The sequence below is a fragment of the Pseudorhizobium halotolerans genome (genome assembly GCF_902153235.2).
In the GTDB taxonomy this organism is placed as follows: Bacteria; Pseudomonadota; Alphaproteobacteria; order Rhizobiales; family Rhizobiaceae; genus Neorhizobium; species Neorhizobium flavum.
In genome coordinates this window covers 74,079-130,049 of sequence record NZ_CABFWE030000002.1, presented here as the reverse complement: position 1 = coordinate 130,049, position 55,971 = coordinate 74,079, and the positions used below count along the sequence as shown (strand labels likewise).

54 protein-coding genes and 10 pseudogenes (2 of these 64 running past the window's edge) are annotated in these 55,971 nt (G+C 58.7%); 29 read left to right on the top strand and 35 right to left on the bottom strand.

Going from position 1 to position 55,971, the window contains the following annotated elements:
- From FN060_RS03190 to tnpC, 3 genes are all read left to right on the top strand, one after another.
- On the top strand, positions 1-257 hold the 3' portion of the coding sequence (locus FN060_RS03190) for a transposase (RefSeq protein WP_244665682.1). The gene continues 91 nt to the left of window position 1, outside the view; 257 of the gene's 348 nt are visible here — the last part of the coding sequence; its start codon lies beyond the left edge, outside the window; its stop codon occupies positions 255-257.
- Positions 254-598, top strand: coding sequence for an IS66 family insertion sequence element accessory protein TnpB (tnpB, locus tag FN060_RS03185; protein WP_037437662.1), 345 nt, complete (start codon positions 254-256; stop codon positions 596-598). The genes FN060_RS03190 and tnpB overlap by 4 nt, the downstream gene beginning before the upstream one ends.
- Before the next feature lie 74 nt (positions 599-672).
- Positions 673-2,265, top strand: a complete 1,593-nt coding sequence (tnpC, locus tag FN060_RS03180) for an IS66 family transposase (RefSeq protein WP_142586844.1) — start codon at positions 673-675, stop codon at positions 2,263-2,265.
- A 4-nt stretch (positions 2,266-2,269) separates the two neighbouring features.
- Here tnpC and FN060_RS03175 read toward each other — a convergent pair.
- The 4 pseudogenes from FN060_RS03175 to FN060_RS23040 all read right to left on the bottom strand — a co-directional run.
- Positions 2,270-2,545, bottom strand: a pseudogene (locus tag FN060_RS03175) (IS3 family transposase); the annotation flags it as partial.
- Between the two features lie 32 nt (positions 2,546-2,577).
- Positions 2,578-2,754 (bottom strand): annotated as a pseudogene (locus tag FN060_RS23345) (IS256 family transposase); the annotation flags it as partial.
- 121 nt (positions 2,755-2,875) lie between these two features.
- Positions 2,876-3,177: pseudogene (locus tag FN060_RS23340) on the bottom strand (transposase); the annotation flags it as partial.
- A gap of 231 nt (positions 3,178-3,408) precedes the next feature.
- A pseudogene (locus FN060_RS23040) lies at positions 3,409-3,581 on the bottom strand (PHP domain-containing protein); the annotation flags it as partial.
- A gap of 31 nt (positions 3,582-3,612) precedes the next feature.
- Between FN060_RS23040 and FN060_RS23035 the strand changes: the two are divergent.
- Positions 3,613-3,705 (top strand): hypothetical protein, encoded by a 93-nt coding sequence (locus FN060_RS23035; RefSeq protein ID WP_235864271.1) that lies wholly within the window; start codon positions 3,613-3,615, stop codon positions 3,703-3,705.
- A gap of 265 nt (positions 3,706-3,970) precedes the next feature.
- Here FN060_RS23035 and FN060_RS23030 read toward each other — a convergent pair.
- Positions 3,971-4,301: pseudogene (locus tag FN060_RS23030) on the bottom strand (IS3 family transposase); the annotation flags it as partial.
- A 274-nt stretch (positions 4,302-4,575) separates the two neighbouring features.
- Here FN060_RS23030 and FN060_RS03160 point away from each other — a divergent pair.
- The 4 genes from FN060_RS03160 to FN060_RS03145 all read left to right on the top strand — a co-directional run bounded on the left by FN060_RS03160 (position 4,576) and on the right by FN060_RS03145 (position 10,271).
- Positions 4,576-6,228, top strand: coding sequence for an FAD-binding oxidoreductase (locus tag FN060_RS03160; RefSeq protein ID WP_036588668.1), 1,653 nt, complete (start codon positions 4,576-4,578; stop codon positions 6,226-6,228).
- Between the two features lie 14 nt (positions 6,229-6,242).
- A complete protein-coding gene (locus FN060_RS03155; RefSeq protein WP_036588669.1) occupies positions 6,243-6,932 on the top strand; it encodes a glutathione S-transferase N-terminal domain-containing protein in 690 nt (229 codons plus the stop codon).
- A gap of 213 nt (positions 6,933-7,145) precedes the next feature.
- Positions 7,146-8,771, top strand: a complete 1,626-nt coding sequence (locus tag FN060_RS03150) for a class I adenylate-forming enzyme family protein (protein ID WP_244487769.1) — start codon at positions 7,146-7,148, stop codon at positions 8,769-8,771.
- A gap of 63 nt (positions 8,772-8,834) precedes the next feature.
- Complete coding sequence (locus tag FN060_RS03145) at positions 8,835-10,271, top strand: aldehyde dehydrogenase family protein (RefSeq protein ID WP_077548355.1); 1,437 nt, start codon at positions 8,835-8,837, stop codon at positions 10,269-10,271.
- 212 nt (positions 10,272-10,483) lie between these two features.
- On the opposite strand, the pseudogene FN060_RS23500 reads toward FN060_RS03145, so the two are convergent.
- From FN060_RS23500 to FN060_RS03115, 6 genes and pseudogenes are all read right to left on the bottom strand, one after another.
- Positions 10,484-10,795: pseudogene (locus tag FN060_RS23500) on the bottom strand (ISL3 family transposase); the annotation flags it as partial.
- 226 nt (positions 10,796-11,021) lie between these two features.
- A pseudogene (locus tag FN060_RS03135) lies at positions 11,022-11,270 on the bottom strand (WGR domain-containing protein); the annotation flags it as partial.
- A gap of 382 nt (positions 11,271-11,652) precedes the next feature.
- A complete protein-coding gene (locus FN060_RS03130; protein ID WP_036588671.1) occupies positions 11,653-12,138 on the bottom strand; it encodes a helix-turn-helix transcriptional regulator in 486 nt (161 codons plus the stop codon).
- A 238-nt stretch (positions 12,139-12,376) separates the two neighbouring features.
- Positions 12,377-12,767, bottom strand: a pseudogene (locus tag FN060_RS23445) (hypothetical protein).
- A 3-nt stretch (positions 12,768-12,770) separates the two neighbouring features.
- Complete coding sequence (locus FN060_RS23495) at positions 12,771-13,208, bottom strand: hypothetical protein (protein WP_142586843.1); 438 nt, start codon at positions 13,206-13,208, stop codon at positions 12,771-12,773.
- Positions 13,201-13,914, bottom strand: coding sequence for a ParA family protein (locus tag FN060_RS03115; protein ID WP_142586855.1), 714 nt, complete (start codon positions 13,912-13,914; stop codon positions 13,201-13,203). The genes FN060_RS23495 and FN060_RS03115 overlap by 8 nt, the downstream gene beginning before the upstream one ends.
- A gap of 681 nt (positions 13,915-14,595) precedes the next feature.
- Between FN060_RS03115 and FN060_RS03110 the strand changes: the two genes are divergently transcribed.
- The 3 genes from FN060_RS03110 to FN060_RS03100 are packed head-to-tail and all read left to right on the top strand — an operon-like array spanning position 14,596 to position 18,132.
- On the top strand, positions 14,596-14,997 hold the full coding sequence (locus FN060_RS03110; RefSeq protein WP_077548358.1) for a DUF6290 family protein: 402 nt from the start codon (positions 14,596-14,598) through the stop codon (positions 14,995-14,997).
- 3 nt (positions 14,998-15,000) lie between these two features.
- Positions 15,001-17,916, top strand: a complete 2,916-nt coding sequence (locus tag FN060_RS03105) for a coiled-coil domain-containing protein (protein WP_077548359.1) — start codon at positions 15,001-15,003, stop codon at positions 17,914-17,916.
- Between the two features lie 6 nt (positions 17,917-17,922).
- Entirely contained in the window at positions 17,923-18,132 is a 210-nt protein-coding gene (locus FN060_RS03100; protein ID WP_142586842.1) for a hypothetical protein, read from the top strand.
- Between the two features lie 3 nt (positions 18,133-18,135).
- On the opposite strand, the gene FN060_RS03095 is transcribed toward FN060_RS03100, so the two are convergent.
- The 14 genes from FN060_RS03095 to FN060_RS03030 form a co-directional block, all read right to left on the bottom strand.
- Positions 18,136-18,336 carry a hypothetical protein gene (locus FN060_RS03095; protein WP_142586841.1) on the bottom strand — a complete coding sequence of 67 codons (201 nt, stop codon included), beginning with the start codon at positions 18,334-18,336 and terminating at the stop codon, positions 18,136-18,138.
- 284 nt (positions 18,337-18,620) lie between these two features.
- On the bottom strand, positions 18,621-20,699 hold the full coding sequence (locus FN060_RS03090; protein ID WP_142586840.1) for a type IV secretory system conjugative DNA transfer family protein: 2,079 nt from the start codon (positions 20,697-20,699) through the stop codon (positions 18,621-18,623).
- Positions 20,696-21,724 (bottom strand): P-type DNA transfer ATPase VirB11, encoded by a 1,029-nt coding sequence (virB11, locus tag FN060_RS03085; RefSeq protein ID WP_142586839.1) that lies wholly within the window; start codon positions 21,722-21,724, stop codon positions 20,696-20,698. Before virB11 ends, FN060_RS03090 begins: the two co-directional genes overlap by 4 nt.
- Positions 21,705-22,916 (bottom strand): type IV secretion system protein VirB10, encoded by a 1,212-nt coding sequence (gene virB10, locus FN060_RS03080; RefSeq protein WP_142586838.1) that lies wholly within the window; start codon positions 22,914-22,916, stop codon positions 21,705-21,707. Before virB10 ends, virB11 begins: the two co-directional genes overlap by 20 nt.
- Positions 22,916-23,725 carry a TrbG/VirB9 family P-type conjugative transfer protein gene (locus tag FN060_RS03075; protein ID WP_142586837.1) on the bottom strand — a complete coding sequence of 270 codons (810 nt, stop codon included), beginning with the start codon at positions 23,723-23,725 and terminating at the stop codon, positions 22,916-22,918. The genes virB10 and FN060_RS03075 overlap by 1 nt, the downstream gene beginning before the upstream one ends.
- Entirely contained in the window at positions 23,722-24,417 is a 696-nt protein-coding gene (locus FN060_RS03070) for a VirB8 family type IV secretion system protein (RefSeq protein WP_018210780.1), read from the bottom strand. Before FN060_RS03070 ends, FN060_RS03075 begins: the two co-directional genes overlap by 4 nt.
- Before the next feature lie 26 nt (positions 24,418-24,443).
- Entirely contained in the window at positions 24,444-25,472 is a 1,029-nt protein-coding gene (locus FN060_RS03065; protein ID WP_142586836.1) for a TrbL/VirB6 family protein, read from the bottom strand.
- 15 nt (positions 25,473-25,487) lie between these two features.
- Entirely contained in the window at positions 25,488-25,715 is a 228-nt protein-coding gene (locus tag FN060_RS03060) for a hypothetical protein (RefSeq protein ID WP_142586835.1), read from the bottom strand.
- Positions 25,705-26,406 (bottom strand): type IV secretion system protein, encoded by a 702-nt coding sequence (locus tag FN060_RS03055; RefSeq protein WP_127620009.1) that lies wholly within the window; start codon positions 26,404-26,406, stop codon positions 25,705-25,707. The genes FN060_RS03060 and FN060_RS03055 overlap by 11 nt, the downstream gene beginning before the upstream one ends.
- Positions 26,407-26,417: 11 nt before the next feature.
- Positions 26,418-27,506 (bottom strand): lytic transglycosylase domain-containing protein, encoded by a 1,089-nt coding sequence (locus tag FN060_RS03050; RefSeq protein ID WP_142586834.1) that lies wholly within the window; start codon positions 27,504-27,506, stop codon positions 26,418-26,420.
- A complete protein-coding gene (locus FN060_RS03045) occupies positions 27,503-29,962 on the bottom strand; it encodes a VirB4 family type IV secretion/conjugal transfer ATPase (protein WP_142586833.1) in 2,460 nt (819 codons plus the stop codon). The genes FN060_RS03050 and FN060_RS03045 overlap by 4 nt, the downstream gene beginning before the upstream one ends.
- A 2-nt stretch (positions 29,963-29,964) precedes the next feature.
- Complete coding sequence (locus tag FN060_RS03040; protein WP_142586832.1) at positions 29,965-30,264, bottom strand: VirB3 family type IV secretion system protein; 300 nt, start codon at positions 30,262-30,264, stop codon at positions 29,965-29,967.
- A gap of 3 nt (positions 30,265-30,267) precedes the next feature.
- A complete protein-coding gene (locus FN060_RS03035; RefSeq protein ID WP_142586831.1) occupies positions 30,268-30,606 on the bottom strand; it encodes a TrbC/VirB2 family type IV secretion system protein in 339 nt (112 codons plus the stop codon).
- Between the two features lie 11 nt (positions 30,607-30,617).
- Positions 30,618-31,526 (bottom strand): lytic transglycosylase domain-containing protein, encoded by a 909-nt coding sequence (locus FN060_RS03030; RefSeq protein ID WP_183950029.1) that lies wholly within the window; start codon positions 31,524-31,526, stop codon positions 30,618-30,620.
- Positions 31,527-31,748: 222 nt separating this feature from the next.
- Between FN060_RS03030 and FN060_RS03025 the strand changes: the two genes are divergently transcribed.
- The 6 genes from FN060_RS03025 (at position 31,749) to FN060_RS03000 (ending at position 34,991) form a co-directional block, all read left to right on the top strand.
- Positions 31,749-32,357, top strand: coding sequence for a hypothetical protein (locus FN060_RS03025; protein WP_142586830.1), 609 nt, complete (start codon positions 31,749-31,751; stop codon positions 32,355-32,357).
- Positions 32,354-32,890: a thermonuclease family protein gene (locus FN060_RS03020; protein WP_142586829.1), complete on the top strand. Its 537-nt coding sequence runs from the start codon at positions 32,354-32,356 to the stop codon at positions 32,888-32,890. Before FN060_RS03025 ends, FN060_RS03020 begins: the two co-directional genes overlap by 4 nt.
- Complete coding sequence (locus FN060_RS03015) at positions 32,887-33,588, top strand: thermonuclease family protein (protein WP_142586828.1); 702 nt, start codon at positions 32,887-32,889, stop codon at positions 33,586-33,588. Before FN060_RS03020 ends, FN060_RS03015 begins: the two co-directional genes overlap by 4 nt.
- A 112-nt stretch (positions 33,589-33,700) precedes the next feature.
- Positions 33,701-33,946, top strand: a complete 246-nt coding sequence (locus FN060_RS03010) for a hypothetical protein (RefSeq protein WP_244665680.1) — start codon at positions 33,701-33,703, stop codon at positions 33,944-33,946.
- Between the two features lie 12 nt (positions 33,947-33,958).
- The gene (locus FN060_RS03005; RefSeq protein WP_142586827.1) at positions 33,959-34,552 is read left to right on the top strand and encodes a hypothetical protein; all 594 of its coding nucleotides are present in this window, start codon (positions 33,959-33,961) and stop codon (positions 34,550-34,552) included.
- A 22-nt stretch (positions 34,553-34,574) separates the two neighbouring features.
- Positions 34,575-34,991, top strand: a complete 417-nt coding sequence (locus FN060_RS03000) for a hypothetical protein (RefSeq protein WP_142586826.1) — start codon at positions 34,575-34,577, stop codon at positions 34,989-34,991.
- Between the two features lie 81 nt (positions 34,992-35,072).
- Here FN060_RS03000 and FN060_RS02995 read toward each other — a convergent pair whose 3' ends face one another.
- A complete protein-coding gene (locus tag FN060_RS02995) occupies positions 35,073-35,408 on the bottom strand; it encodes a hypothetical protein (protein ID WP_183950024.1) in 336 nt (111 codons plus the stop codon).
- A 292-nt stretch (positions 35,409-35,700) separates the two neighbouring features.
- Here FN060_RS02995 and FN060_RS02990 point away from each other — a divergent pair.
- Positions 35,701-36,000: pseudogene (locus FN060_RS02990) on the top strand (transposase domain-containing protein); the annotation flags it as partial.
- 32 nt (positions 36,001-36,032) lie between these two features.
- Here the strand turns inward: FN060_RS02990 and FN060_RS02985 are convergent.
- Positions 36,033-36,839, bottom strand: coding sequence for a sulfite exporter TauE/SafE family protein (locus FN060_RS02985; protein ID WP_142586825.1), 807 nt, complete (start codon positions 36,837-36,839; stop codon positions 36,033-36,035).
- 30 nt (positions 36,840-36,869) lie between these two features.
- Here FN060_RS02985 and FN060_RS02980 point away from each other — a divergent pair, with 30 nt between their 5' ends.
- Positions 36,870-37,130, top strand: a complete 261-nt coding sequence (locus tag FN060_RS02980; protein WP_244665679.1) for a hypothetical protein — start codon at positions 36,870-36,872, stop codon at positions 37,128-37,130.
- Positions 37,131-37,154: 24 nt separating this feature from the next.
- On the opposite strand, the gene FN060_RS02975 is transcribed toward FN060_RS02980, so the two are convergent.
- Positions 37,155-38,204 carry an RcgR family putative quorum lactone hydrolase gene (locus FN060_RS02975; protein ID WP_142586824.1) on the bottom strand — a complete coding sequence of 350 codons (1,050 nt, stop codon included), beginning with the start codon at positions 38,202-38,204 and terminating at the stop codon, positions 37,155-37,157.
- Positions 38,194-39,807 carry an RcgA family putative transporter gene (locus FN060_RS02970; RefSeq protein ID WP_142586823.1) on the bottom strand — a complete coding sequence of 538 codons (1,614 nt, stop codon included), beginning with the start codon at positions 39,805-39,807 and terminating at the stop codon, positions 38,194-38,196. Before FN060_RS02970 ends, FN060_RS02975 begins: the two co-directional genes overlap by 11 nt.
- A gap of 262 nt (positions 39,808-40,069) precedes the next feature.
- Between FN060_RS02970 and FN060_RS02965 the strand changes: the two genes are divergently transcribed.
- The 4 genes from FN060_RS02965 (at position 40,070) to FN060_RS02950 (ending at position 44,037) form a co-directional block, all read left to right on the top strand.
- A complete protein-coding gene (locus FN060_RS02965; RefSeq protein WP_142586822.1) occupies positions 40,070-40,372 on the top strand; it encodes a hypothetical protein in 303 nt (100 codons plus the stop codon).
- Positions 40,373-40,934: 562 nt separating this feature from the next.
- Entirely contained in the window at positions 40,935-41,555 is a 621-nt protein-coding gene (locus tag FN060_RS02960) for a hypothetical protein (protein ID WP_142586821.1), read from the top strand.
- A 299-nt stretch (positions 41,556-41,854) separates the two neighbouring features.
- The gene (locus FN060_RS02955; protein ID WP_142586820.1) at positions 41,855-43,018 is read left to right on the top strand and encodes a hypothetical protein; all 1,164 of its coding nucleotides are present in this window, start codon (positions 41,855-41,857) and stop codon (positions 43,016-43,018) included.
- A gap of 14 nt (positions 43,019-43,032) precedes the next feature.
- The gene (locus tag FN060_RS02950; protein WP_142586819.1) at positions 43,033-44,037 is read left to right on the top strand and encodes a hypothetical protein; all 1,005 of its coding nucleotides are present in this window, start codon (positions 43,033-43,035) and stop codon (positions 44,035-44,037) included.
- A 113-nt stretch (positions 44,038-44,150) separates the two neighbouring features.
- Here FN060_RS02950 and FN060_RS02945 read toward each other — a convergent pair.
- The 4 genes and pseudogenes from FN060_RS02945 to FN060_RS02930 all read right to left on the bottom strand — a co-directional run.
- Positions 44,151-44,964, bottom strand: a pseudogene (locus FN060_RS02945) (IS30 family transposase); the annotation flags it as partial.
- Between the two features lie 381 nt (positions 44,965-45,345).
- Complete coding sequence (locus FN060_RS02940; RefSeq protein ID WP_142586818.1) at positions 45,346-48,606, bottom strand: error-prone DNA polymerase; 3,261 nt, start codon at positions 48,604-48,606, stop codon at positions 45,346-45,348.
- A complete protein-coding gene (locus FN060_RS02935) occupies positions 48,606-50,120 on the bottom strand; it encodes a Y-family DNA polymerase (protein ID WP_183950022.1) in 1,515 nt (504 codons plus the stop codon). Before FN060_RS02935 ends, FN060_RS02940 begins: the two co-directional genes overlap by 1 nt.
- Complete coding sequence (locus FN060_RS02930) at positions 50,041-50,802, bottom strand: ImuA family protein (protein ID WP_142586817.1); 762 nt, start codon at positions 50,800-50,802, stop codon at positions 50,041-50,043. The genes FN060_RS02935 and FN060_RS02930 overlap by 80 nt, the downstream gene beginning before the upstream one ends.
- Positions 50,803-50,976: 174 nt before the next feature.
- On the opposite strand from FN060_RS02930, the gene FN060_RS23020 reads away from it, so the two are divergent.
- Positions 50,977-51,243 (top strand): hypothetical protein, encoded by a 267-nt coding sequence (locus tag FN060_RS23020; RefSeq protein ID WP_142586851.1) that lies wholly within the window; start codon positions 50,977-50,979, stop codon positions 51,241-51,243.
- Positions 51,244-51,246: 3 nt separating this feature from the next.
- Positions 51,247-52,338: a DNA polymerase IV gene (gene dinB / locus FN060_RS02920; protein WP_142586816.1), complete on the top strand. Its 1,092-nt coding sequence runs from the start codon at positions 51,247-51,249 to the stop codon at positions 52,336-52,338.
- Here dinB and FN060_RS02915 read toward each other — a convergent pair.
- Positions 52,335-52,832, bottom strand: coding sequence for an SOS response-associated peptidase family protein (locus tag FN060_RS02915; RefSeq protein WP_142586815.1), 498 nt, complete (start codon positions 52,830-52,832; stop codon positions 52,335-52,337). The two genes, dinB and FN060_RS02915, sit on opposite strands and share 4 nt — an antisense overlap.
- A gap of 57 nt (positions 52,833-52,889) precedes the next feature.
- Between FN060_RS02915 and FN060_RS02910 the strand changes: the two genes are divergently transcribed.
- The gene (locus tag FN060_RS02910) at positions 52,890-53,480 is read left to right on the top strand and encodes an SOS response-associated peptidase (protein WP_142586814.1); all 591 of its coding nucleotides are present in this window, start codon (positions 52,890-52,892) and stop codon (positions 53,478-53,480) included.
- A 92-nt stretch (positions 53,481-53,572) separates the two neighbouring features.
- Here FN060_RS02910 and FN060_RS02905 read toward each other — a convergent pair whose 3' ends face one another.
- Complete coding sequence (locus FN060_RS02905) at positions 53,573-54,199, bottom strand: poly-gamma-glutamate hydrolase family protein (RefSeq protein WP_183950018.1); 627 nt, start codon at positions 54,197-54,199, stop codon at positions 53,573-53,575.
- Positions 54,200-54,467: 268 nt separating this feature from the next.
- Between FN060_RS02905 and FN060_RS23490 the strand changes: the two genes are divergently transcribed.
- The 3 genes in view from FN060_RS23490 to FN060_RS02890 are tightly spaced (each overlapping or abutting the next) and all read left to right on the top strand, a layout consistent with a single transcriptional unit that may run on beyond the window.
- A complete protein-coding gene (locus FN060_RS23490; RefSeq protein WP_142586812.1) occupies positions 54,468-54,776 on the top strand; it encodes an XRE family transcriptional regulator in 309 nt (102 codons plus the stop codon).
- Positions 54,769-55,962: a cysteine desulfurase family protein gene (locus tag FN060_RS02895; RefSeq protein WP_142586811.1), complete on the top strand. Its 1,194-nt coding sequence runs from the start codon at positions 54,769-54,771 to the stop codon at positions 55,960-55,962. The genes FN060_RS23490 and FN060_RS02895 overlap by 8 nt, the downstream gene beginning before the upstream one ends.
- Positions 55,922-55,971: the beginning of a DUF4007 family protein gene (locus tag FN060_RS02890; protein ID WP_210310806.1), read on the top strand. 934 nt of this gene lie beyond the right edge of the window; only the first 50 of its 984 coding nucleotides appear in the window; its start codon is at positions 55,922-55,924; its stop codon lies beyond the right edge, outside the window. Before FN060_RS02895 ends, FN060_RS02890 begins: the two co-directional genes overlap by 41 nt.

Sequence of the window (55,971 nt, the reverse complement as noted above, 5' to 3'; positions counted from 1 at the left end):
AGGCATTGGAGCCAGGCGCGAGCGTCTCGGCGATTGCGCATCGGCTCGGCATTCACCCGTCGCAGCTCTTTGGCTGGCGTCGTGCGGTCTTAGACGCACGGAAGGTTTCCACGGAACCGGCGCGTTGTGAGATAGCCGCGGCGTCTACTGGCGAAGCGGTGATCGAGGTTGTCATTGGCGACGTGATCGTGCGTGCTCGCGCTGACGTCAGTGAGGAGCACTTGCAGCGGGTGATCCGGGCGGCGCGCTCGGCATGATCCCCTCCGGCGTGAAGGTGTTCCTGGCCAGTCATCCGGTCGACTTCCGCAAGGGGCCGGACAGCTTGCTGTCGCTGGTACGTGACGCCGGCAGTGATCCGTTCAACGGTGCGCTATATGTCTTCCGGGCCAAACGAGCGGATAGAGTGAAGATCGTCTGGTGGGACGGCTCCGGCGTCTGCCTTTATGCCAAGCGGTTGGAAAAATCGCAGTTCTGCTGGCCCCGCATCGGTCATAACCGGGTTCAGCTCAACCATGCCCAGCTTCTGGCGCTCATCGATGGCATGGACTGGAAGCGGGTTCGATCTGTGCCGGTGAAGCCGCCGGAAATTGTTGGGTAAAAGCCCTGCGGCGAAGTGAATCAGCGGCCTGAAAGGGCAGGAAAACCGGAGCAACATGTGCTCTGGTCGAACCGATGACGCCGCCCGATCTCAACCTCCCGGATGACGTAGAAGCGCTGAAAGCCATGGTGCTTGCCATGGCCGAAAAGGCGGCGCGGACCGACGCCCTGGAGAGCGAGGTCGCTGATCTCAAGGCGCGAAACGCCGATGCCGATGAGCGCATCGAGCGGCTGACGCAGATCCTGAAAGCCTTCGATCGCGCCCGCTTCGGCCGGCGATCGGAAAAGCTCGGCTCCCCAAGCACCGACGACGAGCAGCAGGCCTTTGTCTTCGAGGAAATCGAGACCGGCATTGCCGCGATCAAGGCACGGGTCAGCAAGGGCCGCGAGCGCCCAGAAGGCAAACGTCCGCCGCGGCCACGCAAGGGCTTCGCACCGCATCTGGAGCGGGTCGAAGTCGTGATAGAGCCGGAGGAGCTGCCGGAGCATGCCGGCAAGCAAAAGGTGCTGATCGGCGAGGACGTCTCGGAGCGGCTGGATGTCATGCCGGCGAAGTTCCGCGTCATCGTCACCCGCCGGCCGAAGTATGCCTTCAAAAATGAGGACGGCGTCATCCAGGCGCCGGCGCCGGCACGCATCATCGAGAGCGGCATTCCGACGGAAGCGCTTCTGGCGCAGATTGCCGTCTCCAAGTATGCCGATGGCCTGCCGCTCTACCGACAGGAGGCGATCTACGCCCGCGATAAGGTCGAGCTCGATCGCAAGCTGATGGCCCAATGGATGGGCAAACTCGGGTTTGAGCTGGAGATCCTCGCCGACTACCTCTTCGATGAGATCAAGAAGGCCGAACGGATCTTCGCCGACGAAACCACCTTGCCGACGCTCGCTCCCGGCTCCGGATCGACGAAGACAGCCTATCTATGGGCCTATGCCAGAGATGACCGACCATTTGGTGGCAGCGGTCCGCCCATGGTCGTCTATCGCTTTGAGGACAGTCGGGCTGGCGAATGCGTTGCCCGCCATCTCAAGGGCTACCGCGGCATCCTGCAAGTCGACGGCTATGCCGCCTATAACAAGCTGGTCCGCTCCGATGGCGGCAATGACGGCGTCACGTTGGCTGGCTGCTGGTCACACAGTCGGCGCAAGTTCTATGAGCTGCATGTCGGTAAAAGCTCCGAGATCGCAACGACGACGGTCGAGCGGATGGCGAAGCTCTGGCGGATTGAGGAGACCATCCGCGGCAAAAGCCCTGACGCCCGTGTCGCGGCGCGTCAGGAGGCCTCCGCGGCGATCGTCGCGGACCTCTTCGCGCTTTGGCAGAAGACCCTGCAGCGGGTCTCCGACAAATCGAAACTGGCTGAGGCGCTCCGCTATGCCATCTCGCGTCGCGCCATCTTCGAGCGCTTCCTGACCGACGGCCGGATCGAGCTCGACTCCAACATCGTCGAGCGAGCAATCCGGCCCCAAGCGATTACCAGAAAGAACTCACTCTTTGCTGGCAGCGATGGCGGGGGACGGACCTGGGCAACCATCGCGACGCTGCTGCAGACGGCGAAGATGAACAATATCGATCCGCTTGCCTGGCTCACTCAGACCCTCGAGCGCATTGCCAACGGCTGGCCGAGCAGCGAAATCGACGCGCTCATGCCGTGGAACTACGCCGTCTGAACGGCCTCAGCTTGCCGCTTACGTTCTGCATCGGCTTGCCCGGAGCGATGTAGTGCCATTCGACGATTCGACGCGGTTCTGATCCGCCCAGGCGAGGATGGCGTTCAAGGTGAGCTCGCTGCCATAGCTGACGATCATCCTCGGCCGGCCGCGTTCGGCGACGAGCCTGTCCAACTCGCGGGCAACCCGCATGCCGGACAACCACGTATCGACCGGTAGCGCCAGGCATTCCCTCGTGCAGTCTGCAGTCGTCGACGACGGCGAGGATACGGAAGCGGCGGCGGTAGTGTCCAGAACCTTTCGCACTTTTTCTTAAGCGACGGCTCCGTGGGTTGAGGTCTGCTCCGCGTAGAGCGGATCCATGTTCATATATTTGCGCGTCGACCACTGACTGCCGGCAATATGCCTCAGCCGGGCGGCGGCCAGGTTCAGGCAGCTCTGCCCGTCCGGGAATGCCCCCACGACGCGGGTGCGCCGTCGGATTTCTTTCATGATCCGCTTCAGCGGATTGTTGGTCCTGATCTTGAGCCAATGGCTGTCGGGGAAGGTAGAAAGTCAGGGGCTCATCGATATGCGCCTCCATCAACTCGGCCGCTTTCCCGAGCTTTTGCCGGCGTAGGTCCTCGATGATCATGGCAGCCTTCTCCTGCGCTGCTTCTCGGCTTTCCTGGGCATGGATCGCCTTGAGCATATGGCTGATTTCACGCACCTTGGTCTTTGACACGTGGCTGAACACGTTCCGGTAAAATGCACCATGCAGCGCTGCCAGCGCGCCTCGGACAGATAGTCGGCGACGCTTTCCACTAGGCCGCGGCAAGCGTCCGAGATGATCAGTTGCACGCCGCTCAAGCCGCGGTCGGTGGCGCAAGACGCCGACCAGCCGGACTTGTCCTCCTTGGCGCCTTCGCAGATGCCGGTAACCCTCGGAATTGACGGCGCTGGCCACCGGCAGCGAGACGTTGCGCACCTCGCCCGCCCAGGTCCGCTTCATCACGATGCCGTCGAGATAGAGATAGGGGTGATCGCCCTCGATCGGCGCGGTTTCGCCATTCCTCGATCTTCTCGACCCGCGTGCCTCACAGCGCCTCGGTGATGTCCTCCACGCGCCGCACCGAGACACCGGCCAGATACATCTCGATCAGCTGCCTCTTCGAGATATTGATAGACGAGCTCTTCGAGCGAGTACCTGCAGTGCTCTACGATCTCGATCGTCCGCGCCAAAGCTTCCGTGTAAAGGGGGGAAAGAGCCGCGCCATTTCTTCCGGCGGCTTCAGATAACGGTCGGCGTGCCGCTCGCGCTCAAAGCCGACATCGCTGAATGCGCTGCTCGACGCGGAGGCGGACCGCTTGTGTGGCGCAGGGCGCTATGAACGCAATGAAGGCAGCCAGGACACGCGGGCCGGCAGCTACGAGCGGGCACTGCACAGGCTGGCGAGGTGACGCTGAAGGTGCCGAAGCTGCGCCGCCAGATTTTCGAGACGGCCATCATCGAGCCGCCTCTCGACCGAACTCTCACTCCGTCGATAGCGCCTCCTCGACCGTCCCGCGCACCATCGCGGCAAGGTGATCCTTGATTTGCGCTTCGTCGATCCGGATCACCTCACCCACGCCCGCATCCTTTTCGTAATCCATCCTTGCGCTCCTTCCGTCACTGTAGAAGAAGCCGTCAAATCTGAAAGTGCGAAAGATTCTTCACGTTATCGCATCGGCCGTCGGTAAGCTGGTCCGACACGAAGTCCAGCTCTCGTCGGGGCGCAGCGGCACCAGCATCGGCGCCCTGCTGCTGATCGCCCGCTTGCGGTCGCCACGCCTGCGCCACCGGTGAACTTCTCCTATCCGTAGAGCCGGAACAATTTCTTGCGGTTCACGACGAGCCCTTACCGCCTCAGCATCACGAGGAGTCGCTGTAACCGAACCCTCCTGCGCTATCGCCTTCATCCTCCCGCGAACGTCGCGGTCGTCGGGACGGCTGGTCTGTAGCGAACCGTCATGCGGCGGCAGCCGATGTCTTTACACGCCCGCCGTTCGCTCATCCCGAAGGCAAGTTCTGTTTGGAAGCCCGTCACTTTCAGCCCGTGGAGGGCTGTCCAATACCGGCCAAGGCGCGATCAACGTGTGCTACTGCCGAAAGGACCGTGCCGACCAGATACATCAAGGATAGCGATGGCGCAGTTCAGGGCGCGATCTACTCCAAAACCCATTGACTGCCAGAACTGGATATGCCAATTTGGTCGAACCAGATCGCGATGTTTCCCGAACGTATGCGCACCTGGATGGTTGGACGTTGAAAATCTCGAAGGAGGAAGCGCCGTGGCGAAGGAAAAGAGCGGCTACTATGGCACGCGTAGGAAATTCTGGACGTGGGGATATGAAGGGGAAGACAATTCCCAGGACGAAATCCGTATCATGCGAGAACGCGTGGAGCAGCGGCTCGGAATTAAGGATATCAAAGTTCTGTCAGACCCGACTCTCGATGAGATTGAACTTTACCCGTCGCGCATAAAGATCCCACGTACTCTGGAGGATTTCTGTACCTCTGAAAAATGGGACAGAATTGTTCATACGTACGGTAAGGGTTTCAAGGACATGACCCTTATCTACAGGCGCGATTTCAAAAAGGCCCCGGACGTCGTGGCCTATCCGCGCGACGAAGAAGACATCGCCGCCATCTTCGACTGGTGTGGGGAAAATGGCTATGCATGCATACCGTATGGCGGTGGTTCGAGCGTCACCGGCGGCTTCTGGGGCCCCGAGCGCGACGCCTTTCCCGGCGTCGTCGTCATCGACCTGGGCAACCTCAACCAGATTCTCGAAATCGACCCCGTGTCACGCTGCGCGCGGATACAGGCAGGCATTCTCGGGCCGGCTCTGGAAGAACAACTGAAGCCGCACGGTCTCACCCTGCGCCATATTCCCCAATCGTGGGAGTTCTCGTCGCTGGGCGGCTGGATCGCAACCCGCTCGTCCGGCCATTATGCGACCCATCTCACGCATATCGACGACATGGTGGAAAGCCTACGGGTGGTCACGCCAGCGGGAACGATCCAGAACCGCCGGCTGCCAGGCTCCGGTGCGGGACCCAATCCGGATCGCCTGTTCATCGGGTCGGAAGGCACGATGGGCATCATCACGGATGCGTGGATGCGTCTTCAGGGACGTGTGAAATTCCGTGCGAATGCCTCCATCTCCTTCAAGACGTTCTATGAGGGTGCCAAGGCCGTCCGTCAGATCACCCAAGCGGGACTGTTCCCGGCGAACTGCCGCTATCTGGACGAGCAGGACGCCAAATTCTACGGCGCCGGGGACGGCACCGATTCGGTCTTGCTGCTGGGCTTCGAATCCGCTGACCATCCGGTGGACGCATGGCTCGAGCGTGGTCTCGAAATCTGCAAGGACTTCGGTGGCGTCGTGAAGCAGCGCGCGGGAACTGCGGACAACGCGCTGGAGACCAGCCGCAGCGGGCCGCAAGGTAACTGGCGGCATCAGTTCAGATACTTGCCCCGGCTGATGCATACGCGCGCAGCGATGGGAATCGTCAGCTTCACGTTCGAAACCGCCTACACTTGGGATCGGTTCGAAGAAGTTGACACCGAGATCATGCGTCGCGTGAGGGCGGCCCAGAAGGAGCACCTTGGTGGCGGTATTGTCTGCCGCAGGTTTTCCTTCCTGTATCCGGACGGTCCCGCTCCGTACTATTCGATCATGGCTCCTTCGACACATGACAACAGCCTTGAAGCCTATTCGATGCTCCACGATGTGGCGTCGAATGCGCTAATTGAGCTCGGCGCAACCATCACGCACCATCATGCCGTAGGCAAGTCGTTCCGTCCTTGGTACGACAAGGAGGTCGATCCATTGTTCCGCCGTGTGCTGGCGGCTGCGAAAACCGAACTCGACCCAAATTGGATGTTGAACCCTGGCCTGCTTGTTGACAAGCCGGCAGGATTGAAGATCGTCGGATAGGGATTTCTTCAGCGATGATTGATCTATACTTCTGGCCAACCCCCAACGGGTATAAAGCCGCTATAATGCTTGCAGAGTTGGACTTGGAGTACCGTGTAATTCCGGTTGATATAACGGCAGGAGAGCAGTTTAATCCGGACTTCCTGAAGATCAATCCAAACAACAAGGTGCCGGCCATCGTGGATCACGATGGCCCGCACAACAAACCTTATGCGGTTTTTGAATCCGCGGTTGTACTGATCTATCTTGCGGAAAAATCAGGAAAATTCCTTTCTCAGGATCCTGAAAAACGCTATGAAACGCTAAAGTGGCTTGTCTTCCAGAATTCGACAATGGGTCCAATGCTGGGCCAAGCACACCACTTCATGGTGTATGCGGATGAGAAGATAGATTACGCCATTGAACGTTACGACCGGGAAGTTGGTCGAATATACAACATTCTCGAAAAACGCCTTGGCCAACATGAATATCTTGCCGGCGAGTATTCGATCGCTGATATCAGCACATTCCCTTGGGTTCGCACCCGAAAATTGCATCGACGCGACTTGTCGGAGTACCCGAACATTGATCGATGGTACCAAGCGATCAAAGACCGTCCGGGGGTTCGGGCGGGCATAGATACGTTGTCCGACAGCAAACGATGGGAAGCTAAGCCGGGCACCGAGGCTTGGAAGAACATGTTCGGAAAGAACGGAAGCTCGTAACAATCACACAAATCCTCCCAGGCGTCAGGCGCGGCGATCTGTTCGTCGCGCCTGCGCCGCGTAGCGGCACTTGAGGCAGCGGTTCTCCCTGCGGGGCTAGCTCAGGATCTTGAACAATTCTGAGCGACCGTAAAGCCGTTTGAAGTCACCTACTATATCGGGCCACGAATCCGGCTGATGGATTGATTATCTACTTGACAGCCGAGGAATTGGATGACCAAATTGGATATACCAATAGCCGCGCTGAAACTATCAGGATCTGGGGAAATTGAGATGGATTTTTCGGCCGAACTGCCTCGTCGCATTCATATGATCTTGGAGGAAGGCGCGACGTTCGGTGAGTCCCGCGTCGCCTTTACAGACGAAAACGGGATTGATTGGTCCTACCGCCGGCTGATTGACACTGTCGAAGCTGTCTCTAGTGAACTGCGGGAACTAGGGATTCGGCCGGGTGATCGGATGATGATCGTTTGCGAAAACTCGATCGGGGCTATCGTTCTAATGTACGCTGCTAGCCGGTTGGATGCATGGGCGGTGCTAGCAAACGCCCGGCTCAGCAAGCATGAACTTGCTCTTATAGAGGAGGATTGCCAGCCGCGGCGTATATTTCGCACCCATCCCAACGTGTCTGCAACAGATGCGGGTGACGATAATGCTGATGTGCGGCTCTTTACTGGCATTGGCGCCGTGACGATCGGTCCGTTAAATGAGAACAGCGCGCCGGAAGAAGTACACGAAGGATCCGCAGAGCAAGTCGCCGTTCTAGTCTACACTACTGGAACCACGGGGCGCCCCAAGGGGGTTATGCTGAGCCATCGCAATCTGACTTTCGTCTCAAGCAGGGGAAGACGAACACAAACTCTTTCTCGCGACGATGTCGCCTTGTGTGTCATGCCGATATCTCATTCGTACGGGCTCGTGTTGATGCAAGGCATGTTGTACGCCGGCGCGCGCATGAAAATTATGCCGCGATTTTCATTACAAGAAGCGCTGGATGCTGTTCGCAGCGGAGAGCTGACGATTTTCAACGCCGTTCCTGCCATGCTGACCCGGGTGGTGGCACATGTCGAACAGACTGGGGAAAAGCTCACGCCTAACAACCTCCGGTACGCCTACACGGGCACCGCGCCGCTCGATCTGTCTTTGCGTAAGAATGTCGAACGGCTGTTCGGCGTAGTTCTGCAAAACGGATACGGATTGACGGAAACATCGCCGACGATCAGCCGGTCGCGTTATTCGATGGGTAGCGACGAGGTCAACATTGGTCCACCGATACAAGGGGTTGAGATCAGGATCGTCGGACCTGACGGTCTGGATGTCCCAGAGGGCCAGCCGGGAGAATTGCTAGTTAGAGGTCCCAATGTGATGTTGGGATACTATCGCCAACCGAAAGCGACCGCCGAAGTTATTGACGAGGACGGCTATCTTCATACTGGCGATATCGTCAGCCGCAACGATCGGGGCGAATTAGTCATTCAAGGTCGATCGAAGGAATTGATCATTCGCTCTGGCTTCAATGTCTATCCTCCGGAAGTCGAAGCCGCCCTAAATGCGCATCCCAGCATTCTTAACTCCGCCGTGGTCGGTCGTCCTGTTGAGGGAAATGAGGAAATTATAGCCTTCGTGGAAATGTTGCCTGAAAGGCGTTGCGAGACGGATGACATTAAGTCCTTTCTGAAAAGCCGTCTTGCCCAGTACAAGTTGCCGCAGCAGATTATTGTTATGCAAAATTTGCCGATCGCTCCGAATGGAAAGATAAAGAAGAACGACTTGAAAAAATACTTGGATAATTTGAGCGATCCGATGGTCACGTGCTTCCGAGAACGCTCTGGGTCATGAGTCCGGAGCCTCCCCGACATGGTCCGCAATCCCGTAAAATCGATATGGAGAACCCGCCCCGCCATGACCACCTTGCATGCTAACCTGATTGATGGAGCTTGGGTCGAAGGCGAAGCCGCGCCCAACATTAACCCCTCCAACACCAACGACATCGTCGGCACCTATGCGCGCGCTACGCGAGCAGACGCCCAAGCTGCGATCGCCGCCGCCAAGCGTACATTCCCGAAATGGTCGCGCACGAGCCCCTTGGAGCGCCACGCCGTTTTGCGCAAGGCGGCCGACGAAATTCTGGCCCGCAAGGACGAACTCGGTCGACTTTTGTCGCGCGAGGAAGGCAAATCACTGGCCGAGGGGGTCGGCGAAACGATTCGTGCGGCCCAAGTCTTCGATTTCTTCGCGGGCGAAACGCTCCGGCTGGCCGGCGAAACGTTGCCCTCTGTGCGTCCGGGCGTCGGAGTGGACGTGACGCGTGAGCCGGTCGGCGTAATCGCCATCATCACGCCGTGGAACTTCCCAATCGCCATTCCGGCGTGGAAAATCGCGCCGGCGCTTTGCTACGGCAACACCGTAGTATTCAAGCCGGCTGATCTCACTCCCGGCTGCGCTTGGGAGATCGTTGATATTCTGCACCGCGCAGGCCTGCCAAAGGGTGTACTCAATCTCGTAATGGGCCGTGGTTCAGTCGTCGGCCAGACGATGCTCGATAGCCCCGACATAGATGCTATAAGCTTCACCGGCTCGCTGGAGATCGGTCGGCGCGTGGCGGCTTCCTGCGTCGAATATGGCAGGAAGTTCCAACTCGAGATGGGCGGCAAGAATCCGCTGGTCGTGCTCGATGATGCGGACCTCGATGTGGCGGTCGACTGCGCCGTCAACGGTGCATTCTTCTTGACTGGCCAGCGCTGCACGGCTTCCTCACGGCTGATCGTCACCGAAAACATTCACGATCGCTTCGTCTCGGCAGTCACCGAAAAGCTTAAGAGCCTCGTCATCGACGACGCGCTCAAGGCGGGGACGCAGATCGGTCCGGTAGTGGACGAGAATCAACTCAGCCAGGACGAGAAGTATATCGCCATTGGCCGTGAGGAGGGCGCTAAGCTGGTGTGTGGTGGCGAAAGGCTGAACCGTGAGACGCCCGGCTTCTACTTGCAGCCCGCCCTGTTCACTGAGGCGACCAACAATATGCGCATCAGCCGCGAAGAGATTTTCGGTCCCGTCGCGGCGGTAATTCGCGTCAAGGATTATGAAGAGGCGCTGGAGACCGCAAACGACACGCCATTCGGCCTATCCTCAGGGATCTGCACCGCCAGCCTGAAACACGCGACGCACTATAAGCGCAATGCCGAGGCCGGCATGATATTTGTCAATCTGCCCACTGGCGGCGTCGACTTTCATGTACCGTTCGGCGGTCGCAAGGGATCGAGCTTCGGGCCCCGCGAGCAGGGCCGTTACGCCGCGGAGTTCTACACGACAGTGAAAACGGCCTACACGCTGGCCTGAAACAGCCTGATGCCGGTCCGCCTACCAGCCCCGGGGGTCCCAATGGCGCGCCGGCTTCGTCCATGCCGGCGACCGCGGCAAGAACGATCCCTCCGGGGCTGTGAGCGTGTGAGCTCGCTCTATGTAGTGGCACCATGCCTCGTTCGACCCGTGCGAGTGACTAGTAATACGTGCTCACACTGGTGTCGCTTGGCAGTTAAAAGGGGTCTTCCTCACTTCGTGTGGTGGCGATTTTGGTCGAGTGGCAGCATGCGTGCCCTGAGCAGCTCCGGGCCAGCTCTGCCATACATCGCACGCTTGATTGTGTTCAGGCGGTTGATTTGGCCCCCCGCCTGGCCGTTGCTCCACGACAGTTCGATGGGGTTGTAGACAGCGTCAAGATCGCGCTGCAGGACGCGTGCGAACCGCTCAATAGCGACCAAACCCGAGTTAACGGCATCGCCAATTCAGCTGTCGCGCTTGCCCGGATCGCGGCTGCGAAAGATTCCGCGGAAGCGCAGAGCAAGGCTGCGCATGGAAGCGAACTTATTTTTTGACGCCGAATAGCGAGATCGCAACACTGGCGTCGGGGCAAAGAAACCCGCTGACGTTACCTGCAGTGTCGTCGTGGTGTTACACTACTGAGGGGTGCGGCTATCTTTGAGCCAATCGGACGCGTCTGGCGTCAGCCCACCGCTCCACCGAACATGGCGACCCGCCGCATAGAGTCCGAACGAACTCAATATCAGGCAGGCACGCCTTCAGAGGCCAGGAGAGCGGTTGGGGCATGTAGCCGCGGACTCGCTTTTTGGCGAGCCAAGAAAAGGAAGTGTTGATCGCTTGGAGGTCATCCGTAAACAAATCGATACGCTCCTGGCCGCGAGTACCGATGCGACCCCAGCGACGAACCAGCGCGGAGCCGCCGAACAGATCCGGTTCGATCGACATGGCGTAAAAACGTGCCATGTTTTTAGTGGTGTCGATTCGCTGAACATACAGGCGGAACCGGTGCTGGGTCATGCCCCCAAGATTCGTCGCGCGAGGTTCAGCTGTCCAACAACATGTACGAATCTTTGATCGCCAACCATGAATTTGATGCGACGCTCGAGGCCGGCTGCACTCCGCTGCACGAATCCCTTCTTGCGCAGCGCGTTGCGGCGTGCGTGATGCCGCTTCGTCGCGTTGGGCGAACTTATTGGGCCTGCAAAGACGACCCGAGTAGAAGAGTTCCGGCTCACTCCCGTTTTCCACTCCGCCCAAAGGGGCGGAGCGAAGCAGGCGGAGGCCTGAACGCGCCTTCACATTGCGCCGAAGAGAAGGTCGGAGCCTGTGGTAAACGGGAGTGGGGCGGCTGCCGCTTTCACCGCTACCCGCCCTGACTTGCAAAGGAGGACTGCGCCGCCTAGCGGCCTTCGCTCGTGCTGGTGGCGACAGCGTCGGCCGCTGGTTCGCCTGGGGTCATGCGTCTCAGAAGCCGGATCAGATCGCGCATGGTGTCTTGAGGCAATTGTTCGATGAGCTTCATCAATGTCAGGCGGTCTTCTGCTTCTTCTTCCGTCGTGCCCCACAAGTGCGGCGCTATGTCGAAAATCACATCGAGAGGCATAAAGCCCATGATCTCACAGAGATGTATCAGGCGCGGGATCGACAACCGAGCTTCTGAGCCTCGCTCGTACCTTCCGTAGACCGATACGGAGAGTCCTAGCAAATGCGCTAAATCGGCGCGGGAGATGCCCTTGGCTTCGCGCGTTTTCTTAAGCCAAGCCGAGATCTTTTCGTCCATCTCCTTTGCGGTAAGGGTGCCGTCGAAACCCGGCTGGCGGAAGACCGGTCTGTCAAATTCCGGATCGGTTATTTCGACCAAACCCCGTGCGCTCATCAAACTCATTGCATCAGTCAAAGACCTTACCCCGTTTTTGATTCCGCCCCTCAGCGATTACTATGCACCGAAATGAAGCACTTTGGAGCACGCCCCTCCGAAGATTCACAGCACATTCCATACTTTTTTAGGGGAAATTTCGCTCGCGGGATCCTTTTGAGGCGGTGAAACAAAATGCTTCAGGACGCGCCCCAGCATTCGGGAAACAAGTTCGGCTCTGAAGACGGCGAAACAGCCGAGAACAGCCTTAGCGATTCTTTGCCGCTATTATCTTCCAATCGCCGCCTTCCTCTTGAAAAAACGCTTCAATTTGCGTTTCGCCGTCGATCCACTTGAGCTGCGCGGAAAGCTCGCAAGCGATCTCCTGATCTGCAATTTGCATGCAACGCTTGACGCTGACGGTGGATCCGTTGCCATGCCTATTTAGGTCCCATTTGGACATTGCGAATAGGTGGGCCTTGGCTTGATCGTCTGTCGCCACGTACCCTTTCGGGTACGGCTGTCGCTTCATTCATTTGAGGCAAAATGCTCCCGGCAATGTTCCCCATCCCGACCGTCGGACGGCTGAGATAAGGAGCAACATACACGCCAAGGACGCAACCAACGTCCACGCCAAGAAAAAAGCCGCGACCTAACATCGATCAGTAGCCGTTATCTTTGAGGAACTGATCGATCGCGGCCTTCATGATGACTGTCATTTTGACGTCGTTCTCGAGGGCGGCCTTTTGCAGCCGCGTCTTCGTGTCGTAATCCAGCGGGCAGTTGACGTAGTGCTTGGACTCTCGATCGCGTGCCCTTTTCAGGTCGCGCAACCGAATTCTCGAATCTTCGCGCTGCAATGCTCTCGTGGTGGCGCGTTCGCGCCGCGCTACTTCTGTCGGGGCGATCAGACGGTTGACGGGTTTCTCAGCCTGAGGCCTGGGAGGTGCAGGCCCGTGAGGCTGATTTGCATTCCTCTGTCCCGTCGGCAGCTCAGCCGGTTTGGTCCCTGTGTCTGCCTGCGTCGCGGATTGCTCCACTGAACGGCTGCGACGGGGCGCGACTGCAAAGTCGGAAACTGTCGTTTGACCCTTAGCCATTCGCTGTCACCTCTTTCTTGCCTGCCAAAAGCGCATCGATCTCCCGAACCAGGCTCATCACTTCCGCCCTCGCTTTTTTCACCGGCTCTGTCAGATCGAGCATTTGCACGGTGCCATAGCCGTTTCGAATTTCGCGGTAGCAATTTCGCTCCATAAGCTCCGTTTGGAGCAGGTAGGAGTCGTAGCCCCCTTCCTGCAGGTTCTGAACGAACGGCCTGATCAGGCGATAAGCCTCCAGCAGTTTCGCCGGCATGGTGATCCTGGTGACGAGGTTGGCGTGAGGAATTTCCCGCCCTACCTTGTCGGAAATATCGGCCGTGTCGGCCGCCGCCTGTCCTGCCGCCTTGATCTCGTCCTGGTTCGGCTGAATCGGCGTCAGCACAATATCGGAACCGGCGATGATGGTGTCCCTTAGAACGGTATCCTGTCCGGGCGAGTCCATCAACACGACATCGAAGTTATTCGCCTCGCTCTCCAGCAGATGCTGAACGGCCGTCTGGCGGGCGGCGGTCATGAGCTCAATGTTGTCAGGCAGGTTGTCCTTTGCTTCACAGCGCTTCCACCATTCCTGCAGATTTTGGCGTCCGTCAGCGTCGATAAGAAGGACACGCTTTCCTTGAAGCGCGTATTCCCCGGCTATCAAGATTACTGCTGTTGTCTTCCCAGCTCCACCTTTGCCGGTCACGGCAGAAATAAACTGTGGCAAGCGTCGCATCTCCCTTTGCTGGCTCAAGTCATTCCGCAGTTCGCCGTGTACTTGCACGAACTCTCCACGTCGCGCTCGCACACGATACGAACGATTGCTCAAGGACGAGAAATCATCACACTACCAGACCGTGCGGTCAATCGAGCCAAACTAAACCAAGCCTATATGATGTGAACAATTTTTCCCACGAGGTGAAACCATTTCGCTACAAACACATGATGTGCAAAGTTCGTGCTTTTAACTCGTGTGAAATATCAACACGACGTTGGCATGTGACTGCCGGCTGCCTCATTCGGCGGCGTGCGGTGCAGCATCAACATCCACCGCCGCATTAGTGAACCCCGGAGCCGCGTAAGGCCGGTTTTGACGCTCGCACGGAAGCGTCAAGGGCGAAGAGCGGAGCGTCCCTTGCGGCTGAGTACGAGAGGCAGACAAAGGCCTTCAAAAAGCGGATCTCGGAGGTGAACCCTGGTGAGCGTTCCCTCGTTCTGTGACCGGGGTGAAGGCCCGGTCCGCAAAGCAGAGGCCGAGCGGAGCGAGGGGCAGCTCGAAGTTGTTTCGTTGAACCCCTCACTATTTGGAGGGGCAGGATACGGAAAAATGTGCTACGCCCTTTTCCTACAATCGAGGGACGAACCCTCGATCATCTGACGCAAGCGCCAGTAGGGGGCCAACGCCCATATGGATGACGTGAAATTCAATGCTCCTCTGGAGCTGGCGAAGAAGGATCGCACTGTTCATGTTCGCGTGTCGGGTGACGAACATGCGGCGATCGAGAAGGCCGCCGAGCATGCCGGCATGACGGTGTCCAGCTTTTTCCGGTCGCTGCTACTGGAGGGGGCGGGGGTTCGGCCGATGTTGACCGGCGAAGACCGCCTAATCATGGCGGCTCTGCTCGAAGACATGAGGATGATCGGGATCAATCTGAACCAGGTTGCGAGGGCGCTCAACAGCGGACGGGGTGTCCACCCAAGCGAGTTGGACATCAACCTTGAGAACGTGCAGCGGGTTCAAGCGGCCGTGATGAGCGAGTTACGTGCTCTGACGCGGCGAGCTGGTTATCAGCGTCGAGGGGAGAAGTAACCTTTGGAAATCTTCTTCGGCGCATTCACCAGCGAATGGGAGCAGCGGCGCGCAGCGCTGCTGCACGAAATGTCGTCTGGCGGGCGGGGCGCTTCGGCTGAAGAAGAGATGCGAAAGCGCCTGAAGCAGTTGGCTCAACTCGGCGCTGCAGGTGGCGGCGGAGGATCAAGCGGGGCTTCCGGTGCTCGTGGATCCGCATCGAAGGGCAGGGGGGCTCATCGAGCGCAGGTAACGTCGGCGACAACGGTTGCCCGACCCATGGAGGCGCGGCTAGCGGCCGTCGCAAAGGGAAGCCAGCCAGCAGTCGTCAAAATGGCGTCTTATGGCGGCGGTGCTCGGGTCGGGGCGATGCTGAATTATGTGTCGCGTGGCGGCGAGCTGAAGGTGGAGAATGAAAGCGGCAGGATTCTCGAGGGGCGAGAGGAATTGGCGCGCATCCGTGGCGATTGGGACCATCTTTTCCAGAACCGCGCGGAAAGCCGCGACATTGGGAGTTTTTCCGTCGAAATCGCGGCGTCCGGCTTTGCATCGGACGAGGCATTGCACGAGCAGGTAAGGAGCACCCTGACGAGCGGCTTTGGCGACCGGCGCTATGCCTATGCGATCGCGAAAAATGAGGGCGGCTCCGTGACCGTTCAGGGGCTTGTCGTATTGCGAAGCGGGCAGGGGGAGCGGCTGACGGGCGACGCGAAGGCGGCCGGCATCATCCAAGGCCGATATGATATCAGCTCTGCCGCGGGCGAGGCTGCGGCGAAGTTCTCCTTTCATGGCTACGGAAATGGCGTCGAGTTCGGCGCCAGCCGCTTGCGCGGCCTCGTCGATCGGCATGACGTCGTTCGCGACGATCGCGGCCGGCCGATAGGGAATGAGAAGGTCGCAGGCGAGCTGGTACAGAAGGAATGGCGCAGCGAGCTCCACAGTCGCAGGAGCCGTGACGTGATGCACGTCATTATGTCGGCTCGGGCCGGAACCGATGTTGCCGCATTCGAAGGCGCGGTGCGCGACTTCCTGGCGCATCAATTTGCCGGGCATCGATATGTCTTCGCAATGCACGATCCGGCGAGCGATCCGAAAGAGGCAGGGGAGGGAGGTAAGCGTCCGCATGTGCATGCTCATGCCATCGTGGCAATGAAATCGGATTCCGGTGATCGCATCGAGACGACGCCTGCCGTATTTCGGGAATGGCGATCCGTCATGGCAGAGAAGGCGCGGGATCACGGCATTGAGATGGAAATGACCGACCGGCGCGAGTTTGCCAGCCCGCCGGCATTCACGCGCACCCAGGTACGACCGGTGAGCCGCGAAGGCCGCACAGAGCATGTCGGGACCAGCGAGGCTGCGCAGGCGAGATATGACGCCAAGCGTAGCGGCCGACGCACGGTCGCGAAAAGCGACCGGAGTCGACAGTACATCATAAAGGCGCAGGAATCGTGGCTGAAAGTCGCCCTGGCGGGTGGTGATCGTCAGGTCGTGGCCTATGCCGCACAGCATCGAGAGTACTTGGGATCAGGGTTTTCGACACCACAAACGGAAACGAGCGGAACTGTCATTCCAGCGGATTTTGGACCGAACTTCCGCATCAATTTGGCTACATTGCAGGAGATGGTTTTGGAGGGTCAGGAATTGCGCGAAATGTCACGAGCACAGTTTGAGACTTACGAGAAGAAGGTCGAGACGGCCTTGTTCAAGTTGGAGCGATCGGTCTCGGCAGACGATCGGGCAGACTTTGACGAGATAGCCGGCTTGGCCCGAGATTTCGTCAATCAAAAGCGTGAGCTGGTGGACCTCTACGAACAGCGCAAAGAGGCGTTGGCGGAGCAGGGTGGCGAATCGCTTCGCAGCGAGCCGCGTGATCCGGCCAACGACGAGTGGGACGCTGCAGTCGCCAAGCACGGCGAGGCTGTTGTTGAGGCCGGCAACGAGGCCATGATCGAAATCGAGCACTACCGAGAGGGACTTTATCGGATCGAGGCCGGCGAGTTTTCGGCCGACCGCAAAGATGGGATGCAAGCCGGCCTTCAGCAGGCGTTGGAAAAGGCCGCACAGTTGGCTGTCGAAGGAAACAGCTACCTCAGAGACGTTGCCGAGCAGGACCAGGATTTGCGGCAGGCCATCGATCGCGCGGAAAAGCAAGCCGAGGGGCAGGACCGACAGGAAGATGGGCGCGCAGACGTCATTAAGGCAGTGCAGACGATCATAGCCGAGCGGATTGATCGCCTGAACGAGCGTTTGAGCGACATTGCAGAGGACAGCTATGCGACCCGAAACGACGTATCTGCCGAACGGCAATTCCTCGCGGATATGAACGGGCAACTCGACAAGCTTGGACCGGGGGATGTTCTCGATCTCTCGCGGACGGAAACCGACTACCGCTATGATGAAGAGGAAGCCGCATCCGCTCGGGAGAGTGGCGTCGATTACGTTCCATCGATCGAGAGGGATCGGCAAGAGCACGAAAGTCATATCGACAGTGTTGCTCCGCAGTTGGAGCAACTGAGAGCTCATGGCGTCACGATCGACACGGACTTTAAGATTGCAGCGCCGCCGTCTCAAAGGGATTTCAACGCCTATATGAACGAGCTGGCGCAAGAGTTTGCGGAAGCAGAGACCGACCTCGACGAAGTAAAGGGGAAGGCGCCGGCGAACGTCGATGCGGCTGCCGAGCAGGGACGCGAAGCTCGCGATGAGCCGGATCGGCGGTCGATCGACAACGACACGCGCGAAACTCACGAGTTGGCGTCCACCGTCGATGCTACAAATCGCCTACAAGATCGTCTAAATAGGGACAAGGAAGCCGCTCAGCGCAGTGGAGAAACGACACGGACAGACCCCGCCCAACAGCATATTCCTCGTCTCGAGGAGCTGGAGCGGGAACAGATGCAACAGAGGGAACGCGACCGCGACGACCGGGACCGTTAAGAGGCAATGCTCAACGATAACCGTCAACAATACGTCATCCAGACCGACTCCACCAAAGAGGATGGCCTGGGGAAGGTGATTGCCTTCATTTTCGTCGCCAGCATGTTTCTAGCCTTCGTCCAGGAAGTCTTTGAATCGGTCATGGCCTGGTATCGTGACACGATGGTCTGGCTAAATGAGACCGCGACCTATGTCGCTGGGTTCTGGCCCTTCTAAAGCTCACTTTTCGAGATCGGCAGAAAGCATGCCGGCCTCATACCAGCGGCCGGTGATCGAGACCGAGCGCTCCCAATACCCTGCCTTGCCAAGCTGAGTCGGTGCAGGAGATTCTGCAACGTAGAAAAGCATCGGCGACGGCCAGCTAGGCCTTGTCGGCCGTTGAGCAAGGGTAAAGCATCCCTGATCGGTCTGGCTGATCACGTCTGACCTCTCCGCAAATTCCACGTCACTCAGCGCTGCCAGAACCGTGCCGCCGCACTACGATCGAAAACCTATCGCCGGAGGATAGTGAATGTTCGCGGCTGACTTTGGTGCCGTGCGCGCAAGGGGTTGCGGCCGGTGAAAGGGTATAGAGATGCCGATCAGGCAGTTCGACGCGATAGAGCCTCGGAAAAAAGGTACCCATTGGGTCGCAGAACACTTCGCCGGCGGAGCGGTTCGCATTGGGGAAGGGGATAACGTCATTCAATTTGGGATCCTCATCGTCACTCGGCCGGCACACCAACTTCGACGGGATCAGGCACAGTCGCGCTGAAGATGTCCATGATGTTGCGGCGCTTGGTCGGGGACTTGGCGCCAAGCTTCTCAGCTTTCGTCTCGACCACTTCCTTGAGCTGCGCGGCCTTTGGTTTGAGGCCCTCCTCGATGGCCTTTATCCGGGCTTCCATTGCATCGAGGCTTGCAGATGCTTCCGCGCCACCAGTGTTTGCAGCCTTAGGCTTCGGGCCCAGCGCCTTTTTATTGACGGTGCGTTTGGCAGGTGCTGCAGCAGGATCTGCCTTGACCGGAGTCGCCCGCGCCGCGGCGGCCGTCAAAGGCTTGTCCTCTTTCGCTGGCGCCGGCGAGGGAATTTCGACGGAAGGATCTCCCCCCTTGGCATATTCTGGAGTTGTCGCCGGCACGGGCTTCGGTGCCAGATAATCGACTTCCGGCACTTGCGGAATGTTGGCCTGAGAAAATGCCTCGGCAGATTTGAAGGGCTGTGTTTGGAAGAAGCGAAGCTTTTCACCAAAGATCGGCCGTTGTCCTTCGATGAGCAGGATCATCTTGTTTTCAGGCATTTGCCGGACCTCCTGCGGCATCATCAGATCGCGTTCGCGAATCTGCTCTACCTTCGTGCGGCGAGGCAGGCCCATCAGTTCGATCGTGCGGGATTCCGACTGGTAGCGGATCGTGCGCTTTCCGAGCGCGCGGGATGCGTACTCGGCTGTGGCCTGATCGTTGGCGCCGAGGACGAGCTGATAGCCACAATTGCCGAGCAGGGAATGCCGGGACGTTTCGCCGTAGATCTCGTCGAGGTTCTTCAGATCCTGGATGATGAAGGCGAGCTTGATATTATAGCCAGCCACATAGGGCAGCTTGGTCATGATCTCGTCCATTCGCTTCAACTGCCGGAACTCGTCGAGCAGGAAGTAGACGGGGAGCGAATTGGGATCGTGCTCAAGCGTGAGAATATCCATCACCTGCTGCACGAAAAGCGTGAGGAGAGGGCGCAGCAGGGTGATGTCGGTGATGTTCGGCGCCAGGTAGATCGAGATCGGCCGGCGCTTCATTGCGCGAAGATCCATGTCCGTGACATTGGTCGCGGCAATAATCCTCTCGTTCTTGAAAGGCCGCATAGCCTTTTGAATGTCCAAGAGAGCAGACGCGGCGGCGCGTTCCGATAGAGCGATGTAGGAATTGAAGCTCTCGACGGTGAACTTCGCAAGGTAGGGCTCTTTTTCCTTGATGTATTTCATGAGCGCCTGGAGATCGACGCCGCTGTTAAAAAAGGAATTGACCTCGGCGAGGTTGCGCCGGTCTTTGTAGAAGGGGCTTTCCGTGATGTAGCTGATCGCGCCGGCAAGGACCTGTTGCGCGGTCGCTTGCCAGACGGAATTTTCTGATTCCGTGTTCTCGGGCACAAGAATGCTGGCGATGTTTTGAATGTCGGTCGTGCGATTGCCGCGCTCCGGCCGAATAAAGTCCAGCGGATTATAGCTGTTGGTCTTTTCGGAGCCGGGCGCGAATAGGAAGACTTGGCTGCCGTTCTGCCGGCGATAACCCGCCGTCGCCTTGAACACTTCGCCCTTGAGGTCGGTGACGATCATAGAGCCTTCGTGCATCAGCGCATTGGGGATCACATAGCCGGCGCCTTTACCGGAGCGTGTCGGGCCAATGATCAGATGATGCCGATCGTCCCTGGTGCGGAGTATATTCCGCCCGACCCGGCCGAAGATGTGTCCCTGTTTGCGGAACCACTTCCCTCGCCGTAGCGAGGCCATGTCCTGAAACGCGGCATCCCCCAATGGGCTGCTCGTCGGCTTCAGTCCGATGTAGGCGACAAGGCCCGCCGCCAGCAGCGCCGGTAGCATCGAACCGAGCGCGACCTTCTGCAGGGCAGGGCTCGTTCTGTAATGCCAGAACTGTTGAATCGGAGCGAAAGGATTGCTCGTGATCGTCGTTTCGAGGATCCGACCGTCCTTATAGAAGAGCTGAAGCCCCAGGCCGTATCCGAGCATCCAGACAACGAACGCTATCCCGACGCAAAAGAGCAGGTAGAACGCCTGGAGCTGCTTCGTCATGACTCATCCCGGGCGAAGAAGATCTCAGAGACGCCGCGCTTGCCGCCTTCACGGCGGAGCTGGATGACGATCGGGATGACCATCTGTATATAGGACATCAGATCCTGCTTCGAAAAACCTGCCGACATACCGGCTTGCTGCATCATCATGGCGAGCTGTTCATAAGCACCCATCGGCGTATCGGCGTGAACCGTCGACATGCTGCCGGGATGGCCGGTGTTGATTGCCCGGAGGAAGGAAAAAGCCTCTGCGCCTCGAATTTCACCGACGAACAGACGATCCGGCCGCATGCGTAGGGATGACTCGAGCAGGCTTTGAATGGTCACGTCCGCTGTACCCTGGTCGCCCTTCGACGCGATCAGATGAACGGCATTTGCTTGCGGTGGGAAGAGCTCTCGCGTGTCCTCGAGCGTGATGATCCGCTCATGCGGATCGACGCTCTTCAGGCAGGCATTGAGAAAGGTCGTTTTGCCGGAGGAAGTGCCGCCACTGATCAGGATAGAAACCCGCTTGGTGATGGCGGTATGGATGAAATCGTAGATCCGATTGGCGCGCAGATGCCCTATCAGCTCGCGCTCAATGTCGCTGAGGCCGCCGACGGCCACAGAGACCTTATCGAGCGAACCCGTGTCGCGATACTCCTCGAGCGTGAAGTTATTGACCACCTGCTTGCGGATCGAGATCGAGCCACCTTCGGGTGCCGCCGGCGGCAAGACGATCTGGATACGCTCGCCGGTCGGAAGTGCGGCGCTGAGGATCGGCCTCGAGCGGCTGATGAACTGGTTCGTGGCAGCCGCAACACGCTCGCCGATGTTCTGGATTTCATCACCCGTCAGGGCGTTGATTAGATGATGCTGCATGTAATCGGCGCCAATCCGCTCCACATAGACATGGCCCGGTTTGTTGACGGCGATCTCCACCACCCTCGGATCGTCAAGAAATTCCCTGATCGGTTCGAGAGCGCGGTTGAGGAAATAATGGCGATCGCGTTTGATCGTAGTGGCGTTACCTGCGGCGACGTTCACGTTGAATCTCCTTCATCGCTTCGGTGACCGGGTCGTCATACATGGCGCTGAAATCGAGGTCCTGGCGTACGTAGACAAAGATCCGCTCGCCCTGGCTGACGCTGATGGTGGGAGGAATGCGCAGGTTTTCGCTCAAGGCTTGGTTCGCCATATCCGAGAAGGTCTCGGCGATGGTTTCGCGGGCGAGCTCCTCGCCACGTTGTGCCTCGCTGTTGTTGTCGCCGAACGCCTCGTCGCTTCCGTAGCCGGTCAGGAAGCTGGCGCCGGCGCCGACGACGGAAAGCATGATTGCGGAGCCGAACCGCTCGCGCCATTTGTTGTCGACGTGGCCGGTCAAGCCCGAGCGCCCCAAGCTATCCGTGCCGATCGAGTTGAGGCGCACCGACACGCCGTCGTCGCGAATGAGCCGGGTCCAGATAACAAAAATCCGTTTTTGCCCGCGGGTGATCTCGGACTGGTATTCGCCAATGAGGCGCGTTCCGGTCGGAATGAGGACGCGCCGCCCGTCAAAGGAATAGACGTCCTGCGACGTGATCGCACGAATCTGGCCGGGGAGATCGCTGTTGATCGCGGTCTCGAGGATGCCGGGGATCAACGTTCCTTCCGGTATCATGGCATCGATGCGTTCGATTTGCCGAGCCTTTGCGCTCCGATCGGCGAGACTCGAGGCCGCAGCCAGGTACTTGCTGTTGCGGTCCTCGCCAGCGACACTCAGCCCGGAATCGTCCTCGCCTGGAAATCCGCCGTTGCCGCTGGCATTGCCTTTCTGATCAAGCGAGATCAGGCCTGACCTATAGCGTTCGGGAAACTCTTCGACAGGCGCCGCGTCGGGCGTGTATTCAACGACCTCCGGCGGGGGAGGAATCTTGAACTCGGTTGTATCAACGGGTGTTTCTTGAACCGGCTCAGGTGGCGGCGGCAGATTGATGACTGCAGGTTCTATCTCCGGCTTCGGCTCTTCTTGCTCACGCACGAATGACGGCGGCCGGAAGGTCGTCGTCTGGAACTCTTCGTCGCTATCGACGACATCACGCGGCTTTTCTCCTGCCGTGGCAAGCACGAAATAGGCGGCGATAGCGCCCCCCAGGAGCAGGGCGGCCATACCGATGGTTTGATTCCGTCCAGTGTTCCTGTTGCTGACGGCCGTCTCATCGGCCGCCGTCATGGCCTCAAGTTCAGGGCTGCGCTTCATTAGTTGCCGCTCCTCCTACGTTTCGTCGCCTTGGTGTCAGGAGCCGGACCGAGAATGGCAGGATTCGGAGCGCCGAAGTCGGGCTTGCGAAGGTTAAAGATGCAGGTCCACTGATTGCCCTCGCGCAGCGTGTATTGCGTCGCGACACCATCGACGACGATGTATTCGCCCTCCTTCCGGAAATTTCGCAGCGTCTCGGAAAAGTCGGCCTGAACGGCAAAAATTGCCGGCACTCGGCTGCCGAACTTGAAGAAGGTCTTTTTCCCGTCGTCGAAGATCACCAAAGGCTTCAACGCCGGATTACCGGAAAACGAATAGTCGATGTTGACGTTGGCCTTATCGACGTTCGACATGTTCGGGTAGGCCGCCCGGTACTCAGCCTCCTTGCGGAGCGCGGCATTCAGATCCTTCTCGGGATAGACGAAACGGATCCCGAACACCTGCTTGCCATCGGACGGAGCATGGTCGTTGAGCTCGAGGAAATAGATCCTCTTGCTGGTCACAACATTCATGTTGGTGGCGACGTTCTTTGCGATCGGCTTCACGAACAGAATGTTGCCCTTCTCGGAAGGGGCAACCTGCCAACTGTCGGTGTCGCCAAGCGAGATCGTTTCGAACTTTTCGTCCTCATCAAAGATGATCATGGTGGAGATGCCGTAGGTGGCAGAGACCTTCACCACGTTATTGGACTGATATACGACGCTGGTTACGCGCGAATCGAGGCTGCCCGGGCGAGGTGCCTGCGCAGCATGGGCGTGAGTCATCATCGCGGCCGCGCAGCCCGCGGAAAGCAGGAGGCGTTTGATCATTCCTCACCTCCGGGCGTAACCGTTTCTTGATCGCGACGGTAGTTGTAGACCTGGAAGCCCAAGGGGTTCTCAAAGCGCCATTCGTTGGTCGCCGGCGTGTCCGTATAGCGATAGCGAACGACCGAAATGTAGTGACGGACGATGGAATCCGTGTCCGATTTTTCGGTTGTTGAAAACCGGACTAAGGCCGTGCTCGCATTGGAGAAGGTGACGGACTTGATGTCGACCGTTACCTTCTTGTTCTTGCCGAGGACCTTTGCGGGATTGTTGGGATTTGCCGCACTGTAAAGCTCCTGCAGCTCGCGGGCCGCATCATCAGTAGAGAGCAGGGCGGCGATGCCGAAATTCTGCTCAATCGCGAAGGGGTCGTAGCCTTCGCGAGATCGGATATAGCGCACGACGTTCGCTTGAGTGACCGCCTGTTGGTCGGTTAGTTTGGCAGACCTGGTTAGGCCGGTCTTCACCTCCATATAGCCGGTGTTCTTGTCAACCTCAACGATGTACGGCTCAAAGCTCTTCAGCGGAACGAGCATCACCAATGCCGTCAGCGACAGCAGGGTAATCGCGCCGAAAATCATTGTGACGAACCATGCGAGCGAGCGCGATCGCTTGGCTTTTTTGACGATCTCCTGTTCCCAGCGATCACCATCCTGAAAGTAGCTCCGAAGAGCTGCGTCATTCGTTTCTGCCATTCGTTCTAGCCCTTAATTTCGCGCCCTCAGCGAGGCATGCTGTTGCTGCTAATGCGGTTCTGCATCGCCTCAGCAGCGGCGTTGCGAATGTTGGTTCTCATGCCTTCCTGGGTGCGTGCCCTGGCTTGCATTCCGGCGTTCCCAATTGACCCCGCCAGACGTTGTCCGCCTGACAGGGCGGATATTGGTGCCGATACGCCTGCCCATCGGCCAGCCGCGCGCGCTGCATTGCCAATGCCGGCGGCCACGCCACCTGTAATGCCCTGCGCGAGAACCTGAATGTTGAAGAGGACAAATGCGCCTGCGGCGCAGAGGAGCAGGAAAGCGGAAATGTCGCTAAGCTGAAGTTCCCGTTGGCTTGCAGCGCTCGTGACCTTTGTCAGTTCCGGGTCCATTGCTGAGATCAGGAATGCAGCCACGACGTAGACGAATAGCGGGATCAGCGCATACATCAGCACCTGCTGGGACCAGGCGACGCCCATGCCCCTCGTCGGTTCGAAGAGCATGCAGCCAATGAAGATCGGTGCGGTCCCGATCAGCACCCACATCATCACCTTGGCCAGGAGCAGGATCGCCAAAGCCACTGCAATGAAGACCGCCACTGCAAACATGATCAAAAAACCGATCATGGACGGCAACACCGCAAAATAACCAGACTGTTCTGCGAAGGCAGAAGCAGCCTCATTGGCCGTTTTCCAGATCATCGAAAGGCCGTTCGTCGGCTCTGTGATGCCTGTGCCGGTGGCGGTAAGGATCGCCCGGCCGACGTCCTCTGGCGTGTTATTCAGCCAGGAATAGAAAAGAGTGTTGAAGTAGTCCCACTCTCTGACCAGCGCCAGAATGATCAACATCCGGGCGACGCGACCAATGATCTCGCTGACGCTGACGCGGGCCGTTCCCATGAAAAGCTGGAGGCCGTAGTAGCCCACATATGCAATGAACATGATGGTGAGCAGCGGCACGATCTCATCGCCGACAATCCCGTAGGCCCGGGAGGAAAAATTCGCGCCGGTCTGTTCAATTCTGTCCAGCAGATCGCCTAGAAAATCGTGCATCGTTGCAAACTGTCCTTATTCAGCCGCCATTGCCTCGATTGCCGCCAGGGCTGCCGCTGCGTCACCGTTGACGCTCATCATCGGGCCGCATCCTTGGCGAGGATCCGGCACGTAAGACGTCAGGTTGGCAGGTCTCTTGCAGGGGGCGGTCTTCTCCTTCGCCGCTGTACCGCAGCCGGCCAGGCCGGCCGCGATCAGGACGAGAAACAGAACCTTTGCGGTCGTGGTGTTTTTACTGGTCACTGTAGGTGAGCGCCTTCTTCGAGTTGGAAATGTCCGTCAGGCGCCGCTGGTTATCGGCCTGAAGCGAAGACACGGCGCCGTTCATGACGCCGATCAGCTCGTTGATGGTCAGGCCTGCCTGAACCTGAAGCTGTGTGTTCTGATCGATCGAGCCCTTGATGTCCTTGGCCTGGCCGATGTTTGCCCCCGCCTGCTCGAAAGAGGTGCGGCGCGTTTGAACTGCCTGCTGCGATCCGGTAACGAGCGCCGCGACACCGAGAACGGTGTTCACCATCTCTTCGTAAGACTTGTCGCCCGAAAACGAGCTGCCCGCCTGCCCGGACAGGTTCTTCACCAGTTGCAGGCCGTTGATGAAGGTCGTTGCGACCTTGGCAACATCGCCGCCCATGCTTCCGAAGTTCGGAACGCCGCCAGACATCAGGCTATCGAAGGACGGCATTTGAGAGACGCTGAAGCCATTGCCGACGGCAAGATTCTGCATCTGATTGGCGTCGCTACCGCGATCGCCGGTTACCGCCTGTAGGGTCTCCTGCACCGTTTTCAGGACTTCCTTGTTGGTGCCGAGAATGTCGTCTGTGGTTTTCGACGTTCTCTGCGCAATCTCAAGATTGGCAGCGTCGATGACCGGGACTTGCGCGAAAGCTGTAGACGCAAGGGCTATCGAACACGCCGTCAAAATCGAAAGCTTCATGGCAGTTCTCCTCATTGAGCGGCCAACATCAGATCTACGTTGGCTTCGCGCTCCCGCTTCTGGACGCAAGCCTTTTCTGTCGGGCTCCATTCAAGCCCGTCGCGAGGATCGCAAACACCGGTCGTTTCGCGATCCGCCTCGTCGTCATCAGTCTTGAAGTCGCTCGTGCGTGATGCGCCGGAAAGATTGCCGACATCGACCGCACTGCGAGAATTCATAAGGTCCGCCATCGTCGTGCCGAGGCGGATGACCTGGTTCATCATTTCGAGATTGGCATTACGCGCGCCGGAATTGTGATCCCAACTGTCTTGGATTGTGCCGCTGGACATTGCGCCCAACTGCTGCAGCCAGGAGGCTACGTTTCCGCTGCTTTCCCCGATCGCCTGCGAAGTCGCCATTGAGTTGATCGTGGAGTCCCGCATGCCGGTAAAGGCCGTGGAGCCGCCGCCATAGTTCGCAGGAATATTGGCAACGTCGGAACCGCCGAAAGCTGGTAGCCACTTTTGGGTGATGTTCGCCACATACCCCTGCGTTTCCTTGAAGGGAGGTATCCCGCCATACTTCTGGACGTTGCCAGGTCCCGCGTTGTAGGCGGCCAGCGCCAGATTGGTGTTGCCGTTGAATCGGCGAAGCTGTTGCTTCAAATAGCGTGCGCCGCCCCGAAGGTTGTCTTCCATGTCATAAGGATTAACCCCGAGGTCCTTCGCCGTACCCGGCATGAGCTGTGACAGGCCGATCGCGCCGACGGGCGATTTCGCACACGGATTGAACCGGCTTTCCTGATAGACGAGCGCCATGAAGAGGTTTTCATCAACGCCTTCCTCTTGGGCCACTCGCTTCACCAGCCCGGCAATTTCCGGGTTTGCAGTTGCAGCCGAAGCCGCGTCACCGCTTCGGCCTGGACGATACATCGAGCAGGTCACGCTTTTGCTGACGGTGTGACGATCAGTATCCGTCTTCTCGATTTCCGTCGTCGTCTGATCGCGTTTGGTATCGGTCTCGAGCACCTTGCCATCAATCACCGGCACTTGAGAGAGCGCCGGCCCGGCTATTCCGAGGGTCAGCGCCGAAATCACCCACAAAGCAGGATTCGTCCTCATTCGGTCTTCTCCCATCCGCAAAATTCAGCCAGCCAATTCTCAGGCTCGTCGCCATATCGTTCCCGAAGCGCTGCGCACTCCTCGACGGTCTCCTTGCGTCCGGAAAGCACCTTCACGAGATCGGGCATGGCGGAGAGATCGAGCCGGGCGATGACGGAGTCATTGCCGTGCTTAATAAGGAAGGTTCGCTTTTCGGGAGGGGTGTTTTTGATGAAGTTGAATTCCTTCACCGTCAGCCCGAAGCGCTTGATGTAGCTCTCTTCGTCAGCCCGGGGGTTTGGGAAGTGAATGTTGGTCGCTGACTGCTCGATCAGCGTATGCGAGGCTTTCGCCTTCGCGATATCCGCCGCGGACTGAGTGCCGAAACCGACAATGCCATTGAGCTTGCGGATGGTTTTCATCTTGTCGACGATGAACGCCGAAAACGTCTCGTCTATAAGGAGCTGCCAGCCCTCGTCCATGAAGAACATGACGGGGTTTCCGTCGAGCAGCTCGTCGAGGCGATGATAGAGGTACATCAGCGCCGGCGTGCGGAGATCCTCGTTGCCGAGGATGTTCGTCATGTCGAACCCGAAGACGCTGCGACCCGAGAAAGAGAGAACGTCGTGCTGGGCGTTGAAGAGCCACGCCTTTTCACCTTCGATCCAAGGCCGAAGGCGCGAGTGAAGGTCATTGGCATCCGCCCGCGACCGGCCCACCAGGAGGGCGGCCAAGTTCGCTAGGTTGCGCTCCGACGCAGGTTCCTGCATCAGGCGGACGATCGCCCTTTCTAGCGTATCCTCGTCCTCCTGGGTGAAGTCGCTGCGATGGCCGGAGCGCAGCATTGCCTTCAAGAGGCGAAGGAGAAATTCGCGGTTCGGGCCGGTATTTTCGAGCTGCAGCGGGTTAAAGCCGGTCGGCGTTCCCGGTGACAGCACCTCATATGAACCGCCAATCGCCCTTACGAAGATTTCGGCGCCACGATCTTTGTCGAAGAACACCGCTTTCGGTGTCGGTGAAACGCGCATCGCCTGTGCGAGCAGGAAAGTCAAAGCGACCGTTTTACCGGAGCCGGTTGGTCCCGTGACGAGGAAGTGCCCGATGTCGCGGCGATGGAAATTGAACCAGTACGGCGTCTGCGACGTGGTTTCGAGGATCGTGATAGGCAGTCCCCAATGGGTGCGATCGGCCTGGCCCGTCGCGAAATTGTGCATGGAGGACAGGCCGGAAAAATTCGCGCTCGACAGCATCGCTTTGCGAGCAATGTAGCTGTGATTGCCGGGCAGTTGCGCCCAAAATCCCGCTTCGAGATTCAGATCCTCGCGAAGCCAGGTGAGATTCATGTCGGTAAGGCAAGCACCGAGTTCGGAAACGGTGCGGCTAAGGCCCGGGAGATCGCGGGAGAGGCATAGGAGCGAAAGATGGTGGAAGCCGAAGACGGCCTCCTGGTTCATCAAGCTATTGAGCGCATAGTCGATATCCTGTTCGACTGAACTGCCGGACTCGTCCGAGGCTCTGATCTGCCTCTGCAATCGACTAATTCGTTCTTGGGCGATCGGCTTGTCGGCGATGGTGAAGGATTGCGTCAGAATGAATTCGTGGTTCACCTGCAGCAGGCCGTCCAGCATGCCCGGCCCGGTGAAGGGCGGATACTCCTTGATGGACAAGAGCGCTCCAAAGCGGGTGTCTTCGTCGACAGCCGCTTGAGCCTGCATCGTCCGTTTGCTGAAATGCAGTCGCGACGTTCCGACATAATTGCGAAGGCCCATGCGGGGCAGGCGCATCTTGCGCGGCACCCCGCAGCTCAGGATCGCGTTGAAGAACTCGCAGGGTTCGGAGTAGGGCTCGCCTTTCTCCTTCTCTTCACGCCCCCCAATCTTGGCCTCGTCGTCATTCCTGCGACGATAGGTAATTCCGAGCGCCCGGGCTCCATACTTGTGCAGATCGCGGACGATGTTGCCGATCAGCTCCTCGAGCTCCGTAACATCTTCGCGCGTTTGCTGGACCCGAGCGTCCCTGTTTGCCTTGTCAAAGAGCCTCTTCAACGAGTCGCCAATGCCGAGGGCGCCCCGCATCCCAGACCGTACGACCGTCAAGTATATTTCGTTCGTAAACATGCGCTTGTGGCGCAGTTGCTCCATGTAGCGCTTGTTCAACAGGTCGCAGAATGGTTCGTCGAACGCGCCACCGATCTGCGTTTCGACCTCTCTCCGGATCACAGTCGACCAAAGAGAATAGCGGCTCGACCCCAAGGCGCGGATCATCGTGTTCTGGACGACCGACCGCATGTTGAGCTCAGCCTGGTCCTCCGTCTGGAAGAACAATCCATCGAGTTTGATGACGCTTAGAAGCGATCCGTTTTCCAGCCCGATCACTGTATCGGAGACATGCCGGAGATACGGAATATGAGTCGACATTGGCCGCTCATTGCTGGCGACCGGGCCGAATCCAAGCTCTTCTTTGACGACTTTCAGCATGGTCACGGTCCGTAAGAGTTGGTGCCCCAAAAGCGCTTGTTGGGCGTGCGTGGCGTCTTGCGGGACGTCACCTGCATCACATCGAGGATCCTGTTGTCCCAGGTGCAGAGCGAGAACAGGACAACGTAAGCAATCGGCGCGATGAGCAACGCCAGGAGGTCGTTCGTTGCAAGCCAGCCGATGATGGTCACCCCAACGATCAGCACCACCGCCATGTAGGGCACGCCCCAAAGGGTTGGGGACCGGGTTAACCCGATCACCAACGGCGTCAGAGCTGGTTTTTCGTCCTGAAACTCACTCATCGGTCACTGACCGACCGCCGAGATCATCTCGTCGACGATCGCCGGTGCGCCAAACACCAGACCGATTCCCATCACGACCGCGCCGGCCGTGAACCACGACAAGCGACCGGCGAATGCCAGAAAGCCAAGGCCGATAACGGCAATGATCGCGAGCAGCCGACCGAACGGGCCGGTGATAAAATCGACGATCATCTGTACCGCCGTCTGCAGCGGCCCGAAGGCGCCGCCTGCACTCTGCGCGAGAGCAACATCCGCGCCCGCGACTTGGAGTGCCGCTACAATGCCGAGCGTGGCTGCGAGCTTCACCGCCTGAGACTTCCTCGTTTGCATTTCAAATTGCATGTTTCTCTCCTTCAAAAGTGCATGACACCGCCGACAAACTTGCCGGTCTTCTTCACAGCGATGACACCGGCGTCGCCGCTGTCACTCGCATCCGAGACCGCCTGCGGAGCGGCCGGCCTCGCCTTGCCTTTTGCCGACGGCATTGGCAGCCCGAGTTGGTAGTTCACCACCTTGGCGACGTATCCGACTGTTTCCTGGAACGGAGGGATGCCGCCGTGTTGGTAGATTCGCTGTTCGCCGCTGTTGTAGGCAGCCGCGACCAGGAGCGGGTTCTGAAACTCATCAAGCAGAAATCGCAGGTACTTCATCCCGCCCTCAATGTTCTGAGCGGGATCACAGATGTCCTTAACGCCGAACCGCGCAGCCGTAGCAGGCATGAGCTGCATCGGTCCGCGCGCGCCCTTTGGGGAATTGCGGCTTTGGTCAAATCCGCTCTCCGCCCAGGCGATGGCCGTCGCGAAGACTTCATCGACGCGATATTTGCGCGCCGTCTGCACAACCAGAGACTTAACCTCTTCCGGGTTGAGCGGCGACGGACCGCACTCATAATCGTCGTTGGTGCTGTCATCTATCTGCCGAACTGCATCAATATGCTGTATCGAGCCCGTGAGAACTTGCGCTTCATCAACCCTGTTCGGTGCATTGTTGGAGGGAGCAAAATTGCTCAAAGTTGCATCAATAGGATGCAGACCCCCCAAATCGTGGGGGCCTTTGTCGGCTTTGTTCTGAACCGCATTTTCCTGCTTCACAACACCATCAGCGCCTAGCACGAACTCCTTCTCTGAGCCGCGCCAGCGCTCATCGAAGTTCGTTGCAAGCGCCGCCTTGCGCTCGATCGTCCAAGTGCCTTTCTTTGTTATGTTATCTGCAGATTTCTGCCCATCTTGGGCGTAAGAAATCTGAACCCAGCTCGTGCACAAAAGGGCGCTTCCCGTCAAAGCGGCCCAGCCCACAACGCTTGAAAATCTAGCCCTTTTTTCCATTGCCGCGCGCCTAACTTGCGGTGTTGTGATCGAAACGAAAACCAACTAAGCTGGTGAAGGTGTCGCATCGATTTGGTTCAGCGATACAACTTTTCGAGGCAGACTTAAACCCCCTATTGCAGGGGAACTAGCTGAAGCAATATGGGTAAGGGCTAGAAAATGAAACGGACCATCATCGCCGCACTCGCAAGTTGCGCTATCGCAACGCCTGCTTTGTCCCTCTCGGACATCAACAAGGATTACATCAAATCGCTCGCAGCGCCGGGCAAGACGGTTCTCGTGCTCGAATATTACGACGGAAGCGGGAAGGTCGCCGATCGGAAGGGCTATGCAACAACGGCCGGATTTAAGGCCGTTTCACCGACCGACTTTCGCGTGGATGACAAGACAACACTGCACCTTTTTGGCCTGGAGCCATGCAAGGGCGAAATGGTCAATCGCAGTGAAGACTTCGCCGGGAGCTGCACCGATTATGCGCAGCAACAGCTTCAGATCCTGTTACAAAACCCGAAGGTCGTGTTTTGCCGTGCCTTCGTGAGCGAGCAAGGTTCGCCCGTCCAGAACGCCACCTGCTACGGCTACTATAATTTCCCTGGTAGCCTCGACTCCGTCGATATGTTCGAGGAGCAGCTTTTGTCGATAGGCGCGCTCCGCCTCGCAAAAAAGCCAGATGGGACTCCCGTTCGTCCGGATCTCTCCAAAGCTGAGGAGATCGGCCAGAAGGGGTCATTCGGAATGTGGGCCGATCCGAGGGTGAAGGGTCAATGAGAAGGGCTCTTTCCCTTGTGTTGGCTCTCTTGCCGACATCCGTATCCGCAGCGCCCGCAGGCTATTTCGATCTTCTTCCTGGCGTCACCCTGGAAACTGGCGACACGTGGGTTTCCAACGGTGAAAGATTCCGCCTCTATGGCGTCCAGTCCTGTTTGCGCGGCACTGCCTATACGGACAAGCACGGGCAGAATCGCGACTGCGGCGAGGCGTCTCTTGCCGTGCTAGCGGCCTATATCAAAGACACCAAACCCGTTTGCGCCCCGGTGGTGAAGAAAAACGGTATCGCTTACGTCGTCTGCTACGCCACAGTTGGGAAGGAGCGGCTTGATCTGGCAAACGTCCTGATCACGAGCGGATACGCCTTCGCGGCCCTCAACGGTGAGGGCATGCCCTATCACGTCCCCTATGCCGTGTCTGAGAAACTCGCGCGCGATAAGCGTGCCGGCCTCTGGCAGTTCGAAGACGTCCAGCATCCGGCCATTCTCTTGAGCCGCGAGGTGAATGCGCGAACCAAGAAGGCAGATCAATGAAGCGATACCTCCTTGCAGCCGCCGCGCTCGCTACGGTCCCCCATGCAGCGACAGCCGCGGATCTCATCAAGACTCCGGCCGCGGCGGCTCGGCCACCGCAGAGATTGAGCGAGGCTCCGATCTACCAAAATCCGGTCTACAACGGCCGAGTCGCCGTCATGGACGGCCGCACCCTGTGGTATCCGCAATATGCGCAGCGCGTTCGCCTCGTCGAGATCGACGCGTGCGAGCTCCCACAGTGGGCGATTGATCCCAAGTGGGTCGATCGCGAGCGGCAAAAGGCGCCTTCACCCGTTCCGTGCGGCCCACTTGCAAAGGCTTGGCTCAAGAGGACCATAGGCAGCAAACCGGTCGAATGTACCGTCTTAGCCTATGGCAATGACGGTATCCCCCAAGCCCGCTGCACGTCAGCCGGCCGCGATATTGCGGTCGAGATGCTTCGTGTCGGATGGGCGCGCGTCGCGTCGCCCTATTCATACAACAGCCAATACCTGGCCTATCAGCAGCATGCGATGGCGGCCCGCTATGGCATGTGGGCCACTTACGTTCTGGACATGAACGAGTGGCGTCGCAAGGCCGTCGACAAGACGCCAGACCGCCAGCCGATCGCTGATTTCAACCTACTTGTCGAACGGGAAAGTGAAATATCGCCGCTCTTCATCGACGCGCGAAAAAAGCCCAAGAGGACAGACCGATAGTTGCCCGACTTCGCACATATTGCGAGCTCTTTCGCAACCGATCCGCTGGCGAGCTTAATGCTCGCCATTCCCTTCGTTTGCGCTCATCGTCGTTTCGGAACGAATATGGTGGGTGCACGGTCCGTTCGCCCTGGCGCTCCTGGTCGTTTCGATCCTCTTTCTCGATCAACGTCATCTGGCGCTGGACAGCTTTCTCGTCGGCCTATTCGCCTTTCCACCGCTTTGCCGGGACATTCCCAACCGGCCGATGCTTTTTCGGATCGGGATTCTCTGGTTTTCAGGCTTCGCGCTCGTTGCCGCCATCATCTACGCAGCAGGCGGTTCGTCGACCACGCGTCTCCAGCCGCGACCATCATGAGGGCCAACTGACATGAAACACCTGCTTTATACTGCAGCCGGTCTTGCTGCGCTTACCTTCGCCCCCACAGGAGCGGAGGCAAAAGATGCTTCCTGGGGCTGCCAGGTCCTCCTTTGCGCTGCCTCGCAAAATCCGTCATGGCAGGGCGTTCGCTATTGCGTGCCCCCGATGAAGAGGCTGATAGCCGCAATGTCGAAGCCGGGATTTGATTGGCCCATTTGCCACGAGGCGAAAGCCGGCGAGCCAGGCCGGCAAGAGTTCGAGGACTGCCCTGCAGGGTCGCGCCCCACCTCTAGCAATGACGGGAACGACAACGGCTTGCGGCGCCGCAAAGAGGAAGACCAATGCGTCCGGGTCGTGGACAGATGCGAGAACCGCGGCGAGTACAACCGCCTCTATGGTGACGAGGACGCCAACCAGCGTAACGGCGTGACCGTAAGGTCCATCAGCGGCAACAGCGACCATTTTGGGAATCGCGACAATCGCTCCAACGGCTGCAAGGTGCAGGTAACTTCCCCCCGTCCGCGGCGCGCAAATCCCTGGTTCTTCGACATCCCCAACGACAAGGGCGTCAAAGAGCGCTTCTGGTTCAATCTACGCACCTAGCCTTGCCTAAGAGGAAGAATCCATGCACAAGAACGCCATAATCGCGATCTCAGCCACCCTCGGTATAGCGGCTGGCGCCGGCGCCACCTACATAGCAACCTCCGAGCCGAAAGTTGAAGCTCAGGCTATCTCGAAAGCAGAACTGGTTGCGGCTATCTCCGCTGATCCATCGCTTTGCCCTATTCCGACTGTTGAAGCGCCGACAGAAGACGAAGCATTGGCCGCCTACCGCAAAGCACATGCGGCGTCTCCTCTCGTTTGGGATCGGAATAATCTGCCGGAAATCTCTCTGGCACTCGGCCAATGTGACAAGGCTGGGGCAGGGCCAGGTGTCGCTTGCATGACCTCAGTCAAGATGGGACCCGAAGCGCGGCCTATTGATCGAATCGTCGGCTTCGCAAAGTCCGCATCCGGCGAGTGGATCGCCACCATCAACTAAGAAAGAAGCCGCCCAACAAGGCGGCTTTATTCTTCTGCCCTTTACGCTCGACCCAGCACATTGCCAGGCCGGGGCAGAGGCCTACTCCACAGGCTCCGTCGTGCTCAAGACGGCATCCATTTCTTCCGGCTTGAGCGAGCCTCGCGTGGCGAACAAATACGCGGCCAAGTAGGTCAACTTTTGCCATGCTTGCTGATCGTTGCACGGCCGGTGGTTCACGATACTTAGCCTGGCGGCCTCTTCCTCTTTCGTCACCTCGAGCAGAGCGTTTGCGTAGACCACGTTGGTCACATTGCCAGCCGCGCGGCGTTCATCCCATTCGCGAACCGCTTCAGAAGTCGCCGATAGCGCCGCTATATGCCGCTCTATCATCGCAACCAACGACACCGCGGCTTCCATCCCAAAATCCTCTGTCATCGCACCCTCAATCCCAGGTTCCGCACTAATTCCCGGACCTCCCAAATCGACGGGAGGGCAGGAGCCCAGCTCCTGCTCCCGAGCTCGTGCGGAACAGCGGAAGAGAGGGGGACAAGCGCTAAACCGGAGGGGGATCACCCACCCGCAGGGCCGTGTCGGCGCAGCCGTCCGGTGCTGCAGGCCATCGGCCGAAGCATGGGGAGACCGGTTTAGTGCTTGTGGGGGAGAGAGGGCAGGGCTCTTTCTTCCCCTCTCAGCGAGTTGAATATATGCTGCCTTCGGCCGTTAACCACTCGGCGAAGCTTTGGCCTACATGGCCGAATATTGGGACGGTCTGAAGCTCTTCGTGACCAACGGCCGACACGAGATCGACAACAACAGCGTCGAGCGGACCATAGAACGCACTCTTTGCAGGCCACGATGCCGGAGCCGAGAACTGGCGACCATCGCCTCGCTCATCGAGACGTGCAACCTCAATGCCGTCGATCCGCTGGCCTATCTGACCGTCGCGCTCACCGCCATCGTCAATGGCCACAAGCAGAGCCGGAGCGATGAACTGCTGCCTTGGAAACTCCTGTCGCAGGTCCGCTGAAGATCATGCGGTTGCTGCCAGGACGCTCGTGATCACGAGTGCCGCCATACCTTGATCGCCGAGATCACGAGGATCAAGGCGAGGCCTGGAAGCAACACCGCACTCGGGACAATGCCGAGGAGCTGTCCGCCGACGAACGCGCCAAGGATCGATCCGGCGGCCATGACGAGCAAGAATACCCGCTTGCTTCTGATGACGGCAAAGCTCTGGTCGCGGCTGTAGCGGGTAAAGCCAACGATCATGGTCGGCAGGCTCACCGCCAGAGAGAGACTTCCGGCGAGCTTGATGTCTGCTCCGAACAGAAGGATGAGGGTCGGTATAAGGAGTTCTCCACCAGCGACACCAAGCAAGGACGCGACAACTCCAATAACAAGGCCCGCGACCGCGCCCGCTATGGTCTGCGCAGTCCCGGTGACAAGGGCCGAACCTGCTGCGATGTCGTGACCGAACACCAGCACGGCCGCGATCATGAGCAGCAAGATGGCAATCACCTTGTAGAGCGTCTCGGACTTCAGTCGGGTTGCCCAACCCGCGCCGAGCCAGGCACCAGCCAGGCTCCCGGCCAGAAGGTTGACGATGATTGGCCAGTGCGCCGCAATCTGGTCAAAGGGAACTGTAGCGGCTCGAAATGGCAGTGCGAAAGCGACGACGACCAGGCTCATGGCCTTGTTGAGTATGACGGCTTCCAACGCGGCGAAGCCGAACGAGCCGATCAGCAGAGGCAGACGGAACTCGGCGCCGCCAAGACCGATCAGTCCCCCGAGGGTGCCGATGGCAGCTCCGCCGAAAAATGCTGCTGCCCGATTGCTGGAAACGTCCTTCAAGGCGGGATCAGCCATGGCGTTATGTTCTCCACGATATCTCGTGCCATGACCTATGACCCGGAAGCTGGGCATCTACAAGGGCAGCATAGAGCGCCGGGCAGCACCCATACGCGCACTCAACTCATGGGGAACGTATCCAGGTCGGAGCAAAACATCGCTTTCGCCGTTATTTCGGTGCCGTTGGCGGCATCCATCGACACCGGCGAGCGTCAGCAGATCTCGGTCGAGCTGGAGCGCGCCGTCGCGCAGCACCAGCAGGAAGAGGCCGCATTCGACGCGCTGATCAGCGTTGAGCCGCCTCACTAGGCGGCTCTCGATCTTTCCTGGGTGTCACTGTGACAGCGGCCGACGCCAACTTGATATTCGCCGGGCCGATTTGTCCCCACACGATAGAAACCGCTTCAAGCTCAAACCCGCCAGTAAAATGTAAGGCGGCATGGCGAGCGAATAGTGACCGCAGTTCAGTTCCAAAACATTCGGCCTGGCTCCGGCGTCCTTCAGCTTCTGAATGAGGCGTCTCGATAGGTCGGGCAACACCACCTTGTCCCTCGTAGCCAATACGACGTGAAGTTCGAGATCGGACCGTGCCAGATTATGCGCGTAATTCTCCAAGTTGAGCGGACCCCATGCCCTTCGGAGTTCGGTGAGATCAATTACAGGCTCAAGGCTATCTCGTATCGATCGGGTCGCGCGCCCCGTCCAAACCATGTCAGCGAGACTACCCGCCGTCAAAAATAACGAGGCCTTCGATACGGCCGGATCGTGCGCAGCGATCAATCCCGCAACCCAGGAGCCAAGGCTCATGCCGAGAACCGAGACCTCTCGATAGCCTTCGCTCTTCAGCCAGCGGATGAGCTCTCGCCCATCCCATACGGCCTGCCTTACAGATTGGATCGTTCGGCCGAGATTCGAACTAAGCATATAATCGGCGTACAGTGAGCCGGGACGGCTGCGTTCGAAGTGATAAGGCATAGCAATCTCGACAACCGTGATCCCACGTTGCGAGAAAAACTTCGCAATCTGACGATTTCGGGCGCTGGCATTCCAGTGATGAAAAATCACCAATGCCTGCTCGAGCGAGCCGCTCTCAGTGATTTTTGCCGAAACGACGTTGTTCTCTTCGACGTCAGTAGGAATGTCCGATGGAAATCTGAGCCACTCATCGTGCCTTTCAAAGCCCTGACTGCTCCCGCTCGGCTCGTAAAAGCTTGAATCAGACAGGGCCTGGTCCGCAAGGACACAAAACTCGTCGATAGTCTCTGTCCTCTTCTCGCCCGGAAAGGCCCGGCCGGCGTCGAGGATGAAACCCGCTACTTTCTTCGCTTCCTCACCGCGCCGCGCCCGCCGCTCGTCCCAACGATCAAGCCAATTATGATACACTCTGGTTGCTTCCTAACTCGCTTGCTCGCCATCGCCCAAACTCTGGATCAAAGAGGCCGTATGTCGCGAGCAGCACTCCAACGCCCAGGAGGATCGAAAAGCCCTCGAAGGCATCGATCAGCAAGTAGCTGGCAAAGAGCAACCCTACGACGGCTGACATCTTCCCCAAAGGCACGCGAAACTGCATTCCGACACCCAAGCGGATGGAACCGTACAGAAAAACGATGCAGGTCGACATGGCGACAAGGAGGCTGCTGTAATGCGTTGGCATTCTATAGGTGAACCTATTGCCGCCGTCGTGATGCTCATACAGGGCTGAAGACATATCGCGAACTATCCAGGTCACGATATCTCCTCCGTTCGAGCTGAGGTAAGAGCTTTGGACCTTCATGCATATGGCGACCAGAACACCAAGGACGGTGCACCGGAAAATCCCCCGCATCACCCTAGGGCCGATTTCGCTGCCCTCGTTCCGATGTTCCGCCTCCGGCCGTGTCTTTGATTCCTCTTCAATTCTCCAAAGATCATGAACGATCGTATGGAGCAGGATGAGGCCCGCGAAAAAAAGATAAAAGCAGAGGCACATGTAGAGATATGCGAGCGCCGTGAAAACAATCGAAACTGGCACTGATATGACTTCAGGACGCACAATGGCTAACTTGCCCCAATCTATCGCAAAGTTGCCACCGCCGTTGATCAACGGGATCAAGCACACGCCGATCCACTGAAAAAGACCGGCGAACAAGACGCAGATCAAGAAAACCGCCCAGTATGTGTACGAATAAGCTTGAACGTTGCGCGTCCAAGCATTGTCGCTTTCCAACCGGTCGCCCTGCGCTCCCAGCCTGAAGCGCGCGTCATGTTTCCAGAAGATCAGCAGCTCTATCACGAACGCGAAAAATAGCGGCAAGAGCACCATGAAGAGGAACGTCCAGTTCGGCGCCCATAGAAAACCGACCTGCTTAACGACACCATCCACCCGGCTATAAGTGGCGCTGTGGATCCCCACGATATACGACAAAAACCCAAGGGCGGAGGCACCCGCGAATATCGACGCCGGCAAATTCAGGGGAGATCCATGGCTGAAAAGCGCCTCCGATCTTTTCGCCAAGCTGAAACCCTGTCTGCGCCGGGTGGCATCAATGCCTTGTGGCAGATCGCCCGCAGGCTGCGTCTGATTATCGACCGTCACAGGCGGCGGCATATCTGGAACCCGCAGCGCCGTGCTGCTTCCCGCCTTCTTTGAATCTCGCCTCTTAGCGGTTAGCCGTGATTGCGCCGCGCTGAGCTCCATTTGCCATTCGCTGGTCGCTTCCGGATCGTCGCACCCAAAGATCCGCGCCAGCCAACGAATGTTGGACGGGCTAATCCCCTTCTCGTTCTCTTGAAACCAGAGCTGCACCGTTCGCAAATCGACCCCGATCCGGTTGGAGTCGATCTGTGAAATCGCCTCTGCCAAAAGCTCCGGCGTCCATGGGCCTTGCGGAAACCCGTCACTGCCTAATGGCCGGCCTGCTCCCGCCGCGGCTAACTGCTTGAACAGTTCCTTGAAATCGCTTCCGTCCTTGGGCGGTGCGACAAAAATCTTTCCGTTCTTTTCCAATGGCTTATAGGCCCAAGTTTCGTTTCGTTTCGTATCCTATCGTGCCTTCAGCCTCAATCAATGGTTTTAACGCCGCAATGCAACTCGATCGGTGAGGCATTCCACCATGCTACTGTTGTCGTCATCCAGTTCGCGTTCGTCCCGTGGTGCCGGGTCCATTTCTCCACGCGCGAGCACGGCCTTGAGTGCGTCAGCGACGGAGCGTGAGGCGGGACAAAAAGAAGAGAGTGGGGCGGAAACTGCGGTTGCCCTTTGCGACTTGATGGATCGGCATATCGCGGCGCAACTAGCGACCGCGGACGCCGTTCGTGCGTGGGATGAACGCAGGGCGGCCAGCGAGGTTACGAACGTAGCCTATGCAAACCGATTGCTAGATGTTGCGCGGGATGAAGAAGCCGGCCGGCTGGCGATCGTCAATTATCGGCCGCGGGGCGATCGGGAATCGAGGCTGAAGCTGGCCTATATGGCGGCTTACCTGATCGCGACACGTGGCACCCTGAACGCCAATGAGATGAATTCCGTCTTGGAAGCCCCTCGCGATCGGCCAAGCACATCGGTTTCCTGAGTCTCTATACCGATTGCGCAACGGCGCTCGAGACGAAGTCCGCGGCCGGTCGCGACCATGTTGTGGAGCAGGGCATCGTCGCGAAGACCTCCACCAGCCGCGCAGTCGACGCCCGCTCGCATCGCGGCGCCTCCAATGCGTGACACCCGTGAGAACGATCGTGGAGAGCGCGGCCGCGACAAGCAGAACAGCGGGACCGGAAATTGCAACGACGGGTCGAGCCGCGCCCACCGCAGTCGACGGACTGCGATCGCAGCCGCTAGGCGGGGCTCAGCCGAAATGCCGGAAAAGGTGAGCGGGTTGGGCGCCAGCAGTGATGACGCCGGAAGGGAGCCGTGCTATTCAAGTGATATGGCTAAGAACACGGCAACCACCAAACATGCAAAGACGGGCTCCTTCAAAAAGATCTCCGGTAGCTCGGGCAGGTCTGAGAAGTCGGGCAAGTCGCTGGCCGCTTCCGTGCTGTCGCAACAACCTGCCACAAAGCGCGCGCACATAAGTCAGGCTGACGCAGATCGCGCCGTCGGCGCTTACCTTTCGAGGACGAAAAAGTAAGCGTCGCATGGCGGGGGGCACCAAGGACGTTTTCATTAATTGTCCGTTCGACAACGACTTCAAACCGAGTTTTGAAGCGTTGGTCTTCGCCGTTATTGGGTGCGGTTTCCGTGCTCGCTGCGCCAAAGAGATGGATGATGGCGCCGAGACCCGAATAGACAAGCTCTATCGCATTATCGATGAATGCCGTTATGGGATCCACGATCTTTCAAGAACGGAATTGGACGTGGTAAACCGCCTTCCCCGGTTCAACATGCCTCTGGAACTGGGGCTATTTCTTGGTGCGAAGCGATTTGGCGATGAAACACAGAAGAGCAAGCGCTGCTTAGTTTTAGACGTTGAGCAATACCGCTACCAAATGTTCATCTCCGACTTAGCTGGGATAGACATTACCGCGCACGAGGGGCAACCCCGTCGCATAGTGGCAATCGTTCGGGACTGGCTGGTAACTGTCTCACGCAGGAGAACCATTCCATCGCCAGACGTGATACTCGACAGCTACGATCGCTTCGTTGCAGGTCTTCCAGAAATCGCCAACGATGCGGGAGTTGCACCAGACCAGATCCTCTTTGCTGACTATGAGCGCATGGTAAGAGCTTGGGTCAAGAGGGATCACGGCAGAACCTAGTCGCGCCGCCCCGTCGTTTTTACGGAAGGTCTAATTATCAGCCCGTGAGCAGGCTCACGATCAAAGCGACGGCCGCGATCCAAAGAAAGCTTCGCCTCGACCCTCGCAAGGGTGGCGGCTAGTTCCTTCGTGGTTAATGTTTCCGGCGGTTCCTCGACTGCGAGGGTAGAGGAGGGCGGATCCTTGAAGAAGGCTTAAGGTCTCTCAGCACCTCTCCCTTTCGGTGCTTGAATTAATCCATTTGGGCGAAGTGACCCACTGGAGATTCATGTCATAGTTTCAGTAGGGAGGGGCAGCCCATGGGTATTCCTCGGAGTGTTGCGCAGACGCTCACAGTCTTCACTTGCCTGAGCACGCCCCCTGTGTCGCTGGCGGCGTGTTTCGATCACGAGTATCCCGCCCGGATCGAACACGAATATTCTTACGACATCCTTTCACCCATGCCCGGCTTCGTGGCGTGGCCGCCGAGAGAGGGTGTGTATTACGACCGAATCGATCTCAAGCGCCCGATCAGAGGGCCGCTCAGGTACATAATTGCTCAAGACCAAACCTCAGACGTAGTTGCTTGGGTGACTAATGAGGCGCTATGGGCACGCGAACAGCTTGCCGATTTGGAGGAGTCGGGGGCTTCCAGTGCATCTACACGCGGCAAGGCGATGAGCAACTGGCAGAGCCACATGCGGGAGCACGAGGATTTCCTATTTGCTCTTCAGCAGAATAAAAACATCCCCGTGCCGCGGAAGAATGAGGAGCCGGCCAAAAGATCAAATCGAGCCTACCTGTTCGCGGGCCAATCAACTTCATTCACATGGGGCAATGATCCTGAATGGACGAAGGAGCACAGCGTCAATACGCGTTTCCAATATTCAGATTATATGCGAGCATTCGAGCTTCCACAGTTTCTTGACAACCTTTCACTAGCCTCTCGAAGTGCAGCCTTTCGTGCTCGCATCGTCCGCGGTGAGCGACAGCTGGGAATGCTAACTTGCCCCGAGCGGTGCACTGTAGTTCGAAGTTATGTCAGAGAGGGCCAGCGCGTGAACGAGGGGGACAAAATCGCGACTGTGGTATCCCCCTTCCACAAAAAGATCACCGTCGACCTCGATCGAAAACACGTGCTCAATTTCATCGAGACGTCCGACCATCAGGTCGCGATTAGCTTTACTCGGCACGACCCTCGTTACCGCATTTACAGCTTTGCGGAGATCCCCGAGGCAGACAACGAACCCATACCCACATTGACCGGCTATTTGCTAGGTCCGCCGGTGCTCAGTGCGGACGGGACGAAATCCAAAGTCCAGTTCTCCGTGAGGGATGAATCCGGTGACGCCGAGCGGCGGCTAAATATCCTGAGTGCGGACGTTCGGGTCCGTATAGTGCCTGAGGAATACGTCGCTGCGGACGCGAACGGCAGGACCGGGATGGAAAGCAAAATAAAGGCACTTGGTCTCTCGTGCGAATAAGGTGCTTGCTGACTATGTTTAGGTCGCTGGTGTTTGCCCTTGTTTGTCTCACTTCGCCCGCTGCGGCGCAGACGGCAACGACCACCCTGGCGGACAATAATCTAACGGTTGGCGCCGCTCCGGACCTCGGACAACGAGGTGCACAAGTTCATCTCGATGCAAAAGATGAGCAAGTGCAGGCGCCTGTGGAGGAAGCGACTAAGGAGGAACCGCAGAAACAGCGTTGGTCAATGGAAACCAATCGCTCCGGGCTATACGCGGCAACGGATCGCCAAAGTTTGCCGATGGACCCAGTCGATCGCGCCGAGGAGCATAAATCGGAAGAGCCTGGGATTCGGGCGTTCAGCGTCACTTACCCTATCTCGTTGTACTCCGACGAGGGGGATTTAGGCGATTCCGGTGGTGACGCGGACGAAGACTCCTTTGAGGAAGACTCCTTAGAGGAAGAGGGCCCGGACCATGGAAGCGATGATGCGTACGAGCCGCCGGATGATGTATTCGACATCGAGTATAATGATTGGTTCGATGATCGGTTAGGTCGTGACTTCGGCGATCGTGAGATTGAGTACGGCCTCGGGCTGCATTACAACGAATACTTTGATGAGAAGCTTGACAGCTACAGCCCGGAGTACAAGGGCCCAGACTCGATTTATGCCGGCCGCTACCCGGGTTACTTGTCCAATGGGCTCCAGACCTTTAGGACCATCGGACCATGGACCACCCGCATGTATGCAGCCGGCTATTACGGCGGCAAACTGCTGGGTTACTCATTGAAAGCCGGCGCAGTGATCCTGACGTTGGTCCCAAGAAAAATTCCGTATAAAGAGAGAGCCACGCGAATCCTCATGAAGTATGCTTCCAGCAAATTGCCTGATGGATTGGGAGAAGTTGCTTCTGCATATGGCAATCTCTTCGACAATACGGATGTGGTTGGGCACAACGTGCGCCGCATGTTCGAGATCGTGGAGGACCCCGAGACCTATCGGTCGCCGTTCAGCCCTTGGCCTCCCCTGCATTGATAGGCTGAAATTCAGTCGCGGTGAAGCAAGTTCAATCGCGCCGCGAGACCGCCTCGATTTCAGCTCCTCATGCAGCAGGAGCCGCTATCCGACTCATGGAACCTATGCCACTGCGTCGAACACGTCAGACCTTTCTGCCACGGTGAATTCGGATCACAGAACCAGCTTCTGGCGCCGAGTCCATCTTCCAAAGCCTTGCAACCGCGAAACTCGGTACCACGGTCGAAGGTGAAGCTCTGCCGGGCCAAGGCGGGTAGTGGTGAGAAGGCATCGACGATCTTGTCGATGAGCGGACGAGAGTGACGGCTGCCATTCTTGATCATTACCGTGCAGCGGCTCTTGCGCTCGACCAGCGAGGTGACATTGGCGTCACCGAGGTCGCGCCGGAAGATCAGCAGATCGCCCTCCCAGTGGCCGAACTGCGAGCGATCGGCAATGAAATCAGGGCGTGGCTGATCCTGCAGTCCAACGGGATCGAGCCGTCGCGGGGCTTGCGGGAGCGGCGTGGGCGGCGCTTGCGATGGCCTTCCGGAAGATGCCGATAGAGCTCCAGCACATAGTCTTCCTTGCCATAGATGAAGCGATAGATCGTCTCGGTGCAGACGCGGACGGCGCTCACACCGTCGGCAAGCAGACGGCCGGCGATCTGCTCCGGCGACCAAAGTGCCTTCAGCTGTTCGATGACCAGTTTGCGTAATTGCAGGTCGCCGACGCTCCTTCGAGATTTCGTTGGCGATGCCGCTGCAATAACCGCTGTATTCCGGAAACTCGCGATCATAAAAAGTATTGCGCTTCAGTTCACGATAGATCGTCGAACGATGCTGGCCAAGTTGGCGGGCGATCTCAACCGACAGGAACCTTGCGTTCCATCAACTGATGCAAACGTCGGCGATCGGAAAGGGTGAGCTGCGAACAGCAGAGCGGCATCCAAAAATCTCCAGGGCGAAGCCTTTGTTTTTATAGGAATGTCGCACTTGGAAAACGCGTAATGTTATAACATATCGCATAACATACCTTATGGAACTGGACGGTCATTTGAGAGTGTTGCTTTTTTCGTCGGTCAAGCACTGCGATTTTCCTGAGGGTCAGACTGTTGCGATGGGTTGTGACCGTTCAGAAAGCAACAAACAGCCTGCTTTTGGAGGCGCAACGGGCTGTTTGGCGATGACATCAACCAAGTACCTGTTTTCCAGCGCAATTCTTTCACTCACTCACCCAGCATCACTGCCGAAACCACGCTCTTTCCCTCAGGCTCACAACAATGATCTTGAAGGGATTGGAACTGCAGATCCACTCCTCTGCCTCTTGTCACTGAAAATTCCGGCTCTTGATCTTCAGATTGTCGATATGAAGATCCGGCGTGAACATATCCCTCGACCGAACAACCCCCGGCCGCTGGCGGGAATCCGGAGCTCCGGGAGAGCCATGGGCAAATTCGTCGCCGCGGCCGGTCGGCAGCTGGAATTCGCCATCGCGCTCGGCAAGGCTCGACAGATCGGCCGAGAGGTCGAAGAGTTGCTGGGCGACCAGGTGCACCACGTCGCCTTCCCGCTGGATCCTGCCGTTGATTGCCATCATGCTGGCGCCGAGCACCACCCGACGCGACCGCTCGAAGAGCTTTGGCCAGACTACGACATTGGCCACACCGGTCTCGTCCTCGATGGTGATGAACATCACGCCCTTTGCCGAACCCGGCCGCTGGCGCACCAGAACCAGGCCGGCGGCCATCAGCCATTGACCGTCGCGCGCCGTCATGGCCTCGGCACAGGTGACGATCCGCCGCCTGGTGAGGTCGCCGCGCAGGAAGCTCAACGGATGATGCCGAAGCGTCAGGCCGGTATGGCTATAGTCCTCGACGACGTTATGGCCTTCGTTCATCTGCCTGAGCTCAACGACCGGCTCCTGCTGCTCGGCGATGGCGCGCGCCTCCCGTTCCGCCGCGGCAGTGAACAGGGGAAGCGGCTCGTCGCGCAGCGCCTTGATTGCCCAGAGTGCGTCACGCCGCTCAAGTCGGAGGGACGGCAGGTAGGCATCGGCTTCGACGAGTTTGACGAGCGAAGCAACGGGTACGCCCGACCGCCGCCACATGTCGTCAACCGTTGCAAAGGGTTCGTCGGCGCGGGCGGCTACGATACGTGCCGCGTCGGCGGTCGCCAATCCGCGTACTAGGCGCATGCCGAGCCGCACCGCGTGCCGATCGGTGCCTTCGATCGGCTCGAGCGTGCAGTCCCAGCGCGAGCGGTTGATGCAGATTGAACGGACCTCAACGCTGTGTTTCCGTGCGTCGGCGACGATTTGCGCTGGGGCATAAAAGCCCATCGGCTGCGAGTTCAGAAGCGCAGCGCAGAAGACGTCCGGAAAATGGCATTTCACATAGTTGGAGGCATAGGCGATGAGCGCGAAGGAGGCTGCATGGCTTTCGGGAAATCCGTAGGACCCGAAGCCTTCCAGTTGCGAGAATGTCTTCTCGGCGAATTCCGGCGAATAGCCGTTCCGGACCATCCCCGAGACGAGCTTGTCCTTGAATTTCGAAACGCCACCGGTGAACTTGAAGGTCGCCATGGATTTCCGGAGCTGATCGGCTTCCCCGCCCGTAAACCCCGCACAGACCATGGCCACCTTCATCGCCGACTCCTGAAACAGTGGCACGCCCAGCGTCTTGTGGAGGACCGCCTCCAGTTCCGGTGTCGGGTACTCGACCTTTTCCTTGCCCTCGCGCCGGCGCAGATAGGGATGCACCATGTCCCCCTGAATCGGACCCGGCCGCACGATGGCGACCTGGATCACAAGGTCATAAAAGGTCCTCGGCTTCATGCGTGGGAGCATCGACATCTGGGCGCGGCTTTCGATCTGGAAGGTGCCGAGCGTATCGGCCTTACGGATCATCGCGTAGGTGGCCGGATCCTCCTGCGGGATGGTGGCAAGATCTATATCCTGATGCTTGTGCTCGGCGATCAGTGCAAAAGCCTTTGCCATGCAGGTCAGCATGCCCAGTGCCAGCACGTCGACCTTCATGAATCTCAGCGCCTCGATGTCGTCCTTGTCCCATTCGATCACCTGTCGGTCGACCATGGCCGCCGGTTCGATCGGCACGAGATGATCGAGCCTGTCATGGGTTAGAACAAATCCACCAGGGTGCTGGCCCAGATGCCGCGGCGCTCCCATCAACTGCTGGGCAAGCCCTAGGGTCAGGGCGAGACGCCGATCGTCCGGATTGAGGCCGAGATCGCGCACCTGCCGCTCGCCGACGGTCTCCGACCAGGACCAGATGCCGGAGGAGAGCGCCTTGATCAGATCCTCCGGCAGGCCCAGCGCCTTGCCGACATCGCGAATGGCACCCTTGGCGCGATAGCGGGTGACGGTCGAGCAGAGCGCGGCCTTATCATGGCCGTAGGTCTTGTAGATCCACTGGATCACCTCTTCGCGGCGTTCGTGTTCGAAATCGACGTCGATGTCGGGCGGCTCGTCGCGTTCTTGGGAGACGAAGCGCTCGAAGAGCAAATCATTGGTGTCGGGATCGATCGACGTGATGCCGAGCACATAACAGACGGCAGAATTGGCGGCCGATCCCCTACCCTGGCAGAGAATGCCTTGCGCTCGGGCATAGCGGACGATCGAGAATACCGTCAGGAAATAGGGCGCGTAACGCATCGTCTCGATCAGCGCCAGTTCGTAGCGGATCGTCTTTTCGACATGTGCCGGCAGACCTTCGGGATAGCGCGTCTTGACGCCCTCCCAGGTGTAGTGCTCGAGCGACTGCTGTGCGGTCATGCCCGAGATCAGCGCCTCTTCCGGATATTGATAGACGAGCTCTTCGAGCGAGAACCGGCAGCGCTCAACGATTTCCATCGTGCGTGCCAGCGCTTCCGGGTAACGGGGAAAGAGACGCGCCATTTCTTCCGGCGGCTTCAGATAGCGGTCAGCGTGCCGCTCGCGTTCGAAGCCGACATCGTCGATGGTGGTTCCGGTCCGGATGCAGGTGACGACATCCTGCAACTGCCGGCGTCCTTGCTCATGAAACAGCACGTCGTTGGTGACCACCGTCTTCACCCGATGCTTCGCCGCCAGGTTCGAGAGCTCATGCAGCCGCAGCTGATCGTTCGGCCGGCGGCGCAGGCAGAGCGAGGCATAGGCGCGGTCGCCGAAGAGCTCGGTCATCTTCCGCAGCTGCACGGCGCAGACCTCGTCGGGCATGTCCGGCACCAGGATACCGATCAGACCTTCGGCATAGAGCGCCACGTCAGCGAGATGCAGGATGCACTTCGCTTTCCCGCCCCGGCCCTTGCCCAAGGTCAACAGCCTTGTCAGCCGCGAATAGGCGGGGCGATCGGTCGGATAGACCAGGATCGACATGCCATCCACCAAATCGAGTCGGCAGCCGACGACAAGTCGCAGGCCGGTGGCGCGCGACGCCTCCAGCGCGCGGACGATGCCGGCGAGGCTGTTGCGATCGACGACCCCGAGCGCTTCGATGCCCAGGACCTTTGCCGTCGCGAATAATTCCGCAGCCGAGCTTGCGCCCCTCAGGAACGAGAAATGGGTGGTGACCTGGAGCTCGGCGTAGCGCATCACGCAAACATCCCGTGCATGAACCACTTATGCGATCCTGTTTCCGCATCGACGCCGTCGCCGGATCGGAAAATCCAGAAACGCTCGCCGCTGTCATCCTCGACGACGAAATAGTCGCGGACCGCAACCCATTCGGAGCTGCGTTTCCACCATTCGCCAAAGATCCGCTCCGGTCCGTCGGCGCGCTTCACCCGGCGCCGCTTGCCGCGCCAGGTAAACGAGACCGGCGGATGATCCGGCAAAAGGGCAATCACTTCTATCGGTTCGGGACTCGCCAGAAGTCGAGGCGGTCTTGGCCAATGGAGCGGCCAGGTGGTGCCGTCCTCGTCGGCCGTCGGCGCGATCCGCTGGACGCTGCGCTCCGGAACGTCGCTTGCAACCGGCGCGACGCGGAAAATCCGCTGGCCGCCACGATTGCCAAGGACATCGATGAGCGGCGTCACATCGGTAACCTGCTCTTCAATGAGCGACGACGCCGACTGAGCCTCGATCAGCGGTTCGGCGACGGTTGCGGCGAGGCTGAGCCTCTCGATGCCGAAGCCGGGTTCGATCCTCTCGATGCGATCGCGGAAGAGTTTTGTCACCCAGGCGATATCCCGGACCGGTTTGGCCGTGCCCGCCCGGATCGCCTGCATGGTGTTATCGACGCGATGGACGATGAGGTCGGCGCGTCGTACGCCCAGTCCGCGCTTCTCGAGCTCCAGACAGAGCTGCCGCACCAGACGGCTCACGTATTTCTCAATCGTTTCCGGCGCGCCGATCGGTTCAGCAAAGGATTTTTGGACCTCGACGAGGTCCGCAGGCCGGATCGGATCGATCGGCTCGGCGATATGGGCTAACATCTGGTCGAGACGCCGTGCGACCTCCGGACCGAAGCGCAGGGTCAGCGGTGCGCGCGGCGTGGCGGCAAGATCGCCGACGGTGGCAAAGCCGAGGGTTCGGAGGCTTTGAACAGTTTCCGCCGGCAGCCGCAGAGACGACAGTGGCAGCCGGTTCACGGCCCTGGCGGTCTCGCCGCGCCCGACGATTACCGTCTCACGATCTGTGGTCCGGGCAAGCGCATGCGCGGCCCCCCAGGTATCGGCGATTGCCGCACGGGCAGCGAGACCTCGGCCGCGGAAGCGATTGACGAGGCCCGACAGCATCAGTTCCTCGCCGCCCTGAAGATGATCGGCGCCTTCGGTATCCATGACGATACCATCGGGAGGATCCATCGCGACAACCGGAGAATATTGCGACAAGGCCCAGAGCGTCAGCCGTTCCAGCGTCGCGAGATCAGCCGCCGGATCGGCATCGATCATCACCAGGCCCTGAACCAGCGCCTGCGCCTTGGCGGCCGGCATGGCAACGCGGAGGCCGAGTTTGAGAGCTGCCCCATCGGCCGCCGCAACCCACCGCTTCGAGCCGCTCCTGGCGATCACCACCAGCGGTGTTTCAACCGATAGCGAAGGATCGGCTCGCCTGATCCGGTCGGTCGGCAGTGTCGGAAGAAAGACAGATACGACCCTGGCCATCGCATGCTCCGATAATAAATTCTCCTCCCTCCCCTGCCCGGACCCGCATCAGTTCCACCAGCCATCGCGCCCGCCCGACACCCGGTACGGGCAGCGGCTCGGACGGCAGCACCGAGATCCGCCAGCGGGTTGCCGCCGCGGTCGGCATGCCGAAGTCCGAGGCCTCCGTCTGGCGGCGCCATCGGCGGATCACCAGGCCCAATGTCCCCGACTTCTCCGCCGCAAGCTGCAGCCGGCGCGATGCAGTCATCGGCAGGCGCACCAGTTCGGCGACAACGGCGCCTAGCCCGCCATAGCGCAAGGCCTCCTCGAAGCTTGCGAGCACCGTTTCTTCCCTGTCGCATTCGACGAAGATGACCCGGTCGGGATGAAGCCCGACCTGGGCCAGCGCCGGGAAGAAGAGATCGAAGCGCGTTAGGCACCACACCACTTTGCCGGAGGTGCGGGCGGCGATGCCGCCGATGAAGAGGGCCGCGGCCGCCCCGTCGATCGCGCCGTTGCCACCGCCGGCCATTTCGTGCAGCGCGCCATAGGCGAGCCCACCTCCCGGCAGCTGCGCATCGATCTCCGGGACTCCGAACGGCAAAACGCTTCGATTGCGCAGGGTGCCCCCTTCCAGGCTGGCGATTTTCTCGCGCAACGCGTCGAGGACGGGGTTCGAAGTGGCGACGGCTGCGGTCATGATCTCCTTTACGGCAACCCGTTTTCGGCTTGAGATGGTGAATTATGTTCTGTATTTGTTCTCAAAGCGAAAATGAGTCAATGCGCATGTGGCGCGCGGAAGTTGAGCGAGAGTGCGCATCGAAGAATTCCGTGAATGGATTCAATTCGATGGCAGGAATGGGAATTTTTTCGCATGCGCCGACGGCAGCCTGTGAACGATCTGGGTCCGAGACTGAAGGATCAACACGAGCCGGTCCTTGAATTCATCTGTCGCCGATGTCATCGCCACTGCGCGCTTGAGCGCAAGCAGTTGGTGAAAGCATTTGGTGCCGGTGTAAGCTTCGCGGCAATACGCCGGCGCATGGCGATGGGCTGCGAGCACATGCAAACGCCGGAGGGTGACAAATGCCACGCACACTTCCCATGTCTAGGCGATACAGATGGTCGTGACGAAAGCTAGGCCATGACAAACGACGAAGGCAGCGAGCGGCTGCGCAAGATCGTGCATGTGGATATGGACGCGTTCTACGCATCGGTCGAACAGCGCGACAATCCCGAGCTACGCGGTCTGCCGGTTGCCGTCGGCTATCCTGCCGCCCGCGGTGTGGTGGCGGCCGCCAGCTACGAGGCACGGAAGTTCGGTGTTCATTCGGCGATGCCTTCGGTGACCGCGAAGCGCAAATGCCCCGACCTCATCTTCGTTAGGCCGCGGTTCGACGTCTACAAGGCCGTCTCGTTGCAGATCCGCTCGATCTTTGCCGAATACACGCCGATGATCGAGCCACTGTCGCTCGACGAGGCCTATCTCGACGTCACCGAAAACCTGAAGGGTATGGAGATCGCCACCGAGATCGCCGCGGAAATTCGGGCGAAGATCAAGCGGGTCACCGGCCTCAATGCGTCGGCCGGGATTTCCTACAACAAGTTCCTCGCCAAGATGGCATCCGACCTCAACAAGCCCAATGGTCAGGCTGTCATTACGCCGAAGAACGGGCCGGCCTTCGTCGAGGCCCTCCCCGTCAAGAAATTCCATGGCGTGGGCCCCGCAACGGCCGAAAAGATGCATAGGCTCGAGATCGAGACGGGCGCAGACCTCAAGGAGAAGACGCTCGAGTTCCTGGTCGAACACTTCGGGAAGTCGGGACCATATTTTTATGGAATTGCCCGCGGCATCGACAATCGCCAGGTCAAGCCGAACCGGGTGCGGAAATCCGTCGGCGCGGAAGACACGTTCTCCGAGGATATCCACTCCTTTGAGCCGGCGCGCGAAGGTCTTCAGCCGCTGATCGAGAAAGTCTGGAGCTATTGCGAGGCCAATGAGATCGGCGCCAAGACGGTAACGCTCAAGGTCAAGTATGCCGACTTCAGCCAGATCACCCGCAGCAAGACCGTTACGGCACCTCTGCAAACGATCGGCGATCTCGAGGAGGTGATCGGCCTGCTTCTCGCGCCGATCTTTCCGCCGCGCAGGGGAATCCGTCTGCTTGGCGTCATGCTGTCATCATTGGAACGGCAGACCTCCGAAGTGGCGCCGCAGTTGCGGTTGGCGCTTTAGACCGCCAGCGTTGCCTGGACAGGATCGATCGAGTGGCGCTTGACCCGGAATGTCCCCGCCGGCAGCGGGCGAAGGATTTCATCCTCGGGCACAAGCCCGTCGAGCCAGCCCATGCGTTGATCTCGTGTCAGCACCGCCATCTGTCGGTCGTGAAACGGCGCGAGATCGGCATTCGGCTCGATCGTCAGGATGGCATATGCCTCAGGCCAGTCGTTGATCGCCGGCCGCCAAATCCCCGCGAAGTAGAACCAGTCACCATTGGCGAGGGAAAAGCTGAAGCTCCTATGGCGAAACTCCGAGGCCGGTACCAGGCAGCGGTGGGTCGGAAACATCTTCCCTTCCGATCGAACAACGTTCACGGCGCGCGCACCGCCGTCGCGTGGACGCAGGCCCCACGGCAGCTCCACCATCTCTACATCGCCGTCATGGCACCTTATGATCACGCGGCGCTCATCAAGCGGGGCGTCGGACTGGAAAACCTTTGCGCTCGGCATAGATAGAACATATCAGGAACACCATTGAGAGACAACCAGACCTGAGACGGAGTACGCATGTGCAATGATTATCGGCTGATGGTGGATGCTGCTTCTATCGCAAAGGACTTCGCCGATCTGAAGATTAAGATCCGCTTTGGTGAAGGCATACCGAACCTCGAAGCGCGCGAGGACATCAAGATCACCGATGTCGGGCCGATCGTCAGAACGATCGACGGCGCACGGGATAAGGCCGAGCTCGTGCAGCGGCGCTGGAGCTGGCCTGGGCCGAACAAACGGCCGGTGTACAATTTCCGGTCGGAGGGGCGAGAGTTCAGTTCCAATCGCTGCCTGATCATTGCTGACGGCTTTTACGAGTTCACCGACCCAAAGGATCCGAAGAAGAAGCGCAAGGACAAGTGGCTGTTCACCAAGAAGGACGAACCGATCTTCTGCATTGCCGGCATCTGGCGCGAAACGCCGGAGGTCGGGCAAGCCTTCACCATGCTGACGATGGAGCCGGGACCGGACATCGCGCCGTACCACGACCGTCAGATTGCCATCCTGGAACGCGGCACATGGGCAGACTGGCTCGATCCGACCGTCTCAGCCCAATCGCTGATCAAGCCGCTTGCCGCAGGCACGCTGACGGTGGAGCAGGTCGGCTAATGCAATTATTTCAGCTGAGCAACCGGGAACGTGGATCATGGCTCAGACCTTCGATGAAAGGCTGGAGCGAGTTTCAGGGGGAATCAAAACTTCTAAGCTTTAGCCGCAAGTGAAGTTGGCTCCGTGTGAGAGCCGGCAATCGCTGATCTCAGCGTTGAGACCAGCACCTTCTCGTAAGCAGCGTCCTTCTTGAAAGCTTGTCGAAGCGATAGCGGAATTTCTAGCTGCACGCCTGCCTTGGTGGTGCCGCGGTTACAGATATTGCTAGGGTGGGTGCCCTTAAATCTCGGCGGGTCATAGAGAACCGGAAACCCCGCGTTTTCCAATGCGTCGCCGATTGATTTGCATACCTCGGCATCAAGCCCGCCCATCCAGATTCTTGAGGCGTCCTCGTCGTCAACTCGTCCATGCAAAGCAATGACGACTTTTGCCGTCTTGACCGCGTCTAACGCATCGGGAACGTCGTATCTCTCTGAGGCGATATGCATTTCGTATCGATTGTTTGAAGGCAATTTCGCTTCAAACATGTAACAGGAGTAGTCTTCGGCGGCCGCTGCGTCCGCGATCTCAGCGGTTCGCATCTCGATTTTGCCACCATGGGGTGCCATGATCAGGACATCGGGGCGGTTTGCTCCAACTCGCGTTGACACCGAGAAATCTTTACCACGCGTGTAGACCTTCAGAAGGTCATGATAGGACGTGAATCTATCTTTCGGCATTATACGCTCCCTCAACCGCTTTTCTTCCAAGTCTGACGCCGATCTTTGGTCTTTCATTAGCGAATGCTGTATATTCTAGACTTCCGGGACAGAATCTGGGCGATTTTCACCGAACAATCTCCACTTAGGCAACCATACATCTTCCCGCGTCGGCCCCAACGGCGCTAATTAAGTTGTGATACCTGATGTCTTGCGGCCGCCCTCCTCTTGCTGATCCCATGGAATATTTTCCATATTGCGAAATGGCGAATCATCTAGAGGTTGGCGTATGGGCGGCCTATGCAACAGCAGCGTTTCCAGCGTCACGTCCTCCGACGTGCCACATGCGCTGCGGACTGATCTGCGACTGATCTTGAGCCGAGTCATCGCAGAAACGGGGTTGAGTCAAACGCGGACTGCAAAACTCTGCTCGACAGATCAGCCAACCCTCTCGAAAATTCTCTCCGGCCGCAGCGACAGCGTGAGCACCGACCAATTAATTCGCTGGCTCGTCCAGCTTGGCTGCAACATTGAGATAAAAATCCAGCGTCCGCACGGCCTAACGGCGGGAATGATAAAGGCGGCCTTCGATGAATGAAGTCGTCGCAATCAAAGCTCTCGAGCCGATAGCTGGATCCGGGCCAATTTACCTCGATCACCATGCTACGACACCCGTCGATTCCCGCGTCCTGGAAGTCGTCGTGAAAATGATGGCTGAAGAATACGGCAATGCGAACGGTGTCGAAAACATCCATGGTGAGCGGGCCGCCCGCGCGGTGGCAGATGCCAAGGAAACAATCGCTCGGATCCTGTCAGCCGAGCCAGAACAAGTCCATTTCACCGCGGGGTCGACTGAAGCCATTCAACTGGCAATTTCACATGCAATCGCCACGCACTCCGCTCCCCTGCGCGTGGCGATGACCCGGGTTGAGCATAAAGCTGTAATAGACACTGTTCTGCGGGCCGAACGTTTGGGTCTCGTGGAGAAGTCGTGGATCGAGGTCGACGAGAACGCTCAACTCAATTGGCAAAGCGTGGAGCGCGTGCTTACAGGCGGGGTCGACCTAATCTGTGTCATGGCGGCCAACAACGAGGTCGGCACGATCTATCCCGTGAGGAAGGTCACCCATCTTGCCCATCACCACGGCGCACTCGTGTTGGTCGACGCGACACAGGCGATCGGGAGAATGGCGCTCGATTTGGACGATGACATTCTCGATTACATCGTTCTCAGCGCGCACAAGATATACGGCCCCAAGGGCGTGGGTGCGCTTGTCTCCGCAAGTTTCGACCGCTCGTCTGTCTATGGCCTCCAAGGAGCCCATAATCCGACGCCGAACGTCGCTGGGGCCGTGGCAATGGGGCACGCGTGCCGACTCATGGAGCTTGAGGGTCGAGAGGAGAATGAACGCCTTGCAATGCTGCGCGATCGCCTTCAGGCGCGATTGATCTCTCTGGTGCCTGATCTCAAAGTCAACGGCGATAGCACCAGTCGCCTTCCTCACAATCTGCATCTCTCCGCCGCCGGCGCACCCAACGATATTGTGTTGAACAGGCTTCGGGGAAAGGTCTCGCTGTCGACGGGCTCTGCATGCAATGCCGGAGCACAGGAGCCATCGCATGTGTTGCAGGCAATGGGATTGCCTTCCGCACTGCTCGAAAGCTGCCTGCGTATTGGCCTTGGGCGCTCCACGACTTTGGACGAGGTTGAGCGCGCCGCTAAGCTCATCGCGGAGGCGATTAATGAAGTTCGACACGATTTTACCGGGGGAACCCATGTTTGACATGGCCAT

Coding starts and splice junctions, on each gene's coding strand:
- tnpB (WP_037437662.1), top strand. CDS start 254: ATGATCCCCTCCGGCGTGAAGGTGTTCCTGGCCAGTCATCCGGTCGAC.
- tnpC (WP_142586844.1), top strand. CDS start 673: ATGACGCCGCCCGATCTCAACCTCCCGGATGACGTAGAAGCGCTGAAA.
- FN060_RS03155 (WP_036588669.1), top strand. CDS start 6,243: ATGATTGATCTATACTTCTGGCCAACCCCCAACGGGTATAAAGCCGCT.
- FN060_RS03150 (WP_244487769.1), top strand. CDS start 7,146: ATGACCAAATTGGATATACCAATAGCCGCGCTGAAACTATCAGGATCT.
- FN060_RS03145 (WP_077548355.1), top strand. CDS start 8,835: ATGACCACCTTGCATGCTAACCTGATTGATGGAGCTTGGGTCGAAGGC.
- FN060_RS03130 (WP_036588671.1), bottom strand. CDS start 12,138: ATGAGTTTGATGAGCGCACGGGGTTTGGTCGAAATAACCGATCCGGAA.
- FN060_RS23495 (WP_142586843.1), bottom strand. CDS start 13,208: ATGGCTAAGGGTCAAACGACAGTTTCCGACTTTGCAGTCGCGCCCCGT.
- FN060_RS03110 (WP_077548358.1), top strand. CDS start 14,596: ATGGATGACGTGAAATTCAATGCTCCTCTGGAGCTGGCGAAGAAGGAT.
- FN060_RS03100 (WP_142586842.1), top strand. CDS start 17,923: ATGCTCAACGATAACCGTCAACAATACGTCATCCAGACCGACTCCACC.
- FN060_RS03090 (WP_142586840.1), bottom strand. CDS start 20,699: ATGACGAAGCAGCTCCAGGCGTTCTACCTGCTCTTTTGCGTCGGGATA.
- virB10 (WP_142586838.1), bottom strand. CDS start 22,916: ATGAAGCGCAGCCCTGAACTTGAGGCCATGACGGCGGCCGATGAGACG.
- FN060_RS03075 (WP_142586837.1), bottom strand. CDS start 23,725: ATGATCAAACGCCTCCTGCTTTCCGCGGGCTGCGCGGCCGCGATGATG.
- FN060_RS03070 (WP_018210780.1), bottom strand. CDS start 24,417: ATGGCAGAAACGAATGACGCAGCTCTTCGGAGCTACTTTCAGGATGGT.
- FN060_RS03065 (WP_142586836.1), bottom strand. CDS start 25,472: ATGCACGATTTTCTAGGCGATCTGCTGGACAGAATTGAACAGACCGGC.
- FN060_RS03055 (WP_127620009.1), bottom strand. CDS start 26,406: ATGAAGCTTTCGATTTTGACGGCGTGTTCGATAGCCCTTGCGTCTACA.
- FN060_RS03050 (WP_142586834.1), bottom strand. CDS start 27,506: ATGAGGACGAATCCTGCTTTGTGGGTGATTTCGGCGCTGACCCTCGGA.
- FN060_RS03045 (WP_142586833.1), bottom strand. CDS start 29,962: ATGCTGAAAGTCGTCAAAGAAGAGCTTGGATTCGGCCCGGTCGCCAGC.
- FN060_RS03040 (WP_142586832.1), bottom strand. CDS start 30,264: ATGAGTGAGTTTCAGGACGAAAAACCAGCTCTGACGCCGTTGGTGATC.
- FN060_RS03035 (WP_142586831.1), bottom strand. CDS start 30,606: ATGCAATTTGAAATGCAAACGAGGAAGTCTCAGGCGGTGAAGCTCGCA.
- FN060_RS03025 (WP_142586830.1), top strand. CDS start 31,749: ATGAAACGGACCATCATCGCCGCACTCGCAAGTTGCGCTATCGCAACG.
- FN060_RS03020 (WP_142586829.1), top strand. CDS start 32,354: ATGAGAAGGGCTCTTTCCCTTGTGTTGGCTCTCTTGCCGACATCCGTA.
- FN060_RS03015 (WP_142586828.1), top strand. CDS start 32,887: ATGAAGCGATACCTCCTTGCAGCCGCCGCGCTCGCTACGGTCCCCCAT.
- FN060_RS03005 (WP_142586827.1), top strand. CDS start 33,959: ATGAAACACCTGCTTTATACTGCAGCCGGTCTTGCTGCGCTTACCTTC.
- FN060_RS03000 (WP_142586826.1), top strand. CDS start 34,575: ATGCACAAGAACGCCATAATCGCGATCTCAGCCACCCTCGGTATAGCG.
- FN060_RS02995 (WP_183950024.1), bottom strand. CDS start 35,408: ATGACAGAGGATTTTGGGATGGAAGCCGCGGTGTCGTTGGTTGCGATG.
- FN060_RS02985 (WP_142586825.1), bottom strand. CDS start 36,839: ATGGCTGATCCCGCCTTGAAGGACGTTTCCAGCAATCGGGCAGCAGCA.
- FN060_RS02980 (WP_244665679.1), top strand. CDS start 36,870: ATGACCTATGACCCGGAAGCTGGGCATCTACAAGGGCAGCATAGAGCG.
- FN060_RS02965 (WP_142586822.1), top strand. CDS start 40,070: ATGGATCGGCATATCGCGGCGCAACTAGCGACCGCGGACGCCGTTCGT.
- FN060_RS02960 (WP_142586821.1), top strand. CDS start 40,935: ATGGCGGGGGGCACCAAGGACGTTTTCATTAATTGTCCGTTCGACAAC.
- FN060_RS02955 (WP_142586820.1), top strand. CDS start 41,855: ATGGGTATTCCTCGGAGTGTTGCGCAGACGCTCACAGTCTTCACTTGC.
- FN060_RS02950 (WP_142586819.1), top strand. CDS start 43,033: ATGTTTAGGTCGCTGGTGTTTGCCCTTGTTTGTCTCACTTCGCCCGCT.
- FN060_RS02940 (WP_142586818.1), bottom strand. CDS start 48,606: ATGCGCTACGCCGAGCTCCAGGTCACCACCCATTTCTCGTTCCTGAGG.
- FN060_RS02935 (WP_183950022.1), bottom strand. CDS start 50,120: ATGGCCAGGGTCGTATCTGTCTTTCTTCCGACACTGCCGACCGACCGG.
- FN060_RS02930 (WP_142586817.1), bottom strand. CDS start 50,802: ATGACCGCAGCCGTCGCCACTTCGAACCCCGTCCTCGACGCGTTGCGC.
- FN060_RS23020 (WP_142586851.1), top strand. CDS start 50,977: ATGCGCCGACGGCAGCCTGTGAACGATCTGGGTCCGAGACTGAAGGAT.
- dinB (WP_142586816.1), top strand. CDS start 51,247: ATGACAAACGACGAAGGCAGCGAGCGGCTGCGCAAGATCGTGCATGTG.
- FN060_RS02915 (WP_142586815.1), bottom strand. CDS start 52,832: ATGCCGAGCGCAAAGGTTTTCCAGTCCGACGCCCCGCTTGATGAGCGC.
- FN060_RS02910 (WP_142586814.1), top strand. CDS start 52,890: ATGTGCAATGATTATCGGCTGATGGTGGATGCTGCTTCTATCGCAAAG.
- FN060_RS02905 (WP_183950018.1), bottom strand. CDS start 54,199: ATGCCGAAAGATAGATTCACGTCCTATCATGACCTTCTGAAGGTCTAC.
- FN060_RS23490 (WP_142586812.1), top strand. CDS start 54,468: ATGGGCGGCCTATGCAACAGCAGCGTTTCCAGCGTCACGTCCTCCGAC.
- FN060_RS02895 (WP_142586811.1), top strand. CDS start 54,769: ATGAATGAAGTCGTCGCAATCAAAGCTCTCGAGCCGATAGCTGGATCC.